We start from the raw sequence: 57,217 nt of genomic DNA on the forward strand, positions 1-57,217 counted from the left end.
AAGCATTAGCCCAGCAACTTAATAGTAAAGACTGGCAGTTGATCATGAGCGAAACCATCAACGAGTGGGAGAATTTGTATAAAGCCTATGAGAAAATCAAGCAGGTTCAATCGCTGCAAGCCTTCTATCCAGATCTGTTTTTACAAGAACAGACGATCCACGTGGATATATTAGAGCGAAACGAAGAACTCCCGTTTCTATCTTTTAACAAAGCGCTGACCATCGGGGATGTTAAAACAATCCAACATGAGCTAGATAAAATGTTCGCTATTTTGGAACAAACCCAAGCAGACCCTGAGCATGTTCGTTATGTTTCTTTTTTATTGTTCAATGATATTTATCGGCAACTGCCGGTGCTTTCCCAAGAAAACCATGAGCAGATTTTAGCACGAATCCGCGAGTCCAATACATTGGCAGATTTGCGGCAACTCTTTGATGATGTGCTGGAATTGGCTAAATCACAACCGCCGCAAAAACGTTATTCAGAGATCGTTCAAAAGACGATCCAGCTGATTGAAGAAGGTTATACCCATGATTTGACGGTCAAATCAGCGGCAGAAGAACTGCACGTTAGTGTTGTTTATTTGGGGCAGCTCTTTAAGAAAGAAACGGAAATGAGCTTTAATCAGTATGTCAATCTGGTGCGCATCAAGCAAGCCCAACAGCTGCTGCTTCATTCGAAAGCCACGATCAGTGAGATCGGGGATCGCATTGGTTACAACAATACCAACTATTTTTCCAAAATGTTTAAGAAATTGAATGGTTTGACCCCCAAAGAGTTTCGCGATACCTATGAACAGCATTATGAATCCCTTGATTGAATTTAGATTTCTTCAAAAAAAATCCGGTTTTTGTGATTAAATGATAGTAATTGTGACGCTTTCACGGTAAACTAAGAGAGGAAAAATAAAGAAGAGAGCGTGATGTTGTGAAAGAAACCAAAAAATTTGCACAAGTTTTGATAGGTACCGGGCTGATTGCGTTAGCCATATCCTTATTGATCACTGCCCATCAAGGATATGATACGATCAGTACGTTTTTGTTAGGAATTTTGAATTTTATCGATGTCCCTTTTTGGATAGCCAGTTTGTGTTTTAACATTGTTGTTTTGTTGATCGTTGCAGTCTTTGATCGTGCCGAATTAGGCATTGGCAGTTTTATCAACGGGATCGGCTTAGGCTTGTTGATTGGGATCTTTGAACCAGTGATGGACAAAGTATCAATTCATTTGCCTTTCTACCCATGGATCGCTATTTTCGCGGCACCGATCTTATTTGGCATCGGCGCCGGCGTTTACGTTTCTTCCAACAAAGGTTCAGCGGCGTTAGAAGCCTTGACGGCCTTGATCTACAAACGAAGCAAATTGACCCAAAAAACGATCCGTATCGGCTTGGATGCTGCGATGGTCTTGATCGGTTTTGCGTTAGGCGCCAGTGTGGGGTTAGGTACTCTCTTGTGTATCGTCTTTATTGGCCCAATCTTTGAAGCCACCATGAAAACCATCGCTGCCCGGAGGAAAAACGCCTAGCCTTGAGAATAAGTCGGAAAAAGCTGTCTGTGAGGGCAGCTTTTTTGCTGCTTCTATTTAAGGAAATCATCTGAAGAAAGAGGAATCCTGATTTCCTTAAGATTCTCTGGGTAAAAAAAGTGTTTTCTCCATGGTTCCCGACTGATTGGACTTGGTATACTGATAAGACGAGCAAAGGAGAAGTGAAAATGAAAAGTTATCGTTCGACGATTGCGGCTTGCTTTGTAGGGTACATCGTTCAAGCCGTGATCAATAATTTTGCCCCCTTATTATTTTTGACCTTTCAAAGCCAATACCAGCTACCAATCAGCCAGATAACTTTGTTGGTCAGTTTTAACTTTTTGACTCAGTTAGCCGTCGATTTTGCAGCAATCTTTTTTGTAGACCGTATCGGCTATCGTATTTCGATCGTAGCGGCGCATTTTTTTGCAGCGATCGGCTTGATTGGTTTAGCCATTTTTCCCTTATGGTTTCCGACCCCGTTTAGTGGATTATTAGCAGCGGTTTTGTTGTATGCCATTGGCGGTGGCTTGCTGGAAGTTTTAGTCAGTCCCATCGTTGAAGCCTGTCCAACGGAACATAAGGAAAAAACGATGAGCATGCTGCACTCGTTTTATTGCTGGGGGTACGTGGGGGTCGTTTTGTTCTCAACGGCGTTCTTCATGGTGTTCGGTATTCAACAGTGGCCGATTTTAGCGATCGTCTGGGCGCTGATCCCGTTGGTCAATTTGTTTTTCTTTACCAAAGTCCCGTTGGCGCCAATCGTTGCCGAAGGAGAACGAGGGTTGACCACTCGGCAGCTCTTTTCCTTGAAAAGCTTTTGGCTGTTTCTGGTGATGATGGTCTGTGCTGGAGCCAGCGAACAAGCAGTCAGCCAATGGGCATCGACCTTTGCTGAACAGGGCTTAGGTGTTAGTAAGACACTAGGCGATTTGGCAGGACCGATGGTTTTTGCCTTGATGATGGGGATCTCCCGCTTGCTTTACGGCAAATTTGGAGAACGAATCGATTTGAAACGCTTTATGTTTTTGAGTGTTTTGCTTTGCCTACTGGCGTATATGATGATCGGCTTTGCTTCATTGCCATTGATCGGGTTCCTTGGCTGCGGCTTAAGCGGTTTTGCCGTAGGGATCATGTGGCCGGGGGTCTTTAGTCTTTCTGCGCAATACATTCGCAACGGCGGGACGGCGCTATTTGCTTATTTGGCATTAGCGGGAGATCTAGGATGTTCAATCGGACCCGCTGTCGTCGGTAGCATCGTCGAATGGACGGGACAACAGCTGCAGGTTGGGATTTTAGGTGCGATCATTTTCCCGATCATCTTGCTGGCAGGAATTTATTTGGTTCAACAAATGCACAAAAAACGACAGCTTCCGTTGCTGGTTTTTCAAGAATCCACAAAAGAATAAAAAAATTTTGGAGCAAATGCCGTCTTTTCATGGTATTTGCTTTTTGTTTTCTGAAATTCCTCTAGTCAAGATAGTTTCTATCCGCTATACTTTGACTTATTCATTTAAAAAGGAAGTGATGTTGTGAAAAGTCAATTGAAAAAAGAAATCAGTTTTTTTGGGGCATTATCGACAGTAATGGGAACGGTGATTGGCGCCGGCGTGTTTTTCAAAGCAGCGGCTGTGGTCCAGCAGACCCAATCGACTGGATTGACCTTGTTGGTTTGGCTGCTTGCCGGCTTTCTAACGATTTGCGGCGGCTTGACCGTGGCAGAGTTAGCGACGGCGATTCCTGAGACCGGCGGACCTATTCGATATATCGAAAGAATTTATGGGAAATTACCCTCCTTTTTATTAGGCTGGGCACAAAGTATCATTTACTTTCCAGCGAACGTGGCGGCTTTAAGTATTATTTTCGCAACACAATGTTTGAACTTATTTCATCTACCTAGCAATTATTTGCTTCCTTTATCGATTTTGACCGGAACGAGTGTGACCTTGATCAATCTTTTGGGAACAAAAGCTGCAGCTCAAGTCCAGTCCGTCACCTTAGCAGTCAAGCTGATTCCGATTGCGGTGATTATCGTGGCTGGCCTGATGACACCAGGGCAAGTATCGGTCTCATTGGTGGATTTTTCTTCCAATACTCAAGGATCCCTTGCAGCTGGTATCAGTAGTGCCCTCTTAGCAACCCTTTTTGCTTATGATGGCTGGATGGGGGTCGGCAATGTCGCTGGAGAAATGAAGCGACCCGAAAAAGATTTGCCAAAAGCCATCATCTTTGGGTTGAGTTTTGTTACCTTGGTGTATGTGTTGATCAATGTTGCCTTTTTAAAAACATTGCCGATCGATCAAATCGCTGGTAATTTGAACAGTGCCTCAGAAACTGCGATGGCCTTGTTCGGCAGTTTTGGCGGAAAATTGGTCACGATCGGTATCTTGATCTCTGTGTATGGCGCATTGAACGGCTATACAATGACTGGCTTGCGGGTCCCATATGCGATGGCGTTGGAAGATGAGATTCCTTTCAGCAAGACCTTTGCGACCTTAAGTAAAACCACTAATGCACCCTATGCGGCGGCCTTTTTACAATTAGGGATCGCGTGTGTCATGATGCTTTTAGGCACCTTTGATCTCTTGACCGATATGCTGGTTTTTGTTATGTGGTTCTTTAGTGTATTATTGTTTGTAGGAGTTTTTCGTTTGCGAAAAACAGAACCGCAGATGAAGCGTCCGTATAAAGTTCCTTTCTATCCAATCATTCCCTTGATTGCGATTTTAGGCGGCTGTTTTATCTTGATCATGACCTTGATCACTGACACGTGGTTAGCAGTCGTGGGAATCGGCGTGACGTTACTAGGAATTCCCGTTTTTTATGGAAAAGCAAAAGGAAAAGCGAGAGGGGCGAAAGAATGAAGATCGTTGTACTTGATGGCTATGCGTTGAATCCAGGGGATTTGGCTTGGCAAGGGTTTGAAGAATTAGGAGAGGTGACGGTGTATGATCGTACCTCATATACAGATAAACAAGAAATTATTGAGCGAATCGGTGATGCCGAAGCGATTTTGACAAATAAAACGCCGATCACCGCTGATGTGCTCAAAGCATGTCCGCAATTGACCTACATTGGGGTATTAGCAACTGGATACAATGTCGTTGATTTGGCAGCAGCGAAAGAACAAGGAATCACCGTGACCAATATTCCTAGCTACAGTACCAATGCAGTGGCACAAGCGACCTTTGCTTTGCTGCTGGAAGTGACGAATCAAGTGGGACACCATAATCGTTCCGTGCATCAGGGAGACTGGCAAACTAGCAAAGATTTTTCTTATTGGCAGACACCGTTGATGGAATTGGCAGGCAAAACGATTGGGCTGATTGGATATGGTGCGATCGCTCAAGCAGTTGCCACGATCGCACATGCGTTTCAATTGAAAGTAATCTACTTTAATCATCGACCAAAACCAGCACAAGCGGATTGGGCAAAACAAGTTTCGCTGGCGGAACTGTATCAAGAAGCAGATATCATTAGCCTTCATGTTCCACAGTTTCCTGAGACAGAAAAAATGATCGATCGCACAGCATTGGCACAAATGAAATCTTCTGCGATCCTGATCAATACCGCCCGTGGCGGCTTGATCGATGAAGCGGCAGTTGCTGAAGCGCTGAAAACCGGGCAGATCGCAGCCTTGGCGGCAGATGTCGTCTCGAAAGAACCGATTGCAGCGGACAATCCCTTGTTGCAAGCACCAAATTGCTATTTGACGCCGCATATCGCTTGGGCGCCAGTCGAAACCCGACGTCGTTTGATGGGGATCGCTGTGGCGAATTTAAGCGGCTTTAAAGCAGGTACAGCGCAAAATGTCGTGTAAGCAAAACGAGCAAGTAAAAGGACTTTGACAAAGCAGGCGACTAGTAAAGCAGTTAGTCTCGCCAACACAGTAACCATTTCGACCAGTCATCTAGCCTCACAAGGTGGTCGGTCGTAGGACTGGTGGTTTGTCTAAGTCTTTTTTTGCTGAAAAAGAAAGGAGACGGTCTTGAAAAAGTATTATTATCTAGCGGTCTTTATCAGCTTGGTTGTCTTTAGCTGGCTGATCCAAACCCAAAGTAGCCGCTTTTATGCACAGCCGATTATAGAAGTACAAACGGTTCAAGTTACAGCCGACCAGCAGCAGATCCAAGGGATCCTTCGCAACGGAGAAGAAGCTGGGGTACTACGGACAGCCACTACAGAATACACGCCGAATGGTGCGATTCATCCGTTGTATCAGACTGGACAACAGCTGCTTTTGCAAAAAGAAGGGGATGGCTGGCAGGTACAAGCACAAAAACGGGATGGGTATCTCTTTTTCTTCCTTGCCTTATTCCTGATGGCAGTAGTCGCAATTGGTGGCAAAAAAGGCTTACGGGCTTTGCTTAGTATCTTTGTGAATACTGGCTTGCTGCTCCTTTTTCTTTGGTTTCACAAAGGCAACAGCTCCTTTTCATTGGTCTTTTTGATGATCGTTTTTACGATCGTCTCGTTGGTTATGACGATGGGGATTTCTTATGGCTTTCGCACGATCGACAGCCGCAAAATCATTGCCTCCTTAGCCAGCGTTCTCTTGGCGTTTTTTCTCTGTCGATTCGCCATGGATCTTTTGCAAGATCATGGGTTGCGCTATGAGGAAATGTCGTTTCTGACCCGTCCGTATCGCAGTGTCTATCTAGGAAGTCTGCTGATTGGCGCAATCGGTGCCAGCATGGACAATATCGTCATGCTGATTGCCAGTTTAGATGAGATCCAACGCATCAATCCCCAGACGAGCCGCAAGGAACGATTAGCGATCGGTCGGTCCATCGCGCAAGATACGACTTCTTCGATGATCAATGTCTTGTTGTTTGCCTATTTAAGTGGGAGTATGCCAGCGCTATTGTTTTACCTAGCCAATGGCTGGCTGCTGTCGCAAGCATTGCCGATGCATCTTTCTTTAGAAATAGTGCGTACAGTATGCGGCGGCTTTGCGCTGGTTTTATCGGTACCGTTGACGCTTCTTTGCTTTGAACTACAAAGGAGGAAAGCAGGATGAATGTTTTGTTTGTGTTGATCTTGCTTTTTCTCTTGCTGACTTTCGCTGTTTTTCGGATCGAAGGGCTGTTTCAAGTCACAGGTCTGTTTATGAATGTGGCCGTCTTTCTAGCGCTACTGGTCCTGATTGACCGAGGGGCACCGATTTTACCAGCGGCTTGTGTTGCCTTTTTAGCCGTGGCGGCGATCACCTTGTTTTTCGTGAACGGCGTCAATCAGAAAACCAAAATTGCCTTTGTCTGTGTGTTGGTCTTTCTAGGGCTTTTTCTACTATTATTTCCTCTTGTGCTCTCTGCAATGAATCTTCATGGGTTTTCGGCAGAGGAACTCGATGAGTTGGCGATGTATTCCTTTGATGTAGCCATCGATTTTAAGACATTGATGACTGCGATCATTTTGATGAGTTTTTCGGGGGCGGTGGCAGATGGGAGTATGGCGATCAGCACTGCGACCTATGAACTTTTTCAAGCAAACTCGCAAGTCTCAATCAAGGCATTAAGTAAAAGTAGTATGACCGTGGTATCAGACGTATTGTCTTCGACGATCAATACCTTATTGTTTGCCTTTATGGGAAGTAATCTGGCGTTGATTGCGTGGTTTCAAGATTTGTCGATCTCCTTTGGTGAAATGATCAATTCAAAGGCGTTCGTCTCAGAATTGATCGTTTGTTTGATCACGGGGCTGGCAGCGGTGATTATTTTACCCATCACCGCATGGGCAGCAAGTTGGTATTTTTTGAAAAGAAACCGAATGGAATAGGAAGGAGCGCAACCACCATGGAACCACTAATTGAAACTAAGCGATTAGTGCTGCGAGAAATGAGTCATGACGATCGACCAGCGATTGAAAAGATTTTGCAAGATCCAGAAGTTATGATTGCCTATGAAGGACCCTTCAGTGAGCAAGAAGTCACTGGTTGGATCGACAAACAGCTGCAACACTATCAAAACGATCACATTGGCTTGTGGCTAGTGATTGAGAAAGCATCCGGGCAAGCGATCGGTCAATGCGGGTTGACATGGCAAGACGTCAAGGGAGAAGCCGTTTTAGAAATTGGGTACTTGTTTCAAAAGAACTTCTGGCATCATGGGTTTGCCACAGAAGCCGCCCAGGCCTGTAAAGACTATGCGTTTGCAACGCTGAATGCCGCCATTGTTTATTCGATCATTCGTGAGAAAAATCAAGCCTCCATAAATGTGGCATTGCGCAATGGAATGAAGCTGGTGGATCGCTTTGTTAAACACTATCGACAAGTGGACATGCCGCATCTTGTGTATGCTGTGGCGAAAGAGATGTGAAAAACGAAAGAATGCTTTTTTCGATTTAGACAATGAAATGCCCCTAGGAAGTTAGCTTTTTCTAACTTTCTAGGGGCGTTTTTTATGCTTGCGTAAAGCTTTTTCGTTCGATGAGTTCAGCCCCTAAAAGGACTGTTTTGGTGATTGTTCGAGGATGAACGATCTGATCCACCAATAAATCGATCGCGGTTTTGGCGATTTCCTCCACATCGATGTTAAACGTTGTTAGTGGGGGAGCCACAAATTTTGCGATCTCATTGTCATTGATACTGATTAATTCCAAGCGATCAGGAATGATGATAGATCGTTCATTTAACGCTTGGAGCACACCAACTGCGACGGTGTCAGAAGCCACAAAGAGCGCCTCTGGCAAATTGTCACCAAGGGATTCCACCATTTTTTTCGCCAAACGATAGCCGGTTTCAACGGAAAAATTGCCACCAGTAAACAGGAACGCCTCATCGAACGCATCTCGACGAGCCAGCGTTTGACGGAAGATGATCTCGCGACTATCCATTTCTGCACGTTGAGTATCAGGATTTAGATAAGCGCCACCAATAAAGCCGATCTTTCGGTATCCTTTTGTTAAAAACAGATCGATCGCCAGTTGCGTCATTCGATCAGTATCGGGTTTGACCGTATCGAACAGCTCTGGACAGGGGTTGATTTCCAAAAGGACACCATAGGGGCAAACGGATTTGAACTGCTGCGTTTCTTTCTCAGTGAAAGAGCCAATCCCAATAAACCCCGCGACCTCTTGCAATGTTTCTAAAACATCATCTTCATGGGTGATCAGTTGAATTTCCAAATTGTTGATTTTCGCATATTTTTCTAAAGAGATTCGCAATTGTCGAAAATAGACATCTTGAAGCTCTTCTTGTTCTGTCAGCCAGAAAAGGACGGCGATTTTTTCTAGTGTTGTTTTTATTTTTGAGCGATCATAACCTAGTGATAAAGCGGTATGAATAATTTTTTGACGCGTATCGGCTGCGATCGACAACGTTTCGTCGCCTTTCAATAATCGGGAAACAGTCGCTTGTGAAAAGCCTGATTGCTCGGCAATTTTTTTTATTGTAACCAATCTTCTTCACCTCTTTCTTCTAGTATACGCTAACAACTTTACCAAGTAAATGAATTTACTAAATATATTTACTGAATAGTGGAAGTTAGTAACATAGAGGTATTTCGAAAAAAAATTTGTGTGATAAACCTTGATTTTATCCGTTTATTTACTCCATTTAAGAAATTAATTTAGTAAAACTATTTACATATTAAGTAAAATAATTTATTATAAATGAGAAGATAGCGTTTGCAAAATAAAGAAAAGGTGGAGAAATGATGATGAAAAAAATGTCTCGAGTTCTTTTTTTAAGTGTAGCAGCTTTAGGATTAGGTGCTTGCGGTCCACAAAGTGAAGGGACAGATAGTACTGCAGCAAATAGTGGCAGCGATAATGACTATGATCTATTGGTCTGGGAAGACCAAGCAAAATCAGCTGGGATTGAAGAGGCAGTCAAACAATTTGAAGAAGAACACGATGTGACGATCAAAGTGGTCGAAAAAGCCTATGGTGGACAGATTGAAGATTTACGATTGGATGGACCCGCTGGTACAGGTGCGGATGTCATCACAATTCCTGGTGATCAAATCGGTACAGCAGTTACCGAAGGGTTGTTGAAAGAATTAACAGTCGATCAAACGCTACAAGATCTGTATACGGAATCAGCAATGCAATCGCAAATCGTTGACGGCAAAGTCTATGGTTTACCGAAAGCGGTTGAAACACAAATTTTGTATTATAACAAAGAACTAATTTCTGAAGAAGACTTGCCACAAACAACGGATGAGTGGCTGGAGTATTCCGAGTCTGTTTTAGGTGCTGACAGTTATGGGTTACTGGCATTGTGGGATCAAATTTATTACGCACAAGGTGTATTGAGCGGTTATGGTGGTTATGTTTTTGGCGAGAAAGCCGATGGATCCTATGACCCTGAAGATATTGGATTAGCTAATGAAGGCGCGATCGAAGGGGCAGACTATATCCAACAGTTTTATGATGCCGGTGTTTTTCCATCCGGATTGGTCGGTGAACAAGGAATCAATGTGTTGGACTCTTTATTTACGGAAGGAAAAGCTGCAGCTGTCGTCTCTGGTCCATGGAACTTGTCTCCTTATAAAGAAGCGGGCATCGACTATGGTGTGAAAGAATTGCCATTATTAGGCAATGGTGAACATATGGGCTCCTTTATCGGTGTCAAAAGCTACAACGTAAGCAGTTATTCCCAAAACCCTGAATTAGCTGAAGCGTTCGTGAAATTTATCAGCAATGAGGAGAATTCAAAAGTCCGTTATGAAAAAACACAAGAAGTACCAGCGGTTGCTTCTTTGGCAGATGATCCATCAGTTCAAGAAAGTGAAAGTGCTGCAGCCATCGCCGCTCAGTCCCAACACGCAGAACTAACACCAGGGATCACTGAAATGAATTCAGTATGGGAACCAATGGATGCCGCATTGCAAACCATTGCTACTGGAAAGGCTGAACCGAAAACAGCTCTACCACAGGCAGTCGATCAGATCAAATCAGCCATTGCAGCAATTCAAAACTAAAAGTCGTTACGAGGACAAACGTTTCGGATGGTGATTCAGCACAAGGAATCAAGTAATGCCGAACGAAACGTTTGTCAGCGGCTTTTTCTTACAGGGGGCGAAAATGTGAAAAACACGCAGTCGTATGCAAAACGAGCAATGCTATTCTCGATAATACCAGGATTCGGTCAATTTTATAATCGGCAAAAAATCAAAGGCGCTTTATTTTTCTTCTTTTTTGCTATGTATCTTGTCGTCTTTAAAGATTTATTTAATATGGGACTTTGGGGCATCGTGACATTAGGCGTGGAAGTGCCGAGAGACAATTCCATCTTTTTATTAGCAGAAGGATTAGTTGCCTTGATCGTCATCGGTCTTGGTCTGTTGTTCTATTATTTAAACATCCGTGATGCCTATAAAAACGGCGAATTAAGAGACAATGAGCTACCAGTCAACTCTATCCGTGAAAGCTACCAGGCACTATTAAGAGAAGGCTATCCTTATTTAATGAGTAGCCCAGCATTTTTCTTACTCGTGTTTTCTGTTATTTTTCCGATTCTCTTTAGTATCGCGTTAGCTTTTACGAACTATGATCTCTATCATTCTGCACCTGCCAATTTAGCAGATTGGGTGGGATTAGAGACCTTTAAGAAGATTTTTACTGTCGATATTTGGCGTAGTACCTTCTTCAATGTTCTAGGCTGGACAGTTATCTGGACCTTGATCGCCTCAACGTTACAAGTTTCTATCGGAATATTTTTAGCGGTGCTGGTGCATCAAAAAGAACTACGATTCAAAAAGTTCTTTCGAACGATTTTGATCCTCCCATGGGCAGTTCCGGGATTTGTTACGATCTTGGTATTTTCAGGAATGTTCAATGATTCCTTTGGTGCGATCAATAATACGATTTTGAATTTCTTCCAGATTTCACCGATTCCTTGGCTAACGAGTGCGAATTGGACCCGTTTAGCTTTGTTACTGATTCAAGGCTGGCTAGGCTTTCCGTATATTTTTATCGTGACTACAGGGACGCTGCAATCCATTCCTGATGATTTGTATGAGGCGGCGACCATCGATGGTGCTTCAGCTATGCAAAAATTCCGACGAATCACATTGCCATTACTGCTTTATGCAATGGCACCAATTTTGATTACGCAATATACGTTTAACTTCAACAATTTCAATATCATTTATCTGTTTAATTCTGGCGGACCGGCAGTTCCTGGTTCGACCGCTGGTGGTACCGATATTTTGGTTTCATGGATCTATAAGCTCACGATGCAAAATAGTCAATATGCACTAGCAGCAGCATTGACGATTCTCTTATCGATCGTCGTGATCGCGATTGCTTTATGGCAATTCCGCCGAACAAATTCATTCAAGGAGGTTGGATAACATGAAGGCAGCAAGTATGAAAAAACAAAAATTTGTCCGCCTATCCTTGACATATCTTGTACTGATTTTTACGGTAGTGGTGATCGTCTACCCTTTACTATGGACGATCGGTGCTAGTTTTAATCCTGGGAACAGTTTAATAAGTACGAGTCTGATTCCGACGAGTCCGACATTAAGTCACTACACGAAATTGTTTGCTGGTGACAACTCGCTATATTATAGTCAATGGTATTTGAATTCATTGAAAATCAGTGTATGCACTATGTTCCTGTCACTGATCTTTGTCTCCATGACGGCTTATTCCTTTTCACGGTTTCGTTTTACAGGCCGTAAAAATGGATTGATGCTGTTCTTACTACTACAAATGATCCCGCAGTTCTCTGCCTTGATCGCAATTTTTGTACTGGCGCAAATGCTCGGCTTGATCAATAGTCATTGGTTGCTGATCTTGATTTACGTTGGGGGTCAGATTCCCATGAACACGTACTTATTGAAAGGATATTTTGACTCGATTCCGTTAGATTTAGACGAGAGTGCCAAGATAGATGGTGCAAGCAATACGCGAATATTCTGGCAAATTTTGATTCCATTATCTCGACCAATGCTGGCAGTGGTTGCCATGAATGGTTTCACCGGACCACTGGGAGACTTTGCCCTGTCTTCAGTGATTTTACGTAATCCTGAGTACTATACATTACCCATCGGGTTATACAAATTAGTCACGGATAAAATGGGTGCCAGCTATACGACTTTTGCGGCAGGGGCCATTTTGATCAGTATTCCGATCGCGCTCGTCTTTATTGCATTACAAAAACATTTTGTCACCGGTTTGACCGCTGGCGGCACAAAAGGATAGGAAGAGAAGATGACAAGATATAACTTAGAAGAACGCTTTTTACATGGTGGGGATTATAATCCTGACCAGTGGCTAAATTATCCCGAGATCTTAGCCAAAGATTTAGAACTAATGGAAAAAGCTCATGCTAATACATTTTCCCTTGGTATTTTTGCTTGGAGTGCCTTAGAGCCAGCAGAAGGGGTGTTTCAATTTGAATGGTTAGACAAAATCATGGATCAGCTCGCCGAACGAAACAGTAACGTCATTTTAGCGACGCCAAGCGGTGCGCGTCCTGCCTGGTTGTCTAAAGCATACCCTGAAGTTCTCCGGACCAATGAAAAACGGGAAAAAATGTTACACGGTGGGCGACACAATCACTGTTTTTCTTCGCCAATCTATCGTGAGAAAGTGGCGATCATCAATCGGAAATTAGCTGAACGCTACCACGATCACCCAGCACTATTGATGTGGCATATTTCCAATGAGTATTCTGGAGATTGTCATTGTCCTATTTGCCAAGAAAACTTTCGTCAGTGGGTCAAGCAGAAGTATCAAACGCTAGCAGCCTTGAATGAGGCCTGGTGGGGACCGTTCTGGAGCCATACGATCACCGATTGGTCGCAAATCGAATCTCCTTCACCGATCGGCGAAATGCAAGTTCATGGACTAAATCTAGACTGGCATCGTTTTGTAACCGATCAGACTATTGATTTCTATGAACATGAGATCAAAGACATTCGTCGTTTGTCTCCAGATGTGCCGATCACAACGAATTTCATGGCAGATACCCGTGATTTGATTCCCTTTTATAGTCTTGATTATGGAAAATTTGCCCAGCATGTGGATGTCATTAGTTGGGACTGTTATCCTGCTTGGCATAATGATTGGGGAACGACAGCCGATTTGGCAAGTAAGGTTGGGTTTATCAATGATCAATATCGTAGCTTGAAAAAGCAACCATTTTTGATCATGGAATCAACCCCTAGTGGTGTGAATTGGCATCCAGTCAACCGCACGAAACGCCCCGGGATGCATCTGTTGTCTTCTATGCAATTTATTGCTCACGGTTCAGATAGTAATCTTTATTTTCAATGGCGAAAATCTCGAGGCTCATCTGAGAAGTTCCATGGGGCCGTCGTGGACCATGACAACGACGAGCAAAATCGTGTTTTTCAAGATGTAGCAGAAGTGGGGAAAGCCTTAGAAGAAATCAAAGAAATCAAAGGATTGCACAAAAAAGCCAAAGTGGCGATCATCTATGATTGGGATAACAATTGGGCGCTCAATGATGCGCAAGGTTTTGGTTTAGAGAGCAAACGCTACCCACAAACGTTGCAAGAGCATTACCGCTATTTTTGGGATCATGACATCGCGGTTGATGTCATCACGAAAGATCATGACTTTGATGCTTATCAATTGATCATCGCTCCGATGCTTTACCTCTTATCAAAAGAAACTATGAAAAAATTTCAACAGTATACGAAAAATGGCGGGACACTGGTCTCCACTTATTTGACGGGGATCGTGAATGAAACGGACTTGACCTATTTAGGAGGATGGCCCCAAGAGTTAGAAGAACTGTTTGGTGTGTCTGTGAAAGAAATCGATACGTTATATCCGAAGCAAAAAAATCTGCTTTTAATGAAGGAACAGCAGTACCAAATTCATGATTATTGTAGTATTGTCCAAACAAACACCGCCCAAACGTTAGGGGTGTACGGTGCAGATTTTTATCAAGGTCAAGCTGCAGTGACCGTAAATGATTATGGTGAAGGAAGTGCCTACTATCTTGGGGGACGGACGGATCAAGCCTTTTTGGAAGACTTCTATCAAGAAGTAACACAACAGCTTCGCTTACAAAATGAGTGGGTCCGCCAAGGTTCAACGAACGTGTCGATTCAAAGTAGAGAAAGTCAGCAAGAGCAGCTCGCTCCGACTACCTATTATTTTGTGATGAATTTTTCCGAAGAAAATCAAGAAGTAGAGGTAGCAACTTCAGGAATCGACTTGCTTACAGGAAAAACGACAAACCAACTTCTTCAGTTGGCGCCTTATGAGGTGCAGATCATCAAAGTGACAGCATAAGATCAATAAAACTATTGTGTCAATTATATGAGAATAAAGAAGTACTAACGCTGATGAAAAGCGTTAGTACTTCTTTTTTATAGAGAATGGTTTAATTTTCTTGCGCAAATTCGGCAGCTTTTGTTCCTGCTTGGCGTCCGAAGATGATGATATCGGCAACTGCATTTCCGCCAATTCGGTTTTCACCATGCAACCCACCAGTTACTTCTCCGGCTGCAAAGAGACCTGGAATGATCTCGTTATCCGTAGCGATCACTTCTGTGTTGGTGTTGATCTTCACGCCGCCCATCGTGTGGTGGATACCAGGAGCAATGGCGATGGCATAGTAAGGTCCTGTTGACAAATCGTTGTCCATTGCTGTGCTGCGTCCAAAGGCTTCGTCTTCACCAGCAGCCACACTGCTGTTCCAGGTAGCGATCGTTTCAGCAAGCGCTGCTTCTGGCATGTCCAATTCTTTTGCCAATTCTTCGATCGTGTCAGCGGATTTGACTAACCCTTGTTGCTCGTAAAAATCAATGGCTGTTACGCGTTCTTTGACACCTGCATCAAAAACTAACGTTGCCGATTTTTCAGGTAGGGCAATAATCGCTTCAGAGACTTTGTCTCGTGTTTCCATTTCATTGAAGAACCGTTCGCCTTCTTGATTGACCAAGATCGCGCCTTCTCCACGGACAGCTTCAGTGATCAACAGTGATTTAGACTGATCCACTGTTGGGTGGATTTGGATTTGCTCTAAATCAACCGTTTGTCCGCCTAACGCTTCGATCATTTTGATTCCATCACCAGTCGAACCCTCTTGGTTCGTTGTCACGTAGTCTGCCAATTCTGGTTTGTACTCGGTGATCATGTCGAAATTGGCACCGAAACCGCCTGTTGTAACGACAACTGCTTTGGCATCAATGGTTTGTTCGTTTCCTTCTACTTCAACGGTCACCCCGTTGACTTGACCATCTTCTTCATTGATTTCTTTGACATCGGCATTTACAAAAATTGGGATTTCCAATTCATGGATGTTGCGCATCAAGCCATCAACTAAGTATTCCCCAACCGCGGAACCATCAGATGGACGGTGCGTTCTTTTTTCACTCATCCCGCCAGTCGTTGTTAAGTTGTCTAAAGTGATACCCATGGAATCTAACCAATCGATCGCTTCTGCTGAATGATCCACAAAGTAGCGCAACAATTCTTCATCATTGGTGTTGTGACCGCCAGCTAATGTTTCTTCATAGAATAGATCGTTTGAATCTTCAATGCCTTCTGCTTCTTGGAATTTGGTTTCTGAAGCGTTCATTCCTGCAGAAGATTTCAATGTATTCCCACCAGAAATTGGCATTTTTTCTAAAATAACTGGGTTTGCGCCAGCTTCCTTTGCTTGGATCGCAGCGGCCATTCCAGCGCCACCCGCACCGACAATCACGACATCGTAGCTGTCTGCAAGTTCGCTAGGGTCTGTGTATTCTTGACCAGATGCAGCTGAAGTTGCATCTGTTTCTTCATTAGCAGATGAACCAGTACTTGTGCTGCTGCTTGTTTGTGAATCAGCGCCACAAGCACTCAAAGTTGCTAACGAGGTTAGGACTAATAGTGTTTGGAAAATTTTCTTCATTGTTTTTATTCCTCCTAAAACTTTTTCCAAATCAAAGACTAACATAGTTGTCATGTTATTTTTAGGTTTTGTTCGAAAAATCACATAATAATTAGAAAAGTTTAATTTATAAAGCGTTTTAGTCGAGGTGAAAGGGTTTCTTGGTCATCATAAAAAAGAGTAGATTCGTGAATTTGTGGAAATAGAAGAATTACTGATTCTATGATTTGTTTGGTATTAATCATGAAGGGAGTGTGAAATGAGATTTGATTGGTCTCTTTTCTGTTATTGAAAAAAAGTACGTCACTGAGGTGCCGAGGAACGATCTCTTTTATTGAAAATAAATCAACCGCTTTGCGATCAAAAGATAGAAAGAAATTAGTGAAATCAGTATTTGTGGTCGCCAATTTTTATTCAATAAATAGAGATAGAATCTTGGGTTTCAAGAACCATTGCCAAGAAATTGCGGTGTTTCTTAAAAAAATCAAGAGAACTGTCTTGCAAAACCAATCCTTTCTTGTATAATAAAAATAAGTTAGGTCTACCTAAAAAATAAATAAACTATCCTTAACTATGGAAATGGAGTGAAAATAATGATTACTTTTTCAGAAATATCCGCAGCCTATGATGGCAATCATCAAGTGATCTCGGATTTGTCGTTTCAAGTAGAGAAACCAGCGATCGTAGGGATCATCGGACCAAATGGGGCAGGGAAGTCAACGCTGATCAAAGCGGCGTTGAAGTTGATCCCTTCCAGTGGGAACATGAGTGTCAACAAAAAAGCGTTAAAAGACTTTCAAAAGGAAATTGCCTATGTCGAACAAAAGACCGCGGTTGATTACACGTTTCCGATCACAGTCAAAGAAGTCGTATCTTTAGGCTTGTATCCTAAGATGCGCATGTTCCAAAGAATGTCGGCCAACGATTGGCAGAAAGTGACAGCCGCTCTGGCAGCAGTAGAAATGGAATCCTTTGCGGAGCGTCAGATTGGGGAATTGTCCGGTGGGCAGTTTCAGCGGGTCTTGATTGCTCGAACGTTGGTGCAAGATGCCAACTATATTTTCCTCGATGAGCCCTTTGTAGGGATCGATGCCACCAGTGAAGCGATCATCGTCGGGCTGTTACGTAACTTGCGAGATGCTGGCAAGACGATTTTTATCGTTCACCATGATCTGGGGAAAATCACCGAATACTTTGATTACTTGGTTTTGCTCAATCAAATCCTGATCGCTGCGGGACCAGTCAGTGAAGTCTTTACCGAAAGCAATTTGAAGCAAACATTTGGCGATGCGATCATCGTGAAAGGAGGCGTTTAACATGTTGACAAGCTTTTTTACCAGTTTAAGTAACTATCATTTCTTGCAAAATGCCTTGATCACGGCAGTCGCGATCGGAATCGTCGCAGGGGTGATCGGTTGTTTTATTATCTTACGAGGGATGTCCTTGATGGGGGATGCAATCTCTCATGCGGTCTTACCAGGGGTAGCCTTGTCTTATATCTTCGGCGTTCATTTTTTTGTCGGGGCGATCTTCTTTGGGATCTTGGCTTCCATGATTATTACCTATATCGCCAATAACAGCCTGATCAAAAGTGATACGGCGATCGGTATCACCTTTAGTTCGTTTCTAGCTTTAGGGGTTATCTTGATTGGGGTAGCAAACAGTTCGACTGATTTGTTTCACATTTTGTTTGGGAATGTGCTAGCGGTACAAGATAGCGACAAATGGCTGACGATCGCTATCGCTATCCTTGTGCTGGCAGTGATCATCCTTTTCTTCCGTCCACTGTTGATCACGTCTTTTGATCCGATGATGGCAAAGGCTTTTGGGATGAAAGTGCAAGCCTATCACTACTTATTGATGTTCTTATTAACTTTGGTTTCAGTGACAGCGATGCAAAGCGTCGGAACGATCTTGATCGTGGCTTTATTAGTCACTCCAGCAGCAACGGCTTATTTATATACAAAACAATTGAAGCATATGATGATCATCGCAGGGGTTTTAGGTGGTCTCGCCTCATTTATCGGCTTGTTTATCGGGTACAGCTTTAATATTGCCGCAGGATCAAGTATCGTTTTGACCGCAGGAGCCTTTTTCGTGATCGGTTTCTTGTTCTCACCAAAACAAAAGACCAGTCCAGTCAAGCGCTGGTCAGCGACAGCGGTTTTAGCAACGGCAGCTGTAGCCGGTGGCTTCTTTTTGGCACAGCAAAACGGACAGATGGACCAAACAGAAGGGAAACTTTCAGTAGTAGCGACCAATTCGATCATTGCTGATATTACGGAAAACATTGCCGGTGATCGAATCGATCTTCACAGTATCGTACCAGTGGGGCGTGATCCCCATGAATATGAACCTTTAGTGGAAGATGTTCGAAAAGCGACCGATGCTGATCTTATCCTTTATAACGGCTTGAATCTAGAAACTGGCGGCAATGGCTGGTTTACCAAATTGATGAACAATGCCAATAAGGTAGAAAATGAAGATTACTTTGCCGTCAGTGATGGCGTGGATGTGCTTTATTTATCTGATGATGAAGACCACAGCAAAGCCGATCCTCATGCATGGTTAAATCTAGAAAACGGCATGATCTATGCCCGTAACATCGCTCAACGCCTGAGTGAAAAGGACCCTGACAATCGCTCTTTCTATGAAGAAAACCTTGAACGCTACTTGGCTTCATTAGAAGAACTGGATCAGCAAGCGAAGGAAAACTTCCAATCGATTCCTGAAGAGAAGAAATTGATCGTCACCAGTGAGGGAGCCTTCAAATACTTCTCTAAAGCCTATGGTGTACCGTCTGCCTATATTTGGGAAATCAATACCGAAGAAGAAGGTACCCCTGCGCAAATCAAAAACTTAGTGGATCAGCTGCAAAACTCAGCCGTCGCTTCCTTGTTTGTCGAAAGCAGCGTCAATACTCGTCCAATGCAAAGTGTTTCTCGTGATGCGGGCATTCCGATTTTCGGAACCGTCTTTACCGATTCGATTGCAGAACCGGGAGAAGAAGGCGACAGCTACTATAACATGATGAAGTGGAATCTCGAGACGATTTATCAAGGCTTGAATCAATAATACAAAAACATCCTTAGCTCGTTCTGGCTAAGGATGTTTTTTCGTCGTATTTTTGTGCTGGAGAAAAGCAAAGAGATAAAATCCGCAGCCCATCAAGGCAGCAAGAAATGCGATGACAGGAAAGTACAACCCCTGACCGTAAACATAGGCTGTATAAGCAAAGAAGGCGATCAAAAACCAGAGTGTTCCTGAGATGACCATTTTTTGGTTCTTCCTAATTGTTTAAAAGTATTTATTTGGTATATTTTAACACGATAGGGGCAAAAAGAAAATCAGCGAATCGAACGTTTGCTGAAACGATTTGCTGATTTTTTCCCAATTACAACGATGAACAGTTAAGAAACGTTCAATTGCTGTTGCGGTTCTAAATGGTAATAAAGGATCTCTGGCGGGACGCCGAGTCGGGCGGGAATCTTGGTCATACCGACCCCACTGGAAACACTCAATAAGGTCTCATTTCCTAAAAGGTAGAGCCCATCGGTATATTTCAACGCGCCCTTTGTTTTCGCATAATAAAAAGGCAAGCGAATCTGCCCGCCATGGCTATGGCCAGAAAGAATCAAGTCGTAGTTTGGCAGATTGGTGATCCGAGAAACATAATCGGGTTCATGGAGCAAAAGCAGCTGCCATTCTGCTAAGGTTGCTTCATAGGTAAAACTGACTTTCGGACTTTCTATATCGATACCGACAATATTCATCGACGTCTTGTCATCAGAACCAAAAACCGACTCATTATCAAGTAAGGTAAACCCTGCATGCTGGTATATTTCCTTAACAAAGTAATGACCGTCATTCAAATGGTCATGGTTCCCCATAACTGCGATCTTACCCAGAGGCGCTTGCAATTTTTTCAGCTTTTCGATCAGTCGCTTGGTTGAACGATGCGGCCATTTTTTATAATTATCGATCAGATCCCCCGTGATGATGATCAGATCCGGCTTGTTTTGGATCGTTGATCGAATGATGCGATTCATTCGTCTTGGTTTAAACCAACGAGAAAAATGGAGATCACTGATATGGGCAATCACGATATTGCTTTCTGCTTGGTAAAGGTCATAAGCTTTTGAAATATCTAAGACGGTGCGCTTGTCTTTTTTTATGAGATAATGCCGTTGTTTGAGAAGATGCGGTTCAATAATAAAGGAGTAAACTAGCAAGCCCGTAAGGAGGAATGCAATAAGAATGAGGGTGTACATGGCGTGGCTCCTTTTTTGATTTGCTAGTTTCTAGCATAGTAGATTCTTACAAAAAAAGCAATCATACGGAAGCAAAAATAACAAAAAATATCCATCGTATTTCGCTTGATTTTTCCATTAAAAAAGATACAAAAGAAGCTGCAACAGCCTATCTTTTGTATCCTAGATCGCAATTATTTGATTTTCACCAATCGTTTGAAGCGTGCCTTGTGTTTGACAGGGATCAAAGCCATGACACAATCATAAGGGACAGAGATGATCGCCCATGCGAGACTTTTACTTGAAGCAAAGGGATAGTTTTGCTGTAAGACAAAATGGCCACTGATCAAGGCAAAACCGATACTACCGACCCACAGCCATTGCGGGTCCCAATTCGTGAAGTGCTGGAGGGCTGTGATGACAAACGGATAGCCGTAAAAGTACAATGCAGTAAAAACGAAAGTGACATTTTTGGTTAATTGACGCAAGGTCAGTAAGAAAAACAAGCCAGAAAGAACGATACCCAATGGAGGAAACAGACTAACTAAGAAGGAATAAACGATGCCCCATACGATCATGCCAGGTCCTTTGACGAGAGCGGCTAAGACAAAGATAAAAAGTAGGAATAAGAGCTGTTGCGTAAAGTTTGCTGCTGTCAAAAGTCCGAAGAAACCAACCAATAACCAGTGAGAAAAAGTCGTTGTTTGATTCTTTTGTGGTGTCTGTTGCTGCAATTTTAGCCAGGTAGCAAAATTCGGGAAATCATGCTGGAAATTTCGCTGAAAATCGCTGTTGAATGCTTGATGGGCATTTTGCTGCCGATAGTAATGATATTGATGTTTTAACGTGCCTTTCGTTGCTGCTTTTTGGCCAGAAAAAAAGCGGCCGGGATCAATTTTTGATCGTTCCATATTTCCACCTCCATACAATTTCGTTACCTTCAGTATAGAGAAAATCAGCTTCGGCGTCCTCCAACTTTGGGCGGATTTTTTTTGCTTGCTGAAAGTTTTCTTAAACTGATGAAAAAAGCGAAGAGGATTCGTTTCTTAAACCGTCAAAATATGCTAGAGTATAGAAGGAATAAGGAGGAGATTTCATGATTTTTGATTCTCATACACATTTGAATGCAGAACAGTTTAACGAAGACATTCCCGAAACGGTCGCCCGTGCGCAAGAACTAGGAGTAACGGAGATGGCGGTCGTCGGTTTCGATCAGCCAACGATTGAAAAATCGTTAGCATTAAGCAAAGAATATCCTGGCATTTACAGTATTATCGGTTGGCATCCAACCGAAGCTGGTTCTTATACCCCACAAGTGGAAACCTATTTGCAAGAGCGCTTGGAACAACCAAAAGTCGTTGCCCTAGGTGAAATCGGTTTAGACTATCACTGGATGGAAGATCCGAAGGAAGTTCAAGAAAAGGTCTTTCGTCGGCAAATGGCGATCGCCCGTGAACATCAGCTGCCTATCAGTATTCATACCCGTGAAGCCTTAGAAGATACCTATGCGATCTTAAAGGATGAAAAAGTCCAAACGATCGGCGGCATCATGCACAGCTTTAGCGGGGACGGTGAATGGGCGAAAAAGTTCTTGGACCTAGGAATGTACATTTCCTTTAGTGGTGTCGTGACCTTCAAAAAGGCGACGGAGGTACAAGAAGCTGCGCAAGTCGTGCCACAAGATCGGCTACTCGTTGAGACTGACGCGCCGTATTTAGCCCCTGTTCCTTATCGCGGCAAGCGCAATGAACCGGGCTATACTCATTATGTAGTAGATAAAATCGCGGAGCTGCGGCAAGAAGCGGTAGCTGATGTTGCGGCCTACACGACAAAAAATGCCCATCGCTTGTTTAGGATCAATGACTAATAAACCGAAAATCGAAGAAATCATTGTCGTCGAAGGCAAAGACGACACCCGCCGATTGCAAGAAGTGTTCGATGTAGATACCATCGAGACGATCGGTTCGGCGATCGATGACACGATCCTTGATCAAATCGAGCACGCCCAAGAGACACGAGGGGTCATCGTGTTTACCGATCCCGATTTTTCGGGAGAAAAGATTCGCAAAATCATTATGGAAGTCGTTCCTGATGCCAAGCATGCCTTTTTACCGCGCAGTCAGGCAGCACCGAAAAGCAAGGGCAGTTTAGGCGTGGAACACGCCAGCCATGAAGCGTTGAAAGAAGCCTTGCGAAAAGTCGTAACCCCGATTGCTTCAAATGAAGTCAGTGAGGGGACCATTGATCGGCAACAGTTGTTAGCGTATGGCTTGATCGCAGGGGCTGGAGCGAAAGAGAAACGAGAGCGGTTGGGGGATCTTTTACGCATCGGCTATACGAACGGCAAACAATTAGAGAAGCGGCTGGCAATGTTTCGTATCACCGATGCAGAGTTGGCAGAAGCAATGAAAATAGTGGAGGAAGAATTGTGAAGGAAGAACGGGATATAGCAACCCCCTCAAGAACCAAAGAGATTTTAGCGAAACATGGCTTTACCTTTAAAAAAAGTTTAGGGCAAAACTTCTTAACAGAACCGAATATTTTACGGAAAATCGTAAAAACTGCAGGCATCGACGAGACGACAAACGTCATTGAGGTTGGTCCTGGAATCGGTGCGCTGACCGAACAGTTGGCAAAACATGCCAAGCAAGTGTTGGCGTTTGAAATTGATGATCGGTTGATCCCAGTGTTAGCCGACACAATGCAGCCATATCAAAATGTGAAAATCATTCATCAAGATGTCTTGCAAGCAGATCTGGCAACGACCATTCAGTCAGCATTCAGCGATACGGCTGCTTCATTAAAAGTTGTCGCAAATTTGCCTTACTACATCACTACGCCAATTATGATGCACTTTTTAGAGTCTCAGGTAAAAGTAGATGAAATGGTCGTGATGATGCAAAAAGAAGTGGCAGATCGAATCTCAGCAGTTCCCGGGACTAAAGCCTATGGCTCGTTGTCGATCGCTGTGCAATACTACATGGAAGCAAAACTGGCATTCATCGTCCCGAAAACCGTTTTTGTGCCCCAACCGAATGTTGATTCGGCTATTTTGAAATTGACGCGTCGATCACAACCAGCAGTCGCAGTCACCGATGAAAAAGAGTTTTTCAAATTAACGAAAGCAGCCTTTCAGCTGCGTCGTAAAACCCTTTGGAACAATTTGCAAAATAGCTATGGAAAAGATGAAACAACCAAACAGTGGTTGGCAGACAGCTTAGAAGCAAGTGGGATCGATCCGAAACGACGTGGAGAAACGCTGTCGTTAGCGGAATTTGCCAAATTAAGCAATGAAATGCAAGCGCGTAAAGGATAACTTCAATAAAAACGGATGTTGAATAAACATTCGTTTTTTTGTGTCTTGACACCTTGTGGAAATACCAGTAGAATAAGCAAGACAGAACTGTCATGACACATTGAAGGAGAGAGTATAAATGAAAAATCATTCCATCCGCCATTTAACGATCGCTGCATTGTTGATCGGCATGGGGATCGTCATTCCCATGGTAATGCCCAAAATCGTCATCGGACCAGCATCTTTTACCTTAGCTAGCCATGTGCCCGTCTTTGTGGCGATGTTCTTTTCACCTGCGATGGCGATCGCGGTAGCTTTAGGAACGACCTTTGGCTTTTTCTTAACACTGCCACCCATCATTGCTTTACGGGCATTGTCCCATGTTGTTTTTGCCGTCATCGGTGCCTTTTATTTACAGAAGCACCCAGATATTTTACTAAAAAATGGCAAACCCTCTTTATTGAATATCAAATTTCAGAGCTTTAACTTGATTATCGGACTGATCCATTCTGCCGTTGAAATGGCAGTCGTTGCCGCCTTTTACTTCACAGGAAATGTACCAGGGACCGCATTCGATGGTAATTTCTACTATTTCTTGTTCGTTTTGATGGGGATCGGCGGGTTGATCCATAGCTTGATCGATTTCAATTTGGCTTATTTTGTTGCAGGTGCCTTAAGCAAACAATTTGATATTCGTTCGTTTTCAAAAGCAAAAGGACGCTTTATCCAGAAACAGAAGAAAGCGGCATAAGCGCCAGTTTGAATAGACCCGCTGCCTAAACGGGTCTATTTTTTTGTGTTTAGATTAAGAAAATACTCCTTCCTAAAAAGTTTATTATAGTGAAATAATAAACAGAAATAAGTTATAATATACAAGAGGAGGAAGTAGATGAAGAAGAAAAAGTTAAAACGGTTACTTTTAGGTATGTTCGTCTTGATGCTCTTCTTTCTGCTGATTTTTTATGACAGTAAGAATGGGCAGTCCCCCTTTGAAAAGATAGAGGATGAATTGACACTAGCACTTTCGGATGAAGAACAAACACCAGAGCCTGAATACAGTGACGTTATTCAATTGGACGTTCCGTTAGAAAATCAATTCGATGAAGTTACGTTAGGAAATGGTTGTGAAGTAACGGCTTTATCGATGCTCTTGAATTTTTACGGATTTGATACCAATAAAAATCAATTGGCAGAAGAATTAGTGTATGTCCCACTTTATGAGGATTATAATCACCATGGAGATCCGCGAGAAGGCTTTGTTGGAAACATCTATGGCGGCGATAGCGCGATGGGTGTTGACGTAGAACCGATCACTGATGTCGCCGAAAGTATTGTAAAAGAGCAATATGAAGTCGTTAGTGGACGAGACAAAAGTTTTGATGAGATCGTCAAAGTCCTGCAATCTGGGAAACCAGTTTGGATGATCGCGACGTTAGAATTACAAGTACCTACCGATGCTGATTTCTTTCAATGGAATACCCAAAATGGCGAAATCCTTGTGACTGCATTGATCCATTCGGTAGTGATCACTGGCATCGATGGTGATACGATGTATGTCAACGACCCTTATGGGCATAAGGATCGCGAAGTCAGCAAAGAAGACTTAGCAGCGATCTATGAAAAAATGGGTCAGCAATACTTATATTTAGAAGAAATCTAAGAAAAAGTCTCAACTTGCCGTTGACAGTAAATGAAAAAACAATTATAATTTTTTAAAATTAAACAAAGAATTCGATAACGTTGAAGAGAAGAGTAGCAGATCAACAAAGGTACAGAGACTCCGGTTGGTGAAAAAGGAGACATGCGGTGATCAGTGAAGATGAGCTCTGAGTTTTTTTGTTGGTTCACGCCAGCAAAACGGCATGCGCCCGTTACAGCGCCAAGTATCATAGTGTACTGTTGAGGTGTTATTTGTGAGAATAGCACGAATTAGGGTGGTAACGCGCATCAAGTCGTCCCTTTTATCCATAAGGATAAAAGGGCGGCTTTTTTTGTTTTTCACAGCCGAAACTGTTCGCTTTCTCTTCAACAAGAAATTTATCTGTAAGGGGTTGAATCAATGCCAATCATTATTCCCAAAGAATTACCCGCTGCAGCGGTCCTGCAAAAAGAAAATGTCTTTGCCTTACTGCAGCATAAAGCGGCGAAGCAAGAGATCCGTCCCTTGAAAATCGCGATCGTCAATTTGATGCCGAAAAAGATCGCTACAGAAAATCAGTTGTTGCGTTTACTTTCCCAAAGTCCACTGCAAATTGAGGTGACTTTACTAAAAATGAAATACCACGAAAGCAAAAACACCTCTGTCGATCACATGGAAAAGTTTTATCAAGAATTTTCAGTGATCCAGCCGCAACGATTCGATGGCTTGATCATCACCGGAGCCCCAGTTGAAAAAATGGCATTCGAAGCCATTGACTATTGGCAAGAACTACAAAAAATCATGGATTGGAGTCAGACGAATTGCACTTCAGTCCTACATATTTGCTGGGGGGCACAAGCGGGGCTTTATTACCATTACGGTATCGACAAAGTGTTGTACCAAAGCAAATTGTTCGGTGTCTTCGAACAAACAGTCACGCATTTTCATCCACTGGTTCGGGGCTTTGACGACGTCTTTTATACACCGCATTCGCGCTATACTGGCATCGATGATGTCCAGCTGGCCCAAGCGCCTTTAGAAATATTGGCAGCGGGCGTTGAAACAGGGCCTTCCATCTTCGTATCAGAAGATCATAAAAATGCCTTCTTGCTAGGACATTTTGAATACCATTCAGCGACCTTGAATGAAGAGTACTTGCGAGACATGGAACGGGGCTTAGATACCGCGTTGCCCAAAAATTACTTTGCTTATGACCGCTTAGGGGGAAAAATCACCAACCGTTGGCGGGGACATGCCTCTTTGTTTTTCAGCAATTGGATCAATGAAACCTATTTGCGAACGCCGTATGACCTGTCCGTCATGCCAACGAAAGAAGGTTACCGAATTGGCAGTGAGCCAGAAGGTCGGGTGAGTATCAATGACGATTGAGCATTTTCTCTCCCACTATGCCAGGCAGCGAAAAGGCACCAATTCTTTAAAATGGGATCTTGTGGATCAACGGTTCCAAGGAGAAAAGCTTTTGCCTTTATGGGTAGCTGATATGGATTTTGCGGCGCCAAAGGCAGTGGAAGAAGCCTTGCAGCAACTGGTTGCTCAAGGAACCTTTGGCTATGCGATTCCCCCCTCAGGCTATTTTTTAGCCTATCAAGCTTGGCAAGATCGCCACTGGGGGACGAAATTCGAAGAAAAATGGCTCTCGTTTTCCACAGGGGTCGTCCAATCTTTGGTTGATTTGCTTCATTGTTTCACAGAACCTGACGATGGCATCTTGATCCAGCCGCCCGTCTATTATCCCTTTTTTGACAGCATCAAAGAGACGAAAAGGCGCTTGATAGAAGCACCCTTGCAAAAGGTGAAGAATTCCTATCAAATCGATTTTGCTGCTTTTGAAGCCAAAATCATTGAAGAAAAAGTGAAACTATTTATTCTCTGCTCCCCCCACAATCCAGTAGGGCGGGTCTGGCAAGAGAAAGAATTGCATCAGGTATTGGCAATTTGCCAAAAACATGAGGTTGTCGTGATCGCCGACGAGATCCATCGCGAGCTGATACTCGGTGACCAGCAATTTGTTTCGGCAATAACGGTGGCGCAGCGTTTAAGATTTGAAAAACTGATCGTTGTCGATTCACCGTCAAAAACCTTTAACTTAGCAGGGTTATTGCTGTCTCACGTTTGGATTCCAGATTTAGAGATGCGCACAACCTATCACGCGTGGTGCCGACAATACAAGCAGACGGAAGTTAATTGTTTTGGTCTAACTGCTGCCAAAGCCGCTTATGAATCGGGAGATCAATGGCTAGCTGATCTGCTCTCAGTGGTTGTTGCCAATGAAGAAATGATCCGCCAGCAACTGCAAGAAGCATTTCCCAAGATTGAGCTCCTGCCCTTAGAAGGAACCTATCTTCTCTGGGTGGATCTGAGGCAAGTCATCGCCAAAGAACGAACCAAGCAGGTGGTCCAAGATACTGCCGGTCTAGCAGTCGATTATGGGGAATGGTTCGCCAAAGACGGTCAGGGCATGATTCGTCTGAATCTTGCGACAACACCAACGATCATTCAAAAAGCCCTTGATCGTTTGATCGAGGCAATCAAAAAGGAGGAACGACATGACCATTGATACAGCAACTTTTCTCGCCCAATTAGGCAATCATTCGGATCAGCAAACCGGGGCGATTAGTCCGCCAATTTATCTTTCCACGACCTTTGCACATCCTGAATTGGGGCAAAGTACCGGCTATGATTATACTAGGACCAAAAATCCGACCCGGGATATTTTAGAAGCAGGCTTTGCCGAATTAGAAAAAGGGGCTCGGGCAGTAGTGACCAGTTCTGGCATGAGTGCGATCGCTTTGATTTTTGATTTATTTGCCAGCGGCAGCCGCTTTTTGGTTTCTCGTGACTTGTACGGCGGTAGCTTTCGCTATTTTGCGGAACTGGAAAATAGCCAGCGGGCCTTTTTCGATACCTTCAGTACTTTAGCCGAATTAAGTGAAAAATTAACTGACGAGGTAACGGCTGTCTTCTTAGAGACCCCGACGAATCCTTTGATGACCGTGACGGATATTGCTGAAACCGCCAAGCTTGCCCACGAACAGGGGGCGCTATTGATCGTAGATAATACCTTTTTGACGCCCTTACGGCAGTTGCCCTTAGAAGAAGGCGCGGATCTAGTGATCCATTCAGGCACCAAATTCTTATCTGGCCACAATGATATTTTGGCTGGTGTCGTGATCGCCAAAGATGCGCAAGTAGGGGAGCGTTTGAATTATTTAGCCAATACTTCAGGCCCGACTTTGAGCAGCTTTGATACGTGGTTATTTATCCGAAGTTTAAAGACGCTGCCGTTGCGCTTTGAACGACAGGAAGCCAACGCCAAGGAAGTCGGCCGTTTTTTACGAGCCCATCCGGCGATCAAAGAGGTGCTGTACCCGAATGCCGGCGCGATGATCAGTATTCGGGTGCTTGATGAAACCAAAATCAGCGGCTTCTTAGCGGCATTAAAGGTTTTTACCTTTGCAGAAAGCCTAGGTGGTGTGGAAAGTCTTATCACGTATCCAACGACACAGACTCACGCCGATATTCCTCAAGAGGTACGAGAATCTTATGGATTGACGCCGGATCTTTTACGGATCTCCATTGGGATCGAAAGTAGTAAAGATTTGATCGATGACTTAGAAAATGCACTGAAGATATTCAAATAACCCGACCACAGATCAGCTAGTTAAAAACTTACTTTTGTAGAGTAATTTTATTGACAGTTTTAGTTGTATAGGATAAAGTTACACTACATATGAATAGTGAGTCCGATGTTTTCGGTTGACGGCAACAGGCATTTGCCATTTCTCCTTTGAAAAAACAATTTGTTTTGAGAAACAGAGGTGAAATTGGTCTAGTTGAGCAATACGTCAAGAAAACGGGACGATTGATCTGAGGAGGGAACAAAAGGGGAAAAAGGGATGAAAAGAAACGTAGTAAAGGGATTGGCAACAGGGGCTCTTGGATTGCTGGCATTGTTCAGCTTCGCCGCTTGCGGCAGCAGTCAAGCAGATGAGGAAGCCACCGTTGTCAAATTGGGTGTCGTGGGTGAGCAAAACGAAGCCTGGGAACATGTGCAGGAAGAATTGAAGGAAAACGAAAATATCGACTTGCAATTGGTGAAATTCACCGATTATCGTCAGCCAATCGTGGCGCTTGAGGATGGCTCAATTGACCTTCACGCAGCATTGACGGAGATTTTTATGGACAATGTCAACGAAGAAAGTGGTTATTCCAACACGACGATTGCCTATACGACATTAAACCCACTTGGTATTTATTCCGATAAAATCACCGATGTCAACGAATTGGCAGATGGTGCTACGGTGGCTTTACCCAATGATGTCTCAAATGAGAGCCGTGCACTATTACTCTTACAGACCGCCGGTTTGATCACTTTGGATGAATCAAAAGGTTTACTGCCAACAACCAGTGATGTCATTGACAATCCCAAAGCCCTGAAATTTGAGCTACTTGACTCCAATCAAACTGCTCGGGCAATGACCGATGTCGACATTTCTTTGATCAATAATGGCATGGCCGTCGATGCTGGTTTGGTTCCTACAGAAGATGCGATTTTCTTAGAACCTGTGGCTGATTCCTCCAAGCCTTATTATAATGTGATCGCTGCGCGAGCAGACGAAGCAGACAATGACGTTTACCAAACGGTCGTTCGATATTATCAGACCGATGAAGTAAAAGCAATCATCGAGGAAGTAACAAAGAAATCTAGTATACCTGTATGGGAATAGAAAGTTAAAAACGACTATTACTATATAGGAACAGGAAGTAGGATGGAAAAATGATAAATTGGAAAAAAGGTTTAGCAAGTGTTGCCGTCGTTGGACTAGGATTTGTTCTAGCAGCCTGCGGTGGATCAAATACAGAAGAAACGTCAACCAGTAGTGCAGCTGGAGCTGGGGATGATTCAACATTCACTTATGCGATCAGCGGGGACCCATCGTCCACTAACCCGATCAACACCAGTGATCGTTGGGGATTGACAGTGACAAACATGATCTATTCTCCACTAGTTACAGTGGAAGCAGACGGAACAACACAAAATGCGTTGGCAGAATCAGTGGAACCAGCTGAAGACGGCCTTTCATTGACAGTACATTTGAAACAAGATGTGAAATGGTCAGATGGCGAAGACTTTACCGCCGATGACGTTGTTTTCACATATGAACAAAAAGTCAAAAAAGAAAATGGCAATGCCGATTCCCTTTGGGTCGACGACCAACCAATCGCGATCGAAAAAGTGGATGAATACACCGTCAAATTCGTGTTGCCGACACCGAGTGCGGCAGCGATCAGCAATATTGCAACCGAAACATACATCATTCCCGAGCATATCTTTAAAGATGTTACCGACTTCTCTGTCAGTGAACTGCCTGAAAAACCAGTCGGCACTGGTCCGTATCAACTGAAAGAATACAAACGTGGTGAGTACTTTACTTTTGAAGCCAATGAAAACTATTATGGCGGCAAGCCTTCGATTCAAAATGTGACGTTGCGCATCATCGAAAGTACCGATACTGCGAAAGTCGCTTTGCAAAAAGGGGAAGTGGATGCAGCCGTTGTCTTGCCTTCAGATATTGAAGACTTAGATGATGAGCAGATCTCTGTTTATCCTTATACTGAAAACCGTGTTGGTTATCTAGGCTTGAACACTCACTCAGATGCTTTGCAAGATGTGAAAGTTCGAAAAGCAGTTCTCTATGCGTTGAACAAAGATGAATTAAATCAAGCAGCATATTTAGATGAAGAGTATTATGCAACACCATATTCATTCTTGCCACCGAACAACCCATACGTCACTGATGATGTTGAAAAATATGAGACGAATGCTGAAAAAGCAAAAGAACTTTTACAAGAAGCTGGTGTGACTGATTTGTCATTGAATTTGGCTTTCAACTCAACCGATCCAGCCCAAACGATCCAAGCTACGTTGATCCAACAACAATTGCAACAAGCAGGCATAACGGTTACACTTGAAGGTGGCGATGGTACAGCGATCTTTACCGAGTTGAAGAAACCTGATTCAACGAAGTACAACTTATTCCTTGGCGGGTATATCATGGGAAATGACCCTGACTTATACGGCAGTCTATTTGAAACTGGCGGTAGTGCCAACTACTTCCAAAGCAATAGCGAAACCATTGACAATTTGTTTGCCCAAGCAGCAGTTGAATTAGACACGGACAAACGTGAAGCATTGTATGATGATTTGCAAAAGGCCATTGCTGACGAAGCGATCATTTACCCAATCGTTGACAACAAGAAAATCCTAGCGGTCAATAACCGAATTGGTAATGTAGAAGATGCAGGTTTGATCCCAATCTATACATTCGAAGATATGTCTAAATTGACAATCAAGTAAATCCATTGGCTGTGATAAAGAGGAATCTTTTTTATCACAGCTTTTTTCTATGAAAAAGAAAGTAGGTCAGTTATGTTTCGATACATTGCAAAACGAGTATTGCAAGCAATCCCTTTGCTGTTTGTGATCTCTTTTATCGTTTTTTCACTTATACATATCGCACCGTATGATGTGATCGACTCCATCACGACACCCAATATGTCGCAAGAGCAAATCGATCTTTTGCGGCAGCGCTATGGCTTGGATCAACCCTTTTTGGTTCAATATTTTCTTTGGATCAGAAATATTCTTACCGGTAATCTTGGCTTTTCTTTGGTGTCTCAAAGTAGTATTTCACAAGAACTTGCGACTCGGATTCCCAATACCATGCGCCTAGTGATCCCCGCTTATTTGACTGCCTTGTTGTTGGCCATCATTTTGGGCCTGTTGGCTGCTGCCAACAAAGGAAAGATTTGGGATCGGATCATTGACGCTGTGGCATCTCTAGGAATCGCTGTGCCGACCTTCTGGTTTGCGATGATCTTGATTTATGTGTTTGGTTACTTATTAAATATGTTTCCAATCATTGGCATGTATACGGTCGGTAAAGAAGGGGATTTTGGCGATTTTCTGCAGCATTTTATTTTGCCTTATACCACATTGACTGTCGCCTTCTTCCCAGATTTGACGCGGTATATTCGGGCATCAGCGACACAACAAGTTTCAGAAGACTACGTGATGGTGCAACGGGCATTTCATGCCAGCAAATGGCAGATTTTCAGCCGTCATATTAGTCGAAATATTTTGATTCCCGTTGTCACCCAAATCGGCTTGGCGTTGCCGATGTTAGTTACCGGTGCGATCATTACAGAAACGATCTACGGCTGGCCGGGCGTCGGCCCTTACTTGATGAGTGCGACGAAAAGCCTCGATTATCCTGTGATCATGGCCATCATGCTGTTGTCAGCAACACTGGTCATCTTAGGGAATTTGTTAGCGGATGTATTATACTCCGTGGTTGATCCACGTATCCGTAAAGGAGGGAGTAAGTAATGAAACGTTTCAAAAAAATCAGTGAAGTCATGCTTGCTTCGCCCATCTATACCTTTTCTGTCGTTTTCCTGACGTTATTGATTATTTTGTCGCTTGTTGCACCTTTGATCCCCATCGATCCTAATGCAACGGATGTCAGCAACATGTCACAGCCGCCGAGTTGGTCTCATTTATTTGGAACCGATGAAGTGGGGCGAGATTACTTTATTCGGGTCGTCTACGGCGGTCGGGTATCATTGTTTGTAGGTGTTTTGGCAATGATCACAGCGACGTTTATTGGGACTCTTGTCGGTCTTGTTTCTGGCTACTTTGGCGGTTGGATCGACAACCTGCTGATGCGGCTCGTCGATGTATTGTCATCGATTCCTTGGTTGGTGTTAGTGATCGTTTTGAGCGTCTTTTTACGTCCCGGACTAACCACGATTATTATTGTGATCGGCGGCTTCTCCTGGATGAACATCGCTCGTTTGATTCGTGGTGAAACGTTAGCGGCGAAAGAACGGGAATATGTCGCTTACGGGAAATTTATCGGACGTTCTTCATTTAGTATTATCGTGAAGCATGTTTTCCCAGCAGTGCTTCCTACCTTGATCGTTGCGGCATCTGCAAGTATTTCAGGAGCGATCATGACCGAATCGGCTTTGAGTTTTCTAGGCTTAGGAATACAGCAACCGATGGCTTCGTGGGGCAGTCTGTTGCAAAACGCGCAAAACAGCTTGCAGCGGGCACCATACATGGCGATTCTTCCAGGGCTCTTTGTTATTTTCACCATCTATTCCTTTAACAATATCGGCGACATGATCAAACATGTCTTGCAGAGAGAGGTGTGACCGATGAAGACAGAGTTATTAGCGATCGAAGCGTTGAATGTGACATTTCAAAGCAAAACCGGTCCGAAACCGTTAGTAAAAAATCTTGATCTGGTAATTCCTAAGGGCAAAGTCGTTGGGATCGTTGGCGAATCTGGCAGCGGCAAAAGTATGACCATGAAAAGCGTCATGGATCTTTTGCCTGATAAAGTGACCGATCACTATACCAGTTATACATTTGAAGGAGCAGCAGTGACCGATCGTCGAACATTACCGATCGCCATGATTTTTCAAGACCCGATGACTTCGTTAAATCCTTTGCGCACGATTGGCTATCATTTGATTGAAGTGATTCGCCGCTCACAAAAAGTATCGAAAAAAGCAGCACAAGAAATCGCCGTCAAAGAGTTAGAAAAAGTCGGCATACCTTTTCCAGCACAACGCATGAAACAATATCCTCATGAGCTATCTGGGGGGATGCGTCAGCGGGTGATGATTGCCATGGCTTTGTTGGCGCAACCGAAATTGCTGATCGCAGATGAACCGACAACGGCTTTAGATGTGACGATCCAAGCACAGATTTTGGCATTGATCAAAAACCTGCAAAGAGAGAACCAGCTTTCCGTCGTCCTTGTGACCCATGACTTTGGGGTCGTTGCAGGAATGTGCGACTTTATTAAAGTGATGTATCAAGGCCGAGTCGTGGAAGAAGGAACCACGGAAGAAATTTTTTATCAGCCGGAACATCCTTATACGAAACAATTATTGCAGGCGGCCCATTTAGGCGACAAGCATGCCGAATTAAAAGTCTTTGACTATCATGAGACATTGGCAGATGAACTGCAAGAAACGCAACTATCTAAGACACATCGCGTCTGGCGCAATCAGGAGGTGACAGAATAATGGAAGAACTGATTCGCGTAGAACATGCGACGAAAATCTTTCGCAGTAAAAACTGGCGCGGCACTGTCAGTGAAGTCCGAGCGGTCGAAGATGTCAGCCTAACGATCCATCGGGGCGAGACATTGGGGCTAGTGGGGGAATCTGGGAGTGGGAAAACCACTTTAGGACGCAGTATTTTAAATTTAGAGACCTTAACAAGCGGGGAGATTTTCTTTGAAGGCAAAGAGATAACAGCATTGACGGCAGAAGATCGCAAAGCAGCGTATCAGCAAATGCAGATCATTTTCCAAGATCCGTATTCATCATTGAATCCCCGTATGACAGCACTTGAACTGGTGATGGAGCCGTTGTATCATGAAACGAAAGATGCTGCTCGAGCGAAAGCCAAAGAAATCTTAGCGATCGTCGGGATCACCGGTGATGATGTCCATAAACTGCCTCGCAGTTTCAGCGGCGGACAACGGCAACGGATCGGTATCGCTCGTGCGGTCGTCAATCGCCCGGCGTTCGTCTTGTGTGACGAACCGACTTCGGCATTAGATGTCTCCATTCAGGCTCAGATCATCCAATTGCTACTGCGTCTACAAAAAGAGTTTTCATTGTCTTATTTATTCATTTCCCATGATTTGTCCGTGATTCGTCATATCAGTGATCGAACAGCCGTCATGTATCAAGGGAAATTAGTTGAATTGGCACCTACCGATCGTTTGTTTGAAAATCCGCTGCATCCTTACACGAAGAAATTATTAGCAGCAGCTCCGATCGCTGATCCTGTGTTAGCAAGAGGTGCGATGGAACAAACGGAAATTCAAAGCACGATTACTTTGACACCATTGTATGAATGGGTCGAAGTTGAACCAGATCATTTTGTGAGGAGAGAAAAACGATGACAGTAGAAACATTGACGATCCATCAAGGAAGCGACAAATTTGAAATGACGACCCCAACTGGCAATTGGGTGTTAGCACGGGAAAAAGGCTATTCGCCTGTCCAAATGCTGGTGAGTGCGGTAGCTGCTTGCGGCGGCTATGTATACGCATCTGTCTTAGAGAATTCAAAGGTTGAAGCAGAAATCGAAAAGATCGAAGTCAGCTATGACCGAGACGACAATAAAAAAGCCCAACCAGTCAGTGCTATCCAAATTCAGTTTTATGCGAAAATCGCCGAAGCTGATCATGACAAAGCGACCCGTTGCCTAAAACTCGTTTCACCAAATTGCCCCGTGATCCAATCGTTAGATCCAACGATCGAAGTGACGGAAACGGTGACGTTTATTTAATCGAAAAAAGACTTTGTGTGCCTGAAACCAAAAGGCGTACAAAGTCTTTTTTGATCAATAAATAATATTCTCCCGAATAAAATCGATATCTGTCACTAATAGTTTGCGATCGACACTCTTTAGGGCGCCAGATTCTCGTAATTTTTGCATCATTCGATTGACACTGCTGGCAGAGGTAATGCCGCAAAAGCGAGCGATCTCTTCATTGGTGACTTCAAAGTCGATCAAGACGCCCTCTGTTGTTTGAACCCCAAAAGTTTCATAGAGCTCATTGATTTGGGTACAGACAGCACCGAATTTGCCGTTCATCAGCATTTGCTGCATCTTTTTCATCGTATCCATCAAGTTTCTCCGATAATACTCTTTGACATAATCCTGTAGCAGACGGTCACGATTGACATCTGCCCAAAATTGATCCCGCACGATTTTGTATAATTCGGCTTCTTCTGATTCAACCCGCACATTAAAAGGGGCTTCGACTTCTTGAGAGGATTCGTCTTTAAACAAAGAGACGATCTCGAAATCCGTCAAATAGCGCAAGTTGAATTCGCGCCCTTCATGGGTCACTACGCTAGTTTTGATGATGCCTTTTTTTAAAATATAGACGTACCGATCCGGGATGCCTTCATACGTCAAGTAACTCTTTTTCTTGCGGATAACGACCGGTATTGCTTGTTTTTCTAAATAATCACGTAATATCTGTTTCTCCACCCACGTTACTCCTTCACTTCATGCCAACCCAACATTTTCTGAAAAAAAGATGAAATATCCTCTATTCAAGCTTCATTAAAAGACATTTCTAGTGAAAAAGCAATAACAAATGTTAATGTTTCTTGTTAATGCTCTTTTTTAACAGCAAAAGCGCATTTCAAGTAGAGGAAGTTTCGGTATAGTAAAACGCATCACAGCACAAACAGGAGGAATGGAAGAAACATGTCAGACAGGGAAACCAATCAAGAAGGAATCGTCAGCTCGACGCCGTCAACCAAAAATGAAAAACTATGGAACAAAGGGTTTATCACGATTACCTTGATCAATTTTATCGTCTTTCTCGTGTATTATTGTTTTGTCGTCATCACTGCGAAATTTGCCACTCAGGAGTTAGGGGCATCCACCGCACAAGCTGGATTGGCAGCGGGGATCTACATCATCGGGACCTTGATCGCTCGCTTGTATGTTGGAAAAATTTTAGAATTAGTCGGTCGCAAAGCCGTTTTGCGCTGGGGGATTTTGTTTTATGTTATTACCACCGCTGCCTATTTAATCTCGGTCAACATCTACATTTTAGATACCGTGCGCTTTTTCAATGGCTTTGCTTACGGCGCCGTCTCAACTGCGGCTAATGCGATCGTCACAGCATATATCCCAGCTTCCAAACATGGCGAAGGGATCAATTACTATGGATTAAGTACCAGTTTAGCAGCAGCAGTCGGACCTTTTATTGGCATGCTATTATTACCGACCGTCGGCTTTGATTTCATTATTTGGTTAGCAACCATCTTATCAATCGCAACAGCCATCGCGTGTTTCTGGTTCCCAGTCAAAAACATCCCATTAACAGAAGAACACAGAGCACAACTAAAAAAATGGTCCATCAAAAGTTTTGTCGAACCAAAAGTCTTTTTCATTTCCGGGATTGCCTTTTTGATCGGTTTGGCTTATTCCAGTGTTCTCGGCTTCTTGTCGATCTACGCCAGTGACCTTGGGTTAGAAACGGCCGGTGCCTTTTTCTTCATCGTCTATGCACTTTCCGTGACCTTCACACGGCCAATGACTGGCAAACTATTTGACCGCCATGGCGCAGATGCGGTCATGTATCCCAGCTTTCTTTTCTTGACCCTTGGTCTTTTCCTATTGAGTATTACCGGCAACAGCTGGATGTTGTTGCTTGCGGGTTGCTTTGTCGGCTTGGGCTATGGCACCTTCATGTCGAATGGCCAAGCCGTTTGTCTAAAAGAGGTCGATCCTCACCGTGTCGGCGTAGCGCTCTCCACCTATTTCATCGGGCTGGACCTCGGCTTAGGCGTAGGTCCCTATGCATTAGGAAGCTTGCACGGTCTGTTTGATTATTCGCAGATCTACATCTTATGCGGACTGATCCCAGTCGTCGTCCTTGTTTTATACAAATTGTTTTATAAAACGAAACGCGCAGTTGCCGCCGTTGGTACGATGAAGCAGCCAATCAACGAAGAAGACTAACCTCAACCATTACAAAAAGGAGTGTTTCACCATGGATAACAATCAACTGATTATTGAAGCATTGAACAAATTAGTAACGAATATCAACGAATTGAATGAAGAAATGCATGCCATGAAAGAGGTCACCGCAACGATGACCCATGAACAGCTTGCTATCGATCATCAATTACGCGACATCAAATCGGTATTGATCAATGACAATCTGATTGGATAATTTGTCATAAAGCATGAAAGGAAACAAGAAACAGGAATGAACGCTTTTTTTGAGAATGTTTCCTGCTCACTTACTGGTGGTAGAAAGATTCACATGAGAAAAGCGTTTTTTTGATGCACAAAAAAAGAAAAGCGAACATTGGCAGATTTTGTACAAGAAAATAAGCAAGAAAAATTGTAGCAGTCCGCGCTTGTATGCTATAGTGTGTCTGGGTAGCAATACCTAAAAAAAATCAGAGTAGGAAATAAAGCGTTAAGTGCTGAAAGGATGGGATGTTGCCTTTCGGACGAAGAACGATCATTCGTTCGCGGTTTTATTTTCGCATTCGCTGCATGAATTTGTAGCAACTCTAAAAGGAGATGCTCGCTATGAAAAGAAAAGTCGATGCACACATGATTGCGGTCATGGGACTTTTGATTGCCTTAATGGTGGTCTTGTCGCAAATCTTGGGGTTTGAAACCTCCTATATCAAAATCACATTTTCCTTTGTACCACAGCTGATCATGGGTATGCTGTTTGGTCCGTTTTGGACAGCAGTTGGCTCCTCATTAGCCGATATCGCAGGAATGGTGATTTTTCCAAAATCAGCCTACTTTTTCGGCTTTACCATCAATGCCTTTGTTGGTGGACTGATTTATGGCTACTTCTTCTATCGGAAAGAAGTCACATTAAAACGAGCGGCAACGGTCGTCTTGTTAAATACTATTTTGATAACCTTGATCTTAACTCCGATCTGGTTAGCTATGATGCTGAATATTCCTTTGACAAGCTGGGCCATCTGGTCGGTCCGCTTGCTAAAAGCAGTCATCATGTTCCCGATACAAACTGCGTTGATTTACATCGTAGGGCGTGCGGTACCATACAAACGGCTGATCCGACGGTTCGTTTAACGAGTAAAAAAGAACGATAACATCCATTGAAGTGAATCATCTGCGAATATTTCGTCAGTGGTTCACTTTTTTCTTTCTAAGGATGGGCTTAGTCATTCTCAATAACTTGTTTAGAGGGGAAGGTGAACCTATGAATAAAAAAGGACTCGCTATGGGACTGTTTCTTTTCTTGGTCTTAGCAGCAATGGGAGGGATGAAGTGGGTGATAGAACAGCAAAAACAGCAAACGGAGGAGTCATCCGTGATCCAGCAAAGCAGCTCGAGAGACGAAACAAAGGAAGAAAGCAGTGCAAGCCAAGAAACCACCTCAATTTCCACGTCACCTTCTGTTTCAACTTCCACGCAAGAACAGTCAGAAGAGGCAATAGCAGAAAAAATCGCCACGATGAGTTTGGAGGAGAAGGTCGGGCAATTGTTTTTTGTCCGTGTACCTGAAAGCAATCAAATCGAAGAACTTCAAAACTATCACTTTGGCGGCTATCTGTTATTCGGCCGTGATATCGAAAATGAGACGGCGGAGAGCTTGAAACAGAAAATTTCAGATTACCAAGCAGCCAGCGCCATTCCGCTGTTGATCGGTATGGATGAAGAAGGGGGCACGGTGACTCGCATCAGCCGCAATCCGAACCTTACGGATCAGCGTTTTCTCTCACCACAACAGCTATATGCCCAAGGTGGATGGTCGGCGATCGAAGATGATACAGCAAAGAAAGCGGAAATTTTAAAAGCGTATGGCATCAATGCCGGGCTGTTTCCCGTTGCCGATGTTTCCACTGATCCGCAGTCCTTTATCTACGACCGAACCATTGGCATGGATGCGCAGGGCACGAGTGCGTTTGTAGAACGTGTGGTTCATGTTTTGCAGAAACACCACGTGGGGTCAACCTTGAAGCATTTTCCCGGCTATGGCAACAATCGTGACTCGCATGTCGCCATCGTCACCGATGACCGCCCGCTATCTGCACTGCGGGAAACGGATTTTCTGCCTTTTGCAGCAGGGATCAAGGCTGGTGCCGATAGTATTTTGGTGGCCCATACGATTGTCAATAGTATCGATAACACTGTACCCGCCTCTATTTCAAAACCCGTGCATGAGTTGCTCCGAAATGAATTGCATTTTGAAGGGGTCATCATGACGGATGACTTGGATATGGCAGGACTTTCTGAGTTCATTCCGCAAAATGAAGCCGCATTACAGGCGTTGCAGGCGGGAAATGATCTAGTGATCTCATCTACCTACCAAGAACAGATCCCCTTTGTCGTACAAGCGGTTGAAGATGGCCGCTATTTGGAAGCTGATTTGAATGCTTCCGTCAAACGAGTTTTGCTCTGGAAAGAAGCATTGCATTTACTTTAAGAAAAAATAAACCTGCTGTTTCCTCCGTGTAAGAGAGTCGTTCTCTTACTGAGAGGAAGCAGCAGGTTTTTTTAGATACTATGAGCCAGTACCTCTAATTCTTTGGCAAAGGCTTCTTGTCCAATAAATCGCAGATAGTCCAAGGCTTTTTCAATCGTGGCCATTCCCAGCGTACGATCTCCTTGGAACAAGGCGTAAATGCCTTCGAAATAACGAATCATCAGGCGGATACGATCATTGTCCGGCGGCAGGTGATCGGCTAGATACGTCAGCACATGCGCCAACTCGGCAGGTTTTTTGCGATCGATAAACAAGAAAGCCGCATTCGTCAGCAATTTTGTGTAGATTTGATAATTGATACTTAGCGTATTGCTGTAAAAAATTTTTTTATTCAGGTGTTTCATTTGATACAAGATGTACTCGTCAGAAAAAAGGAAAAGCAGATTGGTAAATAAGGAGATTTCAAACTTTCCCCACGTGTCGATTCGTTCCAAGTATTTCTTGATGGTCGCTTCGATGATGCAACGTTCTTCCTCGTCGGTAACTACGCCTTTTTTCTCTAAAATCAAAAAGAATTGACTATACAATACATAATAGAAAAAATCCTTCGTGGTTTTATACAGTGCTTGGGCTTTGTTGATCAAAGAGAGTACTTCAGAATAATTGCTTTCATAGTAAGCGGTGGTCAACTGTTTGGATAGCTGTTTTTTCTCGCTGACTTGATTGTCATCCAAGCGATACTCAAATTCCTCTAAGGTGACATTTAAGCGGTCCAAATATTGGTGCAAAATATCAAAGGCGATGCGATGCCCTTTTTGTTCAAAGGTTGCCAGTGTACTGCGTTCTGAAATGTTCTCAACCAATTTTCGCTGTGAGATATTTCGTTCCGTTCGTAACTCTTTTAACAAGTCATTGGCCTTCAAAAAATCCCTCCTAAAAAAAGTGGACGGAAAAATAGTCCAAATATGTTACAGCTTTATTTTGCGGGTAAACTTGAAGAAAGTCAATTAAAGGAGGAGAAATGGATGTTTGATTTTTTTAGTTTTCCCTGGGAAGTTGTAGAACTAATGGCTAACGTTTTTTCTTTCTTCAAATAATCGATCCTTTGTGATTGGTTAGCAATTGATTTTTTAACAGGAAAAAAGTATAAGTGGTTTCACGTAATAAGTTACTGTTCATTCGCGCATTCAAACGCCCTCTCCCCAAACAGCTTACCCTGTCAAGGTGCGTAGGTTTGCCGAATCCCTTTTAAAAAAGGAGCAAACACAACAGCGAGTGATTGCTCTTTTTTTGTTGGTCAAAAAACCTACATACGGCATCGCAACAGTCAGTTTTGCTTTTTCTTAATCATTGGTTCATTCGGATCAGAATAGTAATCAGGATTGAATTCATCATCGATCGATACCCCGAAAAGAGAAACGAGACTGGGAAGAAACCCAATCACGCCGAGGACGACGGCAACTGGAAGGTAGAATTTTTTACGCTTGTACCACGGAAGCTGCGATTTCTTTTCCATAGGAAATCCCCCTTTTCGCTTAGTGTAACATGTTCTGAGTTAGGTGTGTTAATAATTACCTTCAATACTTAAAAATATACTAAAGCGGTGTATTGGTACATCTGATGGGGCAAAAAGTTTCGCTAGGTAATTCTAGGAAAGGGTCGTTTTTTTTGTCATTGCTGCCAGAATCAAGTTTTTATATAAAAAGGAACCGAGTAAGAAAGCAATTCTTCTTACTCGGTTCCTTTTATTGAAAATAATCCTTGGCTTGGTCCATCAAGGTTTGAAAGTCTGATTCGTTTTTTCTTATTGCCTCTGTTAGGGTAAACAAATAACCGTTGGGGTCTTTGATGGTCATTTCAAGGGCATTCCAAGGCTTTTCCATCAAAGGTTCCACGATCCACTTTGAGGGAATTTTCTGAGCGATATTCTGAAGATCATTCATCGCTACATTCAAAATTGCCCCATCGCCAACAGTGAACGCTTCTGCTGCAATCAGCATCAAATCTTGGTAGTCAGCAAGACGCAGGTGGTCCATCATCACTTGATTTTCTTGATTGCGAAACTGATACAATGACTGGAAACCCAAGATTTCTGTGAACCATTTTGATGATTGCACAATATCTTTTGTCTTCATTTGGTAAAACATTGGCATAACATAAACTTTCATTTTGACACCTCCTCTTGATTAGAGGATACCGCTTGACGCAGCGTCAAAGTCAATAGACATTTTCGTATTGAAGCAAAGCTTGATAATGGCGTTTCTTTGGCACTTAAGTCAAGGAAAAATGGGCAATAATTTTTTGACTCACTTCATCAGGTGACAAGTGGGTATTGTTGATTTTCAGCGAAGGAATTGTTGGGAAAAGGGTAGTTAATTCCTGTGGCAGGCTTTCTAAGCGATAGTTTTCATACGAAGACAAAAGCTCATTTCTAGAAAAAGCCAGCGCTCTTTTTGACGGCTTTGCGGCTAAACGGTCCTCATGGCAATTGCGCTTTAAACGTTCCTCAATATCAGCCACTAATTCGATAAAATAGACCTCTTGTCGGGCATCGGTAAATAGTTGGGCGATCTCTTGTAAAAAAGCTAAGTCTCCCGCTTGATCGAAATCAATCAAAACCGTAAAGATGATTGATTTTGTCGTATTATTGGCTTCATTATGAACAAAGGCTTTGAAGAGTTCGATCCGCGTTTGATTAGACAAAGCAAATGCTGCTGGGCTATAGCCAAGAAAATTCGCAAAAAGATCAATGGTCTGGTGATTGAATAATAGTTTTGCATCCAATCGTTTTTCCAGTTCTTTCCCCACAGTCATTTTTCCTACCGCTTGCGCGCCAATCAAGACGATCAATGACATCACAACACATCCTTTTTATCAATCGTAACAAAGGTGGGCTATCGTGTAAATCGGTTCTTAGAAAGAAACGATTGAGAAGCTGGAGTTTTTTATGTGGAAACCAAGGATGCTCTTTTTTTAGGTAAAAAGGAATGAGCGAAATTTCTCCGAGACAGGAAAAAAGATCATACAGCATAGTAGCACGGTCTGGAACAACAAAATGACTAGTAGATTGATCGTTTCAAATCGTGAATAAAGATAGAAGTGGATCAGCCATTCGAAGACATTGACAAGGACTAAATAAAGGTAGTGCGCTTTTTTGACCTTGCAGTTTTTCAACCAATAATAGCTTAAGTAATAATCCAACAAGACCATCAGCAGTAGAAAAAGTTTACTGAAAGCCGTCAGATTGTCATGCTGGGAGGCGAGTTTTTGAAAAAACAACAAAAGTGTGGGAGTGGGAATATAAATGATCAATAGGGATAGAAAAAAATAGACAATAAAGGGCATAGGCATTCCTCCAAGATAGTGATAGAAAAAACATAGATAAATTAGCAAATTTGACCGTGCACGTCAATTGATTTCATTATCGAATATTTCGATAATGGATGTTTGGCATTGATTGAAGGAAAGTGGGGCATGGAAAGTCGGCGACCATTGATTCAACAAATCGCTGATAGTGAAGGATGATTTAGGGGGAAGAAAAAAGAAATACTCCCTTTCCTTAATGGAAAAGGGAGTAGAGGGATTGATCCAACGGAAACATCTAACCCCATGTCTCATTGAGTTTATCCGCATAAAACAAAAGTGCCTGTCGGTAAGACTGGATGTCTGGATCGCTAGAGGTTTCGGCAAGCAGGGTCAATAATCGTTCAGCGGCTTGCTCATACTCGGCTAGATTAAACAGTGTCATGGCATAGAAGGTTTGCAAAGCATGATTTTTTGGAAACAGCTGCATCGCGTGTACAAACACTTCTTCGGCTTTTTGATACTTGCCGAGGGCACGATAGGTGCTGCCTAGACCTAGGTAGGCATCTGGCAAGTCGTTTTCTGATAAACCTAACGCGATTGCTTGTTCATAATAAGGAATTGCCTGTTGTTCTTCCCCTAAAAGATCATAGCTCCAAGCCGTTTGGTAGTGGACAAAGGCATCTTGGGGATTTTCGGCAGCTAATTGAATCAATTGTTCATTTGATTGTTGCAGCTTTTTTTCAGCCCGCAGTTGGATCGCAGCAGCTAGTCGTTCATTCATTGGTTCGAAGCTCCTTTTCAAATAGTAGAAAATGACACGGATAACTTGCGAGCCTAGCTAAGGGGAAAGATCAGCCCAGCTTTCACCTGCAAAGGAAAAACCGCATGCTTCATACAGCTTGTAGGCTGGCTGATTTTCAACCGTCACTACCAGATAAAGGTGAGTGAGTCCCATGGCTTTTGCTCGTTGGATCACTTCATTCATCATTAGTTTGGATAAGCCTTTGCCTTTAAAGGCTGCGCTCATAACAACAAATAATAGCAGGGGAAGCTCTTGAAACGTGCTGGTTACTACGGCACCGATAGGATAATTATCCATTTGCCACTGAAAAGAAAGCTCTGGACTCAAGGGACCGTATTTTCCGTCAGCAGTCTCTCTCAGCTCTCTTTGCCAGTCAGCAATCGATTCCCCTTCGTCATCCGTCGTTTCATGATAGGCCGAATAAAAAAGTTCTGCGACACTTCGAGAATCCGGGATAAAGGGGTCAAAAGAAAGGGCGGATTCTTGTAAAGCTTTGGGGGTATGTTGTAAGTCACAAGCCATAATGATTCGTTTCATAGAAGCACTCCTCTCTGCTCGTTTCATTTATTATAGCAGAGCAAAGCTTTCTCAAGATCGTTTTTTTCTAATGAAAGCCCAGATACAACGAATTCCTTCGTAGATTGCAGTAAAGACAGCAACCAGAAACAAAAACGACATGTAATGAATCAAAAAAGCCAGTTGAAACCATAAGCCATAGACCATCGGCAGGACGACGAGCAAACAAATTCCCAATTCGATGTTTCGCTTTCTTCTTATTTGAAACCAACGTTCATCTGACATCCTTTTTTCCTCCTGTTCATTCTTTACACACGCTCTCGGATAAATATCCATTTTTATATAAAATATTCAATATATTTGCGATATTTTGATTAAAAACTAGAAAATTAGTTTATTTTTTGGTAATCTTGAAGATAAGATTAGAAATAGCTGTTGTTTTTTATTTTGACTTATTATCCCACGAAAGACAAGGTGAGCACAATGGAAAGAAAACCGATGTATTTAAAAAATGGGCTTCCTCTAACAATGGAGCCCGGTAAGATTTATACATGCCTTTACCGAGGCGGTTATTTCATTTGTGAAGAAAAGGGCCAACCGCTGCCATCGATAAAAAGAGAAGCGAAATAAGCGAACTTCTCACTTAAGATTTGTCAGGGATCGAACGGGTTGTTGGAATTGTTATCTCCTTTTTAGTACCAATCAAATGATGTCTAGCATTTTCAAAAAATCTCAACGTTCTTCATTCAGACCATTCTAAGGCTTAAATTGATTTTGACCGATTTCAATTTAGTAAGAACAATCCGATCCCTGGCAAATGTTAGGTGAAAAGTCCCTAAGAGACTGAACGAATAGTAATGGTCATTCGGACAGCCAAGAGCAGTGGAATTACGAGCGAACATACAATAGTAGAAATCGTCTTTTTCTCATAAAAAACGATTCTACTTGAAGGGAACATTTTTTTTTGCTATAATAGTTCAGGAATTGAAAAATAAAATAGACAAAGGTTGAGCATTTTTTATGCTTCAAGGATCAGGTTTGCCAAGGGGTGAGGCAAACGTTCTTGGAGGAATGCTGGCCTTTTTTTTGTTATCAGCATACTTCTTCGTGAGGTATGCTTTTTTTGTTTATTTTTCAGTTGAGAATATAAATCACTATGGGAGGGAAATCGATGAGAGAAGCTTTGACTCGTTTACGAGAAGCAGAAGAAGCCAATGAACAGCAATTGCTCGCTTTGAAAAAAGAACTGCAGTCGGAAGAAGCGCAGCAGCAACAAGCATTGCAAGAGCGGGCTTCCGCTTTGGAAGAAGCCCTTGCTCAGGAACAAGTAACAGTCGAAGACCAGTTGCAACAGTCACTAGAAGCACAAAAGCAGCAGCTGGCAAAAGAGACCCAGCAAGTGTTAGATCGTTACCAAAAAAATATGCAAAGCTTCCAAGAGCAAGCGGTTCAACAGATCGTTGAAGGAGTGATCGGAACTTATGGCAGTAACCAAACTAAATAAACTAACGTTGATCACCCCGAAGCACTACCAAGAAAGGGTATTGACGAAGCTGCAAACGATGCAGTTTGTTGAAATCGAGAACGTATTTGAGCAGGAAGCGAACGAAACTTGGCTACGGGAATTTTTTGCAGGAGCCACCCCAGAAGGTGCTTCTCACCAACCAATGATTCGTCGACTGCAAGAAGCAATCCGCTTTATTCGCCAAAATGGTGATGCGAAAAAAGGCATAGAATGGAAACGAGATGCCTTGCGGCTGTCGGACTTTGAAACAAGCTTCGATGAAGCAGCAGCATTGACGGAGCTGGTTGAAGTCGAGAAGTTGCAAGAGCGCTGGGTAGAGACGATCGAAGCGATCGAAGCAGCGACGCAGACGGAAGAATGGGCGACACAGTGGCAAAATCTTGACGTGCCGTTGGAGATCGAAGCACCTGCTCATACAAGTTTTTTTGCTGGGCGTGTCGAAGGCCCACGCTGGGAAGATCTAGCTGAAGCCTTGCGACAATTGGAAGAGGTTCATATCGAAGTGATCTATTCTGAGCCAAAAAAAGTCAATTTCAGCTGCCTATTTTTAGCAGCGATCGAAGAGCAAGTGTTCCAATTGTTTCACCGATATGGGGTGAAGAAAGAAACCGGTCGAACATCCGAATCACCAAAAGTGGTTTTGCAAAACGCGAAACAAGCGTTGACTTCCTTGACCCAGCAGCGCAAAGAATTGATTACAGAAATCAGTCAGCACAAACAACGGCTGATCCTGTTACAGCAAGCGGAAGAACTGTTTTTGACTCGTGAGAATCGGGCAATGATGCAACAGCGCTTAGCAGCTGGTCAGACCTTTGCCCTCTTGCGCGGCTGGATCGCAGAAAAGGATCAACCGTTAGTGGCGGAAATGGTCCAAGAATCCTTTGCCAACGAGATTTACTATTCGTTTGAAGAACCCACTGCAGAGGAGATCGCTGCTAATCAAGTGCCAACGAAGCTAAAAAACGCCTCGTTTATTCAACCCTTTGAAATGTTGACGGAGATGTACAGCCTGCCAAAATACGATGAGATCGATCCAACCCCATGGATGACGCCCTTTTACTATGTTTTCTTTGGTATGATGGTGGCTGACTTAGGTTATGGTGCATTAATGGCTGTAGCGACCACGATCGGGCTGCACGCCATGCGTTTGCCCAAAGGGACCAAACGGTTTCTGAAATTGTTCCAGATTTTGTCCGTGCCAACTATGATTTGGGGCGCAGTCTACGGCTCTTTCTTTGGCGCTACATTGCCCTTCCAACTTTTATCACCCTCCGAAGATTTTATGGCGATCTTTGGTCTATCCATGATTTTTGGTGGGATCCAACTGTTTACAGGCCTTTATTTAGCAGCCAAAGAAAATATCCGCAAAAAGGATCTTTTAGGTGCAGTCAACGATGGCTTTGCGTGGCTAGGACTTTTGAGTGGTCTTTTAGTGGCAGCCGCAGGCAATCTTTTGATCGATGTCCCAGCACTAACAACCGTCGGCTTGATTTTAGCAGGCTTTAGTGCCTTATTGATCATCGTGGTACCGATTCTGAAAGGGAAAACCAAAGTGGGCGGCTTCTTTTTAGGGTTGTATGACTTGTACGGTGTGACCAGTTACATCGGCGACTTTGTCAGCTACAGCCGCTTGATGGCATTAGGGATCTCCGGTGGGAGTATCGCAGCAGCTTTCAACTTATTGGTGGGCTACTTGCCGCCAGCCGCTCGTTTTTCTGTAGGCATTCTCTTATTGGTTGTCCTACAAGCTTTAAACATCTTTTTATCGTTACTGAGTGCATATGTGCATGCCGCACGTTTACAATATGTAGAGTTTTTCGGAAAATTTTTCACTGGTGGGGGGCGCCAATTTGAAACCTTCAAGCCAAGTGAGAAATACGTTGATTTTGATAAAGAAAATGGAGGAGACAATAAATGATTGATTACTTAATTAATAATAATGGTGGTATGGTGTTTGCAATTATCGGAATGGGGATCGCTACGATCTTTTCTGGGATCGGTTCAGCCAAAGGGGTGGGCCAAACTGGTGAAGCAGCGGCAGCCTTAACGACGAATCAGCCGGAGAAGTTTGGACAAGCCTTGATTTTACAATTACTTCCCGGAACGCAAGGGCTATACGGATTCGTTATTGCGTTTATGATCTATGGTAGCTTAAGTGGTGAAATGTCGACAGTGACTGGTATGGCGTATTTGATGGCCTCACTGCCAGTTGCCTTTACTGGCTTATTCTCAGGAATGGCCCAAGGGAAGGTCGCTGCAGCTGGGATTCAAATTTTAGCGAAGAAACCAGAGCATTTCTTTAAAGGGGTCATGTTCTCAGTAATGGTTGAGATGTATGCCATCTTAGGTTTTGTTATTTCTTTCTTACTTTTAGGAACGATTTAAAGGGGGCGAAGGTATGGACGCAATCGACAAAATGATTGCTGAACTAGACCAAGAAGCGCAGACAAAACGGGAACGTTTGGCTGCCGCTGAACGTGATAGGATCAGTGAAACGATGGCACGTGACTGGGCGAAAAAAGAGTCGGACTTGCAGCTTCGTGCCCAGCAAGCAAAAAAGCAAGCCGAAAAACATTATCAGCAAGCCCTGAATCGCCAAGCAAGTGCCGCTAAGCAGCAGCAAATGGTGAAACAAAACGAATACCTGACACAACTTTTTGAGCAAGCGTATCAAAAAATGGTTGCCTGGACGCCAGAAGAGCTGCAGTCATTTGCTGAAAATGTGCTGCAGCAGTTGCCGATCAGTGGGACGGTGACCTTCCACGCTGGTCCTGAGCAAGCAGCCCATCTAGATGCCGCTTGGCTTACGTCTTGTCAATCAAAACTACCGTATCAAATCAAAGCAGGCGCACCATTGACAGAAGCGGGCTTTTTGGTAGATGACAACGGCATTCAATACAATTTTACCTATCAGGTACTGCTTGATGAATACAAGAAAGAAACCCGGGAACGGTGGTTGCAGATCATACAACAAGGAGGTTGATCCATGAGGAACTATCATCAATTGAATCCAATCATTCGGCTGAAAGAGATGACGTTGTTAAAGTCGCAAGAAGTCGAGCAAATGATTGCGGCAAAAGGGTTTGCTGAAGTCGAAGCTGTCTTGCAGCAGACCCATTATCAACGCTATTTGAAGCCGGATTTTCATGAACGATTCGAAACCTATCTCGATGAAGAATTGTTAAAGACGATCAAAGAATTGGCCGAGCTGGTTCCTGATCAAGAGATCCTCCGACTGTATATGATGCCTTTTACTTTCCATAATCTAAAAGTCTTGACCAAAGAGTCGGTCACTAAAAAAGATTATAATCATCTACTGATCGAAGATGGTTTTTACACGATCGATGAGTGTCGGACCGCCATCAAAACGGGAACCTCAGAGGTATTGCCTGAGAAAATCGTGACTACGATCCAAGAGGTGCGGGAGTACTTAGAAGGCGGCGCCGTGCTGCAAGGCATCGATATCATTTACGATCGCCGGTATTTACATGAACAACGGCGACTGGCAGATGAAATCAAGATCCCTGAGCTACAAGAAGCTGTCATCAAGATGATCGATCTGACCAATCTAACGATCGCCGCTCGTTGTGTACTTCAAAAACGATCGCGCAGTTTTATGGAGGCAGTCCTAGTGAGTGTCGGCAGTATCCCGAAAGAAGAATTTTTAGCGTTTGCGGATGGGTCCTATAGCGACTTTTTAGCCTTCTTATTAGAAAGTGATTATCAGGAAGTGTTGCGGCCTTTGATTCATGAACAGGTGATCGACTTTGCTGGCTTGGCACTTTTACAAGACAATTTGATCACAGAAAGCTATGGTCAAGCTCAAACGGATGCTTTAGGACCACTGCCTTTACTCGCATTTTTGAATGCTAAGGTTTTGGAACTGCAAAATCTGCGTATCTTGCTGGTAGGCAAACGCAGCGGCTTTACGGAAGAACAAATCAGAGAAAGGATGCGGCACTATGACTCATAAAATCGGCGTGATCGGCGAGAAAGAATCCGTCATTCCTTTTCAACTATTTGGCTTTCAGGTCTGCTATGCCTCGGAAGAAAAAGAAGTGAAGCAGGCGCTGGCAAAATTAATGAAGAACAGTACGATCATCTACCTGACTGAAAAATGTGCAGAGCTGATTCCCGATGAATTAGCAAAAGTCCAACAAAAAATGACACCTGCAGTCATCTTGATCCCTGATTACGATGGTTCCCGAGGAATCGGCAAACGAATGATTCAAGAAAATGTCGAAAAAGCAGTTGGGCAAAACATACTATAGAGAGGAGCCGATGTTGTGGAAAAAGGAACAATTATTAAAGTATCCGGTCCATTGGTGTTAGCCAAAAATATGGGCCATGCAAGTTTAGAAGATATCTGTTATGTAGGAGATTTAGGCGTGGTCGGTGAGATCATCGAAATGCGCGGCGACGTCGCTTCGATCCAAGTCTATGAAGAAACGTCCGGGATCGGACCTGGTGAACCAGTCGAAACCACCGGTGAACCGCTATCCGTAGAATTGGCACCTGGGATCATGTCACAAATGTTTGATGGCATCCAACGTCCCTTAGAAACCTTCATGTCTGTCACCCAAAGTAACTTCTTGACGCGTGGGGTGCAATTGCCTGCGTTGGATCATGAGAAAAAGTGGCCTTTTGTACCGACTGTGGAAGTCGGCGCGGCAGTCAGTACCGGGATGGTCATCGGCACCGTGCAAGAAACACCATTGATCAATCACAAGATCATGGTTCCTCATGGCGTTTCAGGAACAGTCAAGGCTGTTTATGCGGGGGAATTTACGATCGATGAAACGATTTATGTTTTAGATACACCCAAAGGAGAACGGTCTTTCACGATGCTGCAAAAATGGCCCGTTCGTCATAGTCGTCCTGTAAAGCAAAAACTGAATCCAGTCGAACCAATGATTACTGGCCAGCGAGTGATCGACACCTTCTTTCCAATCGCTAAAGGCGGGGCGTCAGCCGTTCCAGGACCTTTTGGTGCAGGGAAGACTGTCGTTCAGCACCAAATCGCCAAATGGGCGGATGTCGACCTAGTCGTCTATGTCGGCTGCGGCGAACGCGGCAATGAAATGACCGATGTAATGAACGAGTTCCCAGAGTTGATCGACCCTCGCAGTGGTGAATCTTTAATGGCGAGAACCGTGTTGATCGCTAACACCTCCAATATGCCGGTAGCCGCTCGGGAAGCGTCGATTTATACTGGGATCACGATTGCGGAATACTTCCGAGACATGGGGTATTCCGTGGCGATCATGGCGGATTCCACCTCACGTTGGGCAGAAGCACTGCGGGAAATGTCTGGTCGTCTGGAAGAAATGCCCGGGGATGAAGGGTATCCGGCTTACTTAGGCAGCCGCTTGGCAGAGTATTATGAGCGTTCTGGAAAAGCGATTTGCTTAGGTTCTGATCAAGAAGGCAGCATCACTGCCATCAGCGCTGTTTCACCATCAGGCGGTGATATTTCAGAACCAGTTACCCAAAATACGTTGCGGGTCGTTAAAGTCTTTTGGGGCTTAGATGCCACCTTAGCACAAAAGCGTCATTTTCCATCGATCGATTGGTTGAAGAGCTATTCTTTATACGAAAGCGAATTGGGTGCCTTTTTGGACCAACAAATGCAAGTGGATTGGTCCAAACAAGTAACAGAAGCCATGCGGATGCTGCAAAAAGAATCTGAGTTGTCAGAGATCGTGCGACTTGTCGGCATCGACGCTTTATCCGAAAAAGATCAGTTATTGCTGGAAACCACCAAGTCTTTGCGAGAAGATTTCTTGCAGCAAAACGCTTTTGACGATGTCGATACGTTTACCTCTCGTGAAAAGCAGTTCAAAATGCTGGAAACGATCTTGCTACTCCACAAAGAAGCGGAAGATGCGTTGACACTAGGTGCCTATCTTTCAGAAATTTATGCAGGGACCGAAGAATTGCGAGACAAAGTGGCACGTATGAAGTACCTGCCTGAAGCGGAATTAGCAAAAATTCCTGCGTTGCATCAAGAGATCAAAGCAACGATGAAAGAAATTTTACAGAAAGGAGACCGCACTGATGATCAAGGAATATAAAACGATTGGAGAAGTCGTCGGACCATTGATGGCCGTCGATCGCGTCTCCGGTGTCAAATACGAAGAGTTGATCGAAGTCCGCATGCAAAACGGCGAAACGCGGCAAGGACAAGTACTTGAGATCCAAGAAGACAAAGCGTTGGTCCAAATTTTTGAAGGAACCGGCGGGATCAATTTGCGGGAATCTGCGGTCCGCTTTTTAGGACATCCTTTGGAATTAGGCGTTTCCGAGCAAATGATCGGGCGAGTCTTTGACGGCTTAGGTCGGGTCAGAGATGGCGGAGTAGAGATCGTCCCAGAAAAATTTATGGACATCAACGGCGAAGTGATCAATCCAGCAGCGCGGGATTATCCTGATGAGTTTATTCAAACGGGGATCTCATCGATCGACCACTTGAATACGCTCGTTCGGGGACAAAAGCTACCGATTTTTTCTGGATCTGGTCTGCCTCATAAAGAATTGGCTTCGCAAATTGCGCGTCAAGCACAAGTGTTGAATTCAGAAGATGATTTCGCTGTTGTGTTTGCTGGCATCGGGATCACCTTTGAAGAAGCTGAATATTTCATGGAAGATTTTCGTCAAACGGGCGCCATCGACCATTCTGTCGTCTTTATGAATCTAGCCAATGACCCAGCGATCGAGCGGATCGCTACTCCCCGAATGGCACTGACGGCGGCCGAATACTTGGCTTATGAAAAGGGCATGCATGTCTTGGTGATCATGACGGATATGACCAACTACTGTGAAGCTTTGCGGGAGATCTCCTCTGCTCGTCGTGAAGTGCCAGGACGTCGCGGCTATCCTGGGTATCTATATACCAATTTATCCACGTTATATGAACGTGCTGGACGGATTCGCGGCTTGAAAGGTTCAGTGACCCAGCTGCCGATTTTGACCATGCCAGAAGATGACAAAACCCATCCGATTCCTGATTTGACCGGCTATATCACCGAAGGACAAATCATCTTGTCTCGTGATTTGTATAAAAACGGCATCCAGCCGCCCATCGATGTCTTGCCGTCATTGTCACGGTTAAAAGATAAAGGGACCGGTGAAGGAAAAACCCGTAAAGACCATGCCGCAACGATGAACCAGTTGTTTTCTGCCTATGCTCAAGGAAAGCAAGCCAAGGAATTGGCAGTCGTTTTAGGAGAATCGGCATTGTCGGAAGTAGATAAAACCTATGCCAAATTTGCGGAACGCTTCGAAAATGAATACTTGAACCAAGGGTATCGCACCAACCGTTCGATTATCGAAACCTTGGAATTAGGGTGGGAATTATTGGCGATGCTGCCAAAAGTCGAGCTGAAGCGGATCAGCGATGCCCTACTGGCGGAATACTTACCGGGAGAGGAGAACAATGGCGCAAAAAACCGTTAATCCAACCCGCATGGAGCTGTCGCGCCTCAGCAAACAATTGGCGACAGCCAAACGCGGACACAAATTATTAAAAGACAAACAAGACGAACTCATGCGTCAATTTATTGAATTGATCAAAAAGAATGACCGCTTGCGTAAAGAAGTCGAAGAACAATTGCAGCGTGCCATGAAGGCATTTCGCTTAGCCAATGCCACGATCAATGAAAAATACATTGAAGAAATGTTTATTTTACCAGCAACTGAAGTCTCCCTTGAATTGTCCACGAAAAACATCATGAGTGTGGAAGTGCCAGTGATGCATTTTGATTACGACGATACGGTGATGCAAGCGCCGATCGAGTACGGCTTTTTGAATTCCAATGTTCCGTTAGATAATGCTGTCGCCCGTTTTACTGACGTCATGCCGAAGCTGTTGGAGCTAACGGAAATCGAAAAGACCTGTCAATTGATGGCAGGGGAAATCGAACGGACGCGCCGACGCGTCAATGCCCTAGAATATTTGACGATTCCCGAGCTGGAAGAAGCCATTTATGGAATCAAAATGCGGCTGGAAGAAAATGAACGAGCAAACGTAACAAGAATGATCAAAGTGAAGAATAAATCAAAATAAAATGGTATGATAGGAGAAAAAACAAATGCAATAAACTTGGATTACTAAGACATTGGTTTTTGCAAAAGGTCAAAGGAAATGAAAATGAAAAAAAGAAATCGTTTGAAAAAAAAGCTGGCATCGCAACGCTTTTTGATTCCGCAGATCGTCACACTGGTCTTCGTTTTGCTGATATTGGCAGGAACTGGCTTGCTGATGCTGCCGGCTGTCACCCAAAGTGGTGAAGGCACCAACTTTTTAGATGCGCTGTTTACTGCCACATCGGCTGTTTGCGTGACGGGTCTTTCGACCTTGACCGTAGCCGATCATTACAACCTGTGGGGCCAAGGGATCTTGCTGATGCTGATTGAGATCGGTGGAATCGGCTTCATGTCGATTCCCGTCTTCTTTTACATCTTGGCGAGAAAAAGAGTCCATCTTAGTACTCGGATGATTTTGCGGGAATCATTGAATCTGGACCGAATGTCTGGAGAAATCCATTTGGCATGGTACCTGATTCGGATCGCCTTTTTGATCCAAGTCAGTGGGATCATCTTGCTGGCTTTTGCATTCGTGCCCCGTTTTGGTTGGGAGCAAGGCCTTTGGTACAGTGTTTTTCATGCGATCTCGGCCTTTTGTAATGCTGGGTTTGATTTGTTCGGCAACAGCATGGTAGGGTTTCAAAACGACCCATTTGTGCTGGGGGTCGTCAGTTTCTTGATCATCGCAGGTGGTCTGGGTTTTCTCGTTTGGTTCGATCTCCTGCATACGGCGTCCAAAAAAAGGTCCCTGCATAGCCGCTTGGCATGGATCGCTATGATCGTTTTGGTGGTTTTTGGAACGGCAGGTTTCTTTTTGACCGAAGCCAATTCACAGTTGATCACGGGTGACTCGGTCATCGAACGTTTTTTCCAATACCTCTTCTTAGCGGTCACCCCAAGAACCGCGGGATTTTTCAGTATTGATTACGGACAAATGAGTCAAGCAGGCCTGATGCTGACGATGATTTTAATGTATATCGGCGGCACCTCTGGATCAACTGCTGGGGGATTGAAGACAACGACATTTGCGGTCTTGATCATCAAGATCCGCAGCTTATTGAAAGGGCGCAGTCGAGCGGAAGTTTTTGGTCGCACGATCAAAGAATCTGCTGTATCGCGTGCCTTTACGTTGTTCTTTCTTACTTTGACGTTATGCTTCGTAGCGATTTTCTTATTGTCGATCACTGAGAGTATGCCGCAAACCCCAAACTTTGGGTTGCCAACCATTGCCTTTGAAGTTTTTTCCGCTTTTGGAACGGTGGGATTGACCATGGGGTTGACGCCTTACTTGTCGGTTTTTGGCAAACTTTTGATCATTTTTTTGATGTTCATTGGTCGAGTCGGCATCATGACCGTTGCTTTTTCATTGATGAAAAAAGCCAACAAACAAGAAGCTGGCTACAAATATCCTGATGAAACCGTGATGATCGGGTAACGAAACAGGGAAACGAAGCGTGCTTCGTTTCCCTGTTTTTCGTTTATTGAAGTACTTCTAACATCACATCTCGTTGGTCATCGCTGACATTTCCCGCATAGTTCGGCGTGATCAAAGATAGACCACCCTCCTTATTTGTAAATAGATACAGGTTTTGGTTAAAATCAGGATTGCTATTGGGTGTGATCTCTTTTGCAAAGGTCAACTGGGTATTCACTTTTACTGTACGAATCCCATTGTCATTTGCTGAAAAGATGCGAATCTCCTTTGTCGCGATCGTATCGACTTGTGCTTCATAACTAATTCTGTCGGGAATCGAAATGATCATTGGAGTCGTATTTTGAATCGTGACAGTATCTGGTACATTGAAACCGTTGAAGTGAAAAGTCAGTGTAGGGCCATATTGGGAAAGATCAACGGCATATGGAAACTCATTGGTGGATACTGAGCTTGCTGTTGTTTGCGTTGCGTCAGAGTGATCCGTCGATTGCTGGCTTGTGGTTGAAGTTTTTGAAGTGGAGCTTGACGCTAAGGAGCTGCTTTCAGTCGTTTGCACCGTCGTGCTTTGTTTGCTTTCAGTAGACACACGACTCTGACTTAGCTCGCTTGTTGATTGCGAGGTATCATTTTCATTGTTACAGCCTGTCAAAAGCCCCAAACCGACGAGCGTCAGTGTCCCAATCAAAGAAAATGTTTTTTTCATTGTTTGCTTCATCCTTTCCTTAGAATACTAAAGCATCTAAAACAAGCAAATTATTGTGTCGAAATGCACAATTTTGCTGACGTAGCGTTTAAATATTCTTTAATGTTAAAGATATTGTAGTCCAGAACACTGAAAAAGAATAGGAAGTTTTTGCTGAATTTTTCGTCAATTCTATCATAAAATATTCATTAACGTCCGCAGCAGCTGGCTAGTTTTGTATAATAAAGTATCAGTCATACTGGCGAAGCTTTCTGGCGGCTTGCGT

Annotated in this window: 58 protein-coding genes, 1 pseudogene, 1 riboswitch and 1 other annotated feature (1 of these 61 only partly in view); of the genes and pseudogenes, 44 read left to right on the forward strand and 15 right to left on the reverse strand. The window is 43.7% G+C overall.

Going from position 1 to position 57,217, the window contains the following annotated elements:
* The 8 genes from IGI89_RS10415 to IGI89_RS10450 form a co-directional block, all read left to right on the forward strand.
* Positions 1-821 carry the 3' portion of a response regulator transcription factor gene (locus IGI89_RS10415; RefSeq protein WP_086373171.1) on the forward strand. Its footprint begins 664 nt before the window's first position, so 821 of the gene's 1,485 nt are visible here — the last part of the coding sequence; its start codon lies beyond the left edge, outside the window; the stop codon is at positions 819-821.
* 107 nt (positions 822-928) lie between these two features.
* Positions 929-1,528 (forward strand): YczE/YyaS/YitT family protein, encoded by a 600-nt coding sequence (locus IGI89_RS10420; RefSeq protein WP_438735627.1) that lies wholly within the window; start codon positions 929-931, stop codon positions 1,526-1,528.
* Positions 1,529-1,716: 188 nt separating this feature from the next.
* Positions 1,717-2,937, forward strand: coding sequence for an MFS transporter (locus tag IGI89_RS10425; protein ID WP_042890478.1), 1,221 nt, complete (start codon positions 1,717-1,719; stop codon positions 2,935-2,937).
* Positions 2,938-3,060: 123 nt separating this feature from the next.
* Positions 3,061-4,392, forward strand: a complete 1,332-nt coding sequence (locus IGI89_RS10430; protein WP_086332566.1) for an APC family permease — start codon at positions 3,061-3,063, stop codon at positions 4,390-4,392.
* Entirely contained in the window at positions 4,389-5,348 is a 960-nt protein-coding gene (locus tag IGI89_RS10435) for a D-2-hydroxyacid dehydrogenase (protein ID WP_086316390.1), read from the forward strand. Before IGI89_RS10430 ends, IGI89_RS10435 begins: the two co-directional genes overlap by 4 nt.
* 168 nt (positions 5,349-5,516) lie before the next feature.
* Positions 5,517-6,548, forward strand: a complete 1,032-nt coding sequence (locus IGI89_RS10440; RefSeq protein WP_438735628.1) for a YibE/F family protein — start codon at positions 5,517-5,519, stop codon at positions 6,546-6,548.
* A complete protein-coding gene (locus IGI89_RS10445) occupies positions 6,545-7,306 on the forward strand; it encodes a YibE/F family protein (protein WP_438735629.1) in 762 nt (253 codons plus the stop codon). Before IGI89_RS10440 ends, IGI89_RS10445 begins: the two co-directional genes overlap by 4 nt.
* 17 nt (positions 7,307-7,323) lie before the next feature.
* The gene (locus IGI89_RS10450; RefSeq protein WP_244732175.1) at positions 7,324-7,845 is read left to right on the forward strand and encodes a GNAT family N-acetyltransferase; all 522 of its coding nucleotides are present in this window, start codon (positions 7,324-7,326) and stop codon (positions 7,843-7,845) included.
* Between the two features lie 82 nt (positions 7,846-7,927).
* Here the strand turns inward: IGI89_RS10450 and IGI89_RS10455 are convergent, their stop codons facing one another.
* Positions 7,928-8,926: a LacI family DNA-binding transcriptional regulator gene (locus IGI89_RS10455; protein ID WP_438735630.1), complete on the reverse strand. Its 999-nt coding sequence runs from the start codon at positions 8,924-8,926 to the stop codon at positions 7,928-7,930.
* A 254-nt stretch (positions 8,927-9,180) separates the two neighbouring features.
* Between IGI89_RS10455 and IGI89_RS10460 the strand changes: the two genes are divergently transcribed.
* The 4 genes from IGI89_RS10460 (at position 9,181) to IGI89_RS10475 (ending at position 14,749) form a co-directional block, all read left to right on the forward strand.
* Positions 9,181-10,452 carry an extracellular solute-binding protein gene (locus tag IGI89_RS10460; RefSeq protein ID WP_438735631.1) on the forward strand — a complete coding sequence of 424 codons (1,272 nt, stop codon included), beginning with the start codon at positions 9,181-9,183 and terminating at the stop codon, positions 10,450-10,452.
* A gap of 138 nt (positions 10,453-10,590) precedes the next feature.
* Positions 10,591-11,826: a carbohydrate ABC transporter permease gene (locus IGI89_RS10465; protein WP_438735852.1), complete on the forward strand. Its 1,236-nt coding sequence runs from the start codon at positions 10,591-10,593 to the stop codon at positions 11,824-11,826.
* 1 nt (position 11,827) lies between these two features.
* Positions 11,828-12,682, forward strand: coding sequence for a sugar ABC transporter permease (locus IGI89_RS10470; protein WP_008378938.1), 855 nt, complete (start codon positions 11,828-11,830; stop codon positions 12,680-12,682).
* Positions 12,683-12,691: 9 nt separating this feature from the next.
* Complete coding sequence (locus IGI89_RS10475) at positions 12,692-14,749, forward strand: beta-galactosidase (protein ID WP_438735632.1); 2,058 nt, start codon at positions 12,692-12,694, stop codon at positions 14,747-14,749.
* Between the two features lie 91 nt (positions 14,750-14,840).
* Here the strand turns inward: IGI89_RS10475 and IGI89_RS10480 are convergent, their stop codons facing one another.
* Positions 14,841-16,355 carry a flavocytochrome c gene (locus IGI89_RS10480; RefSeq protein ID WP_008378933.1) on the reverse strand — a complete coding sequence of 505 codons (1,515 nt, stop codon included), beginning with the start codon at positions 16,353-16,355 and terminating at the stop codon, positions 14,841-14,843.
* Positions 16,356-16,927: 572 nt separating this feature from the next.
* On the opposite strand from IGI89_RS10480, the gene IGI89_RS10485 reads away from it, so the two are divergent.
* From IGI89_RS10485 to IGI89_RS10495, 3 genes and pseudogenes are all read left to right on the forward strand, one after another.
* Positions 16,928-17,650 (forward strand): metal ABC transporter ATP-binding protein, encoded by a 723-nt coding sequence (locus tag IGI89_RS10485; RefSeq protein ID WP_438735633.1) that lies wholly within the window; start codon positions 16,928-16,930, stop codon positions 17,648-17,650.
* A gap of 1 nt (position 17,651) precedes the next feature.
* Positions 17,652-18,404, forward strand: a pseudogene (locus tag IGI89_RS10490) (iron chelate uptake ABC transporter family permease subunit); the annotation flags it as partial.
* Between the two features lie 129 nt (positions 18,405-18,533).
* Positions 18,534-19,409: a metal ABC transporter solute-binding protein, Zn/Mn family gene (locus IGI89_RS10495; protein WP_050790983.1), complete on the forward strand. Its 876-nt coding sequence runs from the start codon at positions 18,534-18,536 to the stop codon at positions 19,407-19,409.
* 27 nt (positions 19,410-19,436) lie between these two features.
* Here IGI89_RS10495 and IGI89_RS10500 read toward each other — a convergent pair whose 3' ends face one another.
* The 3 genes from IGI89_RS10500 to IGI89_RS10510 form a co-directional block, all read right to left on the reverse strand.
* The gene (locus tag IGI89_RS10500; protein WP_005234804.1) at positions 19,437-19,610 is read right to left on the reverse strand and encodes a hypothetical protein; all 174 of its coding nucleotides are present in this window, start codon (positions 19,608-19,610) and stop codon (positions 19,437-19,439) included.
* A gap of 134 nt (positions 19,611-19,744) precedes the next feature.
* Positions 19,745-20,605: a metallophosphoesterase gene (locus tag IGI89_RS10505; protein ID WP_005234806.1), complete on the reverse strand. Its 861-nt coding sequence runs from the start codon at positions 20,603-20,605 to the stop codon at positions 19,745-19,747.
* A 173-nt stretch (positions 20,606-20,778) separates the two neighbouring features.
* Positions 20,779-21,495 (reverse strand): hypothetical protein, encoded by a 717-nt coding sequence (locus tag IGI89_RS10510; protein ID WP_438735634.1) that lies wholly within the window; start codon positions 21,493-21,495, stop codon positions 20,779-20,781.
* Positions 21,496-21,680: 185 nt separating this feature from the next.
* On the opposite strand from IGI89_RS10510, the gene IGI89_RS10515 reads away from it, so the two are divergent.
* The 15 genes from IGI89_RS10515 (at position 21,681) to IGI89_RS10585 (ending at position 35,920) form a co-directional block, all read left to right on the forward strand.
* On the forward strand, positions 21,681-22,451 hold the full coding sequence (locus IGI89_RS10515; protein WP_005225534.1) for a TatD family hydrolase: 771 nt from the start codon (positions 21,681-21,683) through the stop codon (positions 22,449-22,451).
* Positions 22,444-23,016: a ribonuclease M5 gene (rnmV, locus tag IGI89_RS10520; protein WP_118214878.1), complete on the forward strand. Its 573-nt coding sequence runs from the start codon at positions 22,444-22,446 to the stop codon at positions 23,014-23,016. The genes IGI89_RS10515 and rnmV overlap by 8 nt, the downstream gene beginning before the upstream one ends.
* Positions 23,013-23,900, forward strand: coding sequence for a 16S rRNA (adenine(1518)-N(6)/adenine(1519)-N(6))-dimethyltransferase RsmA (rsmA, locus tag IGI89_RS10525; RefSeq protein WP_438735635.1), 888 nt, complete (start codon positions 23,013-23,015; stop codon positions 23,898-23,900). Before rnmV ends, rsmA begins: the two co-directional genes overlap by 4 nt.
* 118 nt (positions 23,901-24,018) lie before the next feature.
* Positions 24,019-24,630 (forward strand): hypothetical protein, encoded by a 612-nt coding sequence (locus IGI89_RS10530; protein ID WP_005225537.1) that lies wholly within the window; start codon positions 24,019-24,021, stop codon positions 24,628-24,630.
* A 138-nt stretch (positions 24,631-24,768) separates the two neighbouring features.
* Entirely contained in the window at positions 24,769-25,539 is a 771-nt protein-coding gene (locus IGI89_RS10535; protein WP_016613561.1) for a C39 family peptidase, read from the forward strand.
* A gap of 399 nt (positions 25,540-25,938) precedes the next feature.
* Positions 25,939-26,907 (forward strand): homoserine O-succinyltransferase, encoded by a 969-nt coding sequence (locus IGI89_RS10540; RefSeq protein ID WP_244732169.1) that lies wholly within the window; start codon positions 25,939-25,941, stop codon positions 26,905-26,907.
* Entirely contained in the window at positions 26,897-28,096 is a 1,200-nt protein-coding gene (locus IGI89_RS10545) for a MalY/PatB family protein (RefSeq protein WP_438735636.1), read from the forward strand. The genes IGI89_RS10540 and IGI89_RS10545 overlap by 11 nt, the downstream gene beginning before the upstream one ends.
* On the forward strand, positions 28,086-29,180 hold the full coding sequence (locus IGI89_RS10550) for an aminotransferase class I/II-fold pyridoxal phosphate-dependent enzyme (protein ID WP_438735637.1): 1,095 nt from the start codon (positions 28,086-28,088) through the stop codon (positions 29,178-29,180). The genes IGI89_RS10545 and IGI89_RS10550 overlap by 11 nt, the downstream gene beginning before the upstream one ends.
* A 255-nt stretch (positions 29,181-29,435) precedes the next feature.
* Complete coding sequence (locus tag IGI89_RS10555; RefSeq protein ID WP_005234826.1) at positions 29,436-30,266, forward strand: MetQ/NlpA family ABC transporter substrate-binding protein; 831 nt, start codon at positions 29,436-29,438, stop codon at positions 30,264-30,266.
* 50 nt (positions 30,267-30,316) lie between these two features.
* Positions 30,317-31,897 (forward strand): ABC transporter substrate-binding protein, encoded by a 1,581-nt coding sequence (locus tag IGI89_RS10560; protein ID WP_244732163.1) that lies wholly within the window; start codon positions 30,317-30,319, stop codon positions 31,895-31,897.
* Positions 31,898-31,969: 72 nt separating this feature from the next.
* Entirely contained in the window at positions 31,970-32,929 is a 960-nt protein-coding gene (locus tag IGI89_RS10565) for an ABC transporter permease (RefSeq protein WP_005234830.1), read from the forward strand.
* Complete coding sequence (locus IGI89_RS10570) at positions 32,929-33,759, forward strand: ABC transporter permease (RefSeq protein ID WP_005234832.1); 831 nt, start codon at positions 32,929-32,931, stop codon at positions 33,757-33,759. Before IGI89_RS10565 ends, IGI89_RS10570 begins: the two co-directional genes overlap by 1 nt.
* Positions 33,760-33,762: 3 nt before the next feature.
* Positions 33,763-34,641 carry an ABC transporter ATP-binding protein gene (locus IGI89_RS10575; RefSeq protein ID WP_005234835.1) on the forward strand — a complete coding sequence of 293 codons (879 nt, stop codon included), beginning with the start codon at positions 33,763-33,765 and terminating at the stop codon, positions 34,639-34,641.
* The gene (locus IGI89_RS10580) at positions 34,641-35,531 is read left to right on the forward strand and encodes an ATP-binding cassette domain-containing protein (protein WP_008378908.1); all 891 of its coding nucleotides are present in this window, start codon (positions 34,641-34,643) and stop codon (positions 35,529-35,531) included. Before IGI89_RS10575 ends, IGI89_RS10580 begins: the two co-directional genes overlap by 1 nt.
* Positions 35,528-35,920: an OsmC family protein gene (locus tag IGI89_RS10585; protein WP_016621556.1), complete on the forward strand. Its 393-nt coding sequence runs from the start codon at positions 35,528-35,530 to the stop codon at positions 35,918-35,920. Before IGI89_RS10580 ends, IGI89_RS10585 begins: the two co-directional genes overlap by 4 nt.
* Before the next feature lie 54 nt (positions 35,921-35,974).
* Here the strand turns inward: IGI89_RS10585 and IGI89_RS10590 are convergent, their stop codons facing one another.
* Positions 35,975-36,631 carry a Crp/Fnr family transcriptional regulator gene (locus tag IGI89_RS10590; protein ID WP_061054390.1) on the reverse strand — a complete coding sequence of 219 codons (657 nt, stop codon included), beginning with the start codon at positions 36,629-36,631 and terminating at the stop codon, positions 35,975-35,977.
* A 222-nt stretch (positions 36,632-36,853) separates the two neighbouring features.
* Between IGI89_RS10590 and IGI89_RS10595 the strand changes: the two genes are divergently transcribed.
* The 4 genes from IGI89_RS10595 (at position 36,854) to IGI89_RS10610 (ending at position 40,580) form a co-directional block, all read left to right on the forward strand.
* The gene (locus IGI89_RS10595; protein WP_438735638.1) at positions 36,854-38,119 is read left to right on the forward strand and encodes an MFS transporter; all 1,266 of its coding nucleotides are present in this window, start codon (positions 36,854-36,856) and stop codon (positions 38,117-38,119) included.
* Positions 38,120-38,150: 31 nt separating this feature from the next.
* Positions 38,151-38,333, forward strand: coding sequence for a hypothetical protein (locus IGI89_RS10600; protein WP_005225550.1), 183 nt, complete (start codon positions 38,151-38,153; stop codon positions 38,331-38,333).
* A 231-nt stretch (positions 38,334-38,564) separates the two neighbouring features.
* Positions 38,565-38,666, forward strand: a riboswitch (THF riboswitch).
* A 26-nt stretch (positions 38,667-38,692) separates the two neighbouring features.
* Positions 38,693-39,223, forward strand: coding sequence for a folate family ECF transporter S component (locus IGI89_RS10605; protein WP_005234846.1), 531 nt, complete (start codon positions 38,693-38,695; stop codon positions 39,221-39,223).
* Positions 39,224-39,353: 130 nt separating this feature from the next.
* Positions 39,354-40,580 carry a glycoside hydrolase family 3 protein gene (locus IGI89_RS10610; protein WP_438735639.1) on the forward strand — a complete coding sequence of 409 codons (1,227 nt, stop codon included), beginning with the start codon at positions 39,354-39,356 and terminating at the stop codon, positions 40,578-40,580.
* Between the two features lie 71 nt (positions 40,581-40,651).
* Here IGI89_RS10610 and IGI89_RS10615 read toward each other — a convergent pair whose 3' ends face one another.
* The 8 genes from IGI89_RS10615 to IGI89_RS10650 form a co-directional block, all read right to left on the reverse strand.
* Entirely contained in the window at positions 40,652-41,503 is an 852-nt protein-coding gene (locus IGI89_RS10615; protein WP_008378897.1) for an Rgg/GadR/MutR family transcriptional regulator, read from the reverse strand.
* Between the two features lie 404 nt (positions 41,504-41,907).
* Positions 41,908-42,096 carry a hypothetical protein gene (locus tag IGI89_RS10620; protein WP_429969745.1) on the reverse strand — a complete coding sequence of 63 codons (189 nt, stop codon included), beginning with the start codon at positions 42,094-42,096 and terminating at the stop codon, positions 41,908-41,910.
* A gap of 229 nt (positions 42,097-42,325) precedes the next feature.
* Positions 42,326-42,748, reverse strand: coding sequence for a glyoxalase (locus IGI89_RS10625; protein ID WP_005234855.1), 423 nt, complete (start codon positions 42,746-42,748; stop codon positions 42,326-42,328).
* Positions 42,749-42,851: 103 nt separating this feature from the next.
* Complete coding sequence (locus IGI89_RS10630) at positions 42,852-43,436, reverse strand: AAA family ATPase (RefSeq protein WP_008378893.1); 585 nt, start codon at positions 43,434-43,436, stop codon at positions 42,852-42,854.
* 117 nt (positions 43,437-43,553) lie between these two features.
* Complete coding sequence (locus IGI89_RS10635) at positions 43,554-43,925, reverse strand: hypothetical protein (RefSeq protein WP_005234865.1); 372 nt, start codon at positions 43,923-43,925, stop codon at positions 43,554-43,556.
* A gap of 256 nt (positions 43,926-44,181) precedes the next feature.
* Positions 44,182-44,667 carry a tetratricopeptide repeat protein gene (locus IGI89_RS10640; RefSeq protein ID WP_244732133.1) on the reverse strand — a complete coding sequence of 162 codons (486 nt, stop codon included), beginning with the start codon at positions 44,665-44,667 and terminating at the stop codon, positions 44,182-44,184.
* Between the two features lie 57 nt (positions 44,668-44,724).
* A complete protein-coding gene (locus IGI89_RS10645; protein WP_429969746.1) occupies positions 44,725-45,252 on the reverse strand; it encodes a GNAT family N-acetyltransferase in 528 nt (175 codons plus the stop codon).
* Between the two features lie 24 nt (positions 45,253-45,276).
* Entirely contained in the window at positions 45,277-45,489 is a 213-nt protein-coding gene (locus IGI89_RS10650) for a hypothetical protein (RefSeq protein ID WP_008378885.1), read from the reverse strand.
* Positions 45,490-46,209: 720 nt separating this feature from the next.
* Positions 46,210-46,263: a sequence feature (sodium ion sensor (DUF1646 type); this cis-regulatory element may regulate processes involved in with the transportation of sodium ions), on the forward strand.
* A 112-nt stretch (positions 46,264-46,375) separates the two neighbouring features.
* Between IGI89_RS10650 and IGI89_RS10655 the strand changes: the two genes are divergently transcribed.
* From IGI89_RS10655 to IGI89_RS10700, 10 genes are all read left to right on the forward strand, one after another.
* A complete protein-coding gene (locus tag IGI89_RS10655) occupies positions 46,376-46,708 on the forward strand; it encodes a V-type ATPase, subunit F family protein (RefSeq protein WP_429969748.1) in 333 nt (110 codons plus the stop codon).
* Positions 46,686-48,647, forward strand: a complete 1,962-nt coding sequence (locus IGI89_RS10660) for a V-type ATP synthase subunit I (protein ID WP_429969750.1) — start codon at positions 46,686-46,688, stop codon at positions 48,645-48,647. The genes IGI89_RS10655 and IGI89_RS10660 overlap by 23 nt, the downstream gene beginning before the upstream one ends.
* Positions 48,644-49,114, forward strand: coding sequence for a V-type ATP synthase subunit K (locus tag IGI89_RS10665; RefSeq protein WP_005225567.1), 471 nt, complete (start codon positions 48,644-48,646; stop codon positions 49,112-49,114). The genes IGI89_RS10660 and IGI89_RS10665 overlap by 4 nt, the downstream gene beginning before the upstream one ends.
* 13 nt (positions 49,115-49,127) lie before the next feature.
* Positions 49,128-49,712 carry a hypothetical protein gene (locus IGI89_RS10670; RefSeq protein WP_429969751.1) on the forward strand — a complete coding sequence of 195 codons (585 nt, stop codon included), beginning with the start codon at positions 49,128-49,130 and terminating at the stop codon, positions 49,710-49,712.
* Positions 49,713-49,715: 3 nt separating this feature from the next.
* Positions 49,716-50,702, forward strand: a complete 987-nt coding sequence (locus tag IGI89_RS10675) for a V-type ATPase subunit (RefSeq protein WP_438735640.1) — start codon at positions 49,716-49,718, stop codon at positions 50,700-50,702.
* Complete coding sequence (locus tag IGI89_RS10680) at positions 50,692-51,000, forward strand: V-type ATP synthase subunit F (RefSeq protein WP_005225570.1); 309 nt, start codon at positions 50,692-50,694, stop codon at positions 50,998-51,000. Before IGI89_RS10675 ends, IGI89_RS10680 begins: the two co-directional genes overlap by 11 nt.
* 15 nt (positions 51,001-51,015) lie before the next feature.
* A complete protein-coding gene (locus IGI89_RS10685; protein ID WP_301389276.1) occupies positions 51,016-52,803 on the forward strand; it encodes a V-type ATP synthase subunit A in 1,788 nt (595 codons plus the stop codon).
* Positions 52,787-54,184, forward strand: a complete 1,398-nt coding sequence (locus IGI89_RS10690; protein WP_438735641.1) for a V-type ATP synthase subunit B — start codon at positions 52,787-52,789, stop codon at positions 54,182-54,184. Before IGI89_RS10685 ends, IGI89_RS10690 begins: the two co-directional genes overlap by 17 nt.
* Complete coding sequence (locus IGI89_RS10695) at positions 54,165-54,794, forward strand: V-type ATP synthase subunit D (RefSeq protein WP_010747829.1); 630 nt, start codon at positions 54,165-54,167, stop codon at positions 54,792-54,794. The genes IGI89_RS10690 and IGI89_RS10695 overlap by 20 nt, the downstream gene beginning before the upstream one ends.
* Positions 54,795-54,872: 78 nt before the next feature.
* Complete coding sequence (locus IGI89_RS10700) at positions 54,873-56,249, forward strand: TrkH family potassium uptake protein (protein ID WP_034868417.1); 1,377 nt, start codon at positions 54,873-54,875, stop codon at positions 56,247-56,249.
* Between the two features lie 43 nt (positions 56,250-56,292).
* Here the strand turns inward: IGI89_RS10700 and IGI89_RS10705 are convergent, their stop codons facing one another.
* Positions 56,293-56,952 carry a hypothetical protein gene (locus IGI89_RS10705; protein WP_438735642.1) on the reverse strand — a complete coding sequence of 220 codons (660 nt, stop codon included), beginning with the start codon at positions 56,950-56,952 and terminating at the stop codon, positions 56,293-56,295.
* Positions 56,953-57,217 lie beyond the last annotated feature (265 nt).

The sequence above is a fragment of the Enterococcus sp. AZ141 genome (assembly GCF_051714385.1).
Classification (GTDB): Bacteria; Bacillota; Bacilli; order Lactobacillales; family Enterococcaceae; genus Enterococcus_D; species Enterococcus_D entomosocium.

What these genes read in the sequence shown, in the direction of transcription:
- IGI89_RS10510 (WP_438735634.1), bottom strand. Translation starts at nt 21,495, where the DNA reads ATGGAACGATCAAAAATTGATCCCGGCCGCTTTTTTTCTGGCCAAAAA.
- IGI89_RS10695 (WP_010747829.1), top strand. Translation starts at nt 54,165, where the DNA reads ATGGCGCAAAAAACCGTTAATCCAACCCGCATGGAGCTGTCGCGCCTC.
- IGI89_RS10670 (WP_429969751.1), top strand. Translation starts at nt 49,128, where the DNA reads ATGGACGCAATCGACAAAATGATTGCTGAACTAGACCAAGAAGCGCAG.
- IGI89_RS10530 (WP_005225537.1), top strand. Translation starts at nt 24,019, where the DNA reads ATGAAAAATCATTCCATCCGCCATTTAACGATCGCTGCATTGTTGATC.
- IGI89_RS10655 (WP_429969748.1), top strand. Translation starts at nt 46,376, where the DNA reads ATGAGAGAAGCTTTGACTCGTTTACGAGAAGCAGAAGAAGCCAATGAA.
- IGI89_RS10625 (WP_005234855.1), bottom strand. Translation starts at nt 42,748, where the DNA reads ATGAAAGTTTATGTTATGCCAATGTTTTACCAAATGAAGACAAAAGAT.
- IGI89_RS10645 (WP_429969746.1), bottom strand. Translation starts at nt 45,252, where the DNA reads ATGAAACGAGCAGAGAGGAGTGCTTCTATGAAACGAATCATTATGGCT.
- IGI89_RS10650 (WP_008378885.1), bottom strand. Translation starts at nt 45,489, where the DNA reads ATGTCAGATGAACGTTGGTTTCAAATAAGAAGAAAGCGAAACATCGAA.
- IGI89_RS10445 (WP_438735629.1), top strand. Translation starts at nt 6,545, where the DNA reads ATGAATGTTTTGTTTGTGTTGATCTTGCTTTTTCTCTTGCTGACTTTC.
- IGI89_RS10470 (WP_008378938.1), top strand. Translation starts at nt 11,828, where the DNA reads ATGAAGGCAGCAAGTATGAAAAAACAAAAATTTGTCCGCCTATCCTTG.
- IGI89_RS10505 (WP_005234806.1), bottom strand. Translation starts at nt 20,605, where the DNA reads ATGTACACCCTCATTCTTATTGCATTCCTCCTTACGGGCTTGCTAGTT.
- IGI89_RS10605 (WP_005234846.1), top strand. Translation starts at nt 38,693, where the DNA reads ATGCTCGCTATGAAAAGAAAAGTCGATGCACACATGATTGCGGTCATG.
- IGI89_RS10610 (WP_438735639.1), top strand. Translation starts at nt 39,354, where the DNA reads ATGAATAAAAAAGGACTCGCTATGGGACTGTTTCTTTTCTTGGTCTTA.
- IGI89_RS10595 (WP_438735638.1), top strand. Translation starts at nt 36,854, where the DNA reads ATGTCAGACAGGGAAACCAATCAAGAAGGAATCGTCAGCTCGACGCCG.
- IGI89_RS10480 (WP_008378933.1), bottom strand. Translation starts at nt 16,355, where the DNA reads ATGAAGAAAATTTTCCAAACACTATTAGTCCTAACCTCGTTAGCAACT.
- IGI89_RS10540 (WP_244732169.1), top strand. Translation starts at nt 25,939, where the DNA reads ATGCCAATCATTATTCCCAAAGAATTACCCGCTGCAGCGGTCCTGCAA.
- IGI89_RS10620 (WP_429969745.1), bottom strand. Translation starts at nt 42,096, where the DNA reads ATGGAAAAGAAATCGCAGCTTCCGTGGTACAAGCGTAAAAAATTCTAC.
- IGI89_RS10600 (WP_005225550.1), top strand. Translation starts at nt 38,151, where the DNA reads ATGGATAACAATCAACTGATTATTGAAGCATTGAACAAATTAGTAACG.
- IGI89_RS10635 (WP_005234865.1), bottom strand. Translation starts at nt 43,925, where the DNA reads ATGCCCTTTATTGTCTATTTTTTTCTATCCCTATTGATCATTTATATT.
- rnmV (WP_118214878.1), top strand. Translation starts at nt 22,444, where the DNA reads ATGACTAATAAACCGAAAATCGAAGAAATCATTGTCGTCGAAGGCAAA.
- IGI89_RS10585 (WP_016621556.1), top strand. Translation starts at nt 35,528, where the DNA reads ATGACAGTAGAAACATTGACGATCCATCAAGGAAGCGACAAATTTGAA.
- IGI89_RS10500 (WP_005234804.1), bottom strand. Translation starts at nt 19,610, where the DNA reads ATGGTCATCTCAGGAACACTCTGGTTTTTGATCGCCTTCTTTGCTTAT.
- IGI89_RS10450 (WP_244732175.1), top strand. Translation starts at nt 7,324, where the DNA reads ATGGAACCACTAATTGAAACTAAGCGATTAGTGCTGCGAGAAATGAGT.
- IGI89_RS10545 (WP_438735636.1), top strand. Translation starts at nt 26,897, where the DNA reads ATGACGATTGAGCATTTTCTCTCCCACTATGCCAGGCAGCGAAAAGGC.
- IGI89_RS10570 (WP_005234832.1), top strand. Translation starts at nt 32,929, where the DNA reads ATGAAACGTTTCAAAAAAATCAGTGAAGTCATGCTTGCTTCGCCCATC.
- IGI89_RS10580 (WP_008378908.1), top strand. Translation starts at nt 34,641, where the DNA reads ATGGAAGAACTGATTCGCGTAGAACATGCGACGAAAATCTTTCGCAGT.
- IGI89_RS10475 (WP_438735632.1), top strand. Translation starts at nt 12,692, where the DNA reads ATGACAAGATATAACTTAGAAGAACGCTTTTTACATGGTGGGGATTAT.
- IGI89_RS10665 (WP_005225567.1), top strand. Translation starts at nt 48,644, where the DNA reads ATGATTGATTACTTAATTAATAATAATGGTGGTATGGTGTTTGCAATT.
- IGI89_RS10485 (WP_438735633.1), top strand. Translation starts at nt 16,928, where the DNA reads ATGATTACTTTTTCAGAAATATCCGCAGCCTATGATGGCAATCATCAA.
- IGI89_RS10550 (WP_438735637.1), top strand. Translation starts at nt 28,086, where the DNA reads ATGACCATTGATACAGCAACTTTTCTCGCCCAATTAGGCAATCATTCG.
- IGI89_RS10675 (WP_438735640.1), top strand. Translation starts at nt 49,716, where the DNA reads ATGAGGAACTATCATCAATTGAATCCAATCATTCGGCTGAAAGAGATG.
- IGI89_RS10535 (WP_016613561.1), top strand. Translation starts at nt 24,769, where the DNA reads ATGAAGAAGAAAAAGTTAAAACGGTTACTTTTAGGTATGTTCGTCTTG.
- IGI89_RS10465 (WP_438735852.1), top strand. Translation starts at nt 10,591, where the DNA reads ATGCTATTCTCGATAATACCAGGATTCGGTCAATTTTATAATCGGCAA.
- IGI89_RS10425 (WP_042890478.1), top strand. Translation starts at nt 1,717, where the DNA reads ATGAAAAGTTATCGTTCGACGATTGCGGCTTGCTTTGTAGGGTACATC.
- IGI89_RS10660 (WP_429969750.1), top strand. Translation starts at nt 46,686, where the DNA reads ATGGCAGTAACCAAACTAAATAAACTAACGTTGATCACCCCGAAGCAC.
- IGI89_RS10700 (WP_034868417.1), top strand. Translation starts at nt 54,873, where the DNA reads ATGAAAATGAAAAAAAGAAATCGTTTGAAAAAAAAGCTGGCATCGCAA.
- IGI89_RS10680 (WP_005225570.1), top strand. Translation starts at nt 50,692, where the DNA reads ATGACTCATAAAATCGGCGTGATCGGCGAGAAAGAATCCGTCATTCCT.
- IGI89_RS10460 (WP_438735631.1), top strand. Translation starts at nt 9,181, where the DNA reads ATGATGATGAAAAAAATGTCTCGAGTTCTTTTTTTAAGTGTAGCAGCT.
- IGI89_RS10705 (WP_438735642.1), bottom strand. Translation starts at nt 56,952, where the DNA reads ATGAAAAAAACATTTTCTTTGATTGGGACACTGACGCTCGTCGGTTTG.
- IGI89_RS10690 (WP_438735641.1), top strand. Translation starts at nt 52,787, where the DNA reads ATGATCAAGGAATATAAAACGATTGGAGAAGTCGTCGGACCATTGATG.
- IGI89_RS10555 (WP_005234826.1), top strand. Translation starts at nt 29,436, where the DNA reads ATGAAAAGAAACGTAGTAAAGGGATTGGCAACAGGGGCTCTTGGATTG.
- IGI89_RS10560 (WP_244732163.1), top strand. Translation starts at nt 30,317, where the DNA reads ATGATAAATTGGAAAAAAGGTTTAGCAAGTGTTGCCGTCGTTGGACTA.
- IGI89_RS10435 (WP_086316390.1), top strand. Translation starts at nt 4,389, where the DNA reads ATGAAGATCGTTGTACTTGATGGCTATGCGTTGAATCCAGGGGATTTG.
- IGI89_RS10640 (WP_244732133.1), bottom strand. Translation starts at nt 44,667, where the DNA reads ATGAATGAACGACTAGCTGCTGCGATCCAACTGCGGGCTGAAAAAAAG.
- IGI89_RS10630 (WP_008378893.1), bottom strand. Translation starts at nt 43,436, where the DNA reads ATGTCATTGATCGTCTTGATTGGCGCGCAAGCGGTAGGAAAAATGACT.
- IGI89_RS10565 (WP_005234830.1), top strand. Translation starts at nt 31,970, where the DNA reads ATGTTTCGATACATTGCAAAACGAGTATTGCAAGCAATCCCTTTGCTG.
- IGI89_RS10575 (WP_005234835.1), top strand. Translation starts at nt 33,763, where the DNA reads ATGAAGACAGAGTTATTAGCGATCGAAGCGTTGAATGTGACATTTCAA.
- IGI89_RS10515 (WP_005225534.1), top strand. Translation starts at nt 21,681, where the DNA reads ATGATTTTTGATTCTCATACACATTTGAATGCAGAACAGTTTAACGAA.